The sequence below is a fragment of the Desulfitobacterium hafniense DCB-2 genome, assembly GCF_000021925.1.
In the GTDB taxonomy this organism is placed as follows: Bacteria; Bacillota; Desulfitobacteriia; order Desulfitobacteriales; family Desulfitobacteriaceae; genus Desulfitobacterium; species Desulfitobacterium hafniense.
The window spans coordinates 2,405,415-2,463,085 of sequence record NC_011830.1 but is presented as its reverse complement, the minus strand read 5'-3'; the positions used below and the strand labels follow the sequence as shown (position 1 = coordinate 2,463,085).

Annotated in this window: 56 protein-coding genes (2 of these 56 cut by a window edge); 20 read left to right on the top strand and 36 right to left on the bottom strand. The window is 47.0% G+C overall.

The features are described 5' to 3' along the window. The 19 genes from DHAF_RS11310 to DHAF_RS11220 all read right to left on the bottom strand — a co-directional run. A protein-coding gene (locus DHAF_RS11310; protein WP_015943959.1) for a GerAB/ArcD/ProY family transporter crosses the window boundary here: on the bottom strand, positions 1 to 608 show its 5' portion. It extends 478 nt beyond the left edge of the window; 608 of the gene's 1,086 nt are visible here — the first part of the coding sequence; the start codon lies at positions 606 to 608; its stop codon lies off the left edge, out of view. A 1-nt stretch (position 609) separates the two neighbouring features. Continuing rightward, entirely contained in the window at positions 610 to 2,223 is a 1,614-nt protein-coding gene (locus DHAF_RS11305; RefSeq protein WP_015943958.1) for a spore germination protein, read from the bottom strand. Between the two features lie 158 nt (positions 2,224 to 2,381). Beyond that, positions 2,382 to 3,005 (bottom strand): ABC-2 transporter permease, encoded by a 624-nt coding sequence (locus DHAF_RS11300; RefSeq protein ID WP_011459560.1) that lies wholly within the window; start codon positions 3,003 to 3,005, stop codon positions 2,382 to 2,384. Then, positions 3,002 to 3,850, bottom strand: coding sequence for an ABC transporter ATP-binding protein (locus DHAF_RS11295; protein ID WP_015943957.1), 849 nt, complete (start codon positions 3,848 to 3,850; stop codon positions 3,002 to 3,004). The genes DHAF_RS11300 and DHAF_RS11295 overlap by 4 nt, the downstream gene beginning before the upstream one ends. Then, the gene (locus DHAF_RS11290; protein ID WP_005814465.1) at positions 3,851 to 4,231 is read right to left on the bottom strand and encodes a GntR family transcriptional regulator; all 381 of its coding nucleotides are present in this window, start codon (positions 4,229 to 4,231) and stop codon (positions 3,851 to 3,853) included. Between the two features lie 148 nt (positions 4,232 to 4,379). After that, positions 4,380 to 4,688: a hypothetical protein gene (locus DHAF_RS11285; protein ID WP_015943956.1), complete on the bottom strand. Its 309-nt coding sequence runs from the start codon at positions 4,686 to 4,688 to the stop codon at positions 4,380 to 4,382. 308 nt (positions 4,689 to 4,996) lie between these two features. Further along, positions 4,997 to 6,637 carry a LysM peptidoglycan-binding domain-containing protein gene (locus DHAF_RS11280; protein ID WP_015943955.1) on the bottom strand — a complete coding sequence of 547 codons (1,641 nt, stop codon included), beginning with the start codon at positions 6,635 to 6,637 and terminating at the stop codon, positions 4,997 to 4,999. A 110-nt stretch (positions 6,638 to 6,747) separates the two neighbouring features. After that, the gene (locus DHAF_RS11275; protein ID WP_011459558.1) at positions 6,748 to 8,172 is read right to left on the bottom strand and encodes a DUF4179 domain-containing protein; all 1,425 of its coding nucleotides are present in this window, start codon (positions 8,170 to 8,172) and stop codon (positions 6,748 to 6,750) included. After that, a complete protein-coding gene (locus tag DHAF_RS11270) occupies positions 8,159 to 8,674 on the bottom strand; it encodes a sigma-70 family RNA polymerase sigma factor (protein WP_005814454.1) in 516 nt (171 codons plus the stop codon). Before DHAF_RS11270 ends, DHAF_RS11275 begins: the two co-directional genes overlap by 14 nt. Before the next feature lie 257 nt (positions 8,675 to 8,931). Beyond that, on the bottom strand, positions 8,932 to 10,245 hold the full coding sequence (brnQ, locus tag DHAF_RS11265) for a branched-chain amino acid transport system II carrier protein (RefSeq protein WP_011459557.1): 1,314 nt from the start codon (positions 10,243 to 10,245) through the stop codon (positions 8,932 to 8,934). 180 nt (positions 10,246 to 10,425) lie between these two features. Next, a complete protein-coding gene (locus tag DHAF_RS11260) occupies positions 10,426 to 10,782 on the bottom strand; it encodes an arsenate reductase family protein (protein WP_011459556.1) in 357 nt (118 codons plus the stop codon). 97 nt (positions 10,783 to 10,879) lie between these two features. Then, on the bottom strand, positions 10,880 to 13,141 hold the full coding sequence (locus DHAF_RS11255; RefSeq protein ID WP_011459555.1) for a HelD family protein: 2,262 nt from the start codon (positions 13,139 to 13,141) through the stop codon (positions 10,880 to 10,882). A 311-nt stretch (positions 13,142 to 13,452) separates the two neighbouring features. Continuing rightward, complete coding sequence (locus DHAF_RS11250) at positions 13,453 to 14,352, bottom strand: YitT family protein (protein ID WP_011459554.1); 900 nt, start codon at positions 14,350 to 14,352, stop codon at positions 13,453 to 13,455. Between the two features lie 185 nt (positions 14,353 to 14,537). Beyond that, positions 14,538 to 15,308 carry an ADP-ribosylglycohydrolase family protein gene (locus tag DHAF_RS11245; RefSeq protein ID WP_005814443.1) on the bottom strand — a complete coding sequence of 257 codons (771 nt, stop codon included), beginning with the start codon at positions 15,306 to 15,308 and terminating at the stop codon, positions 14,538 to 14,540. Positions 15,309 to 15,363: 55 nt separating this feature from the next. Continuing rightward, entirely contained in the window at positions 15,364 to 17,826 is a 2,463-nt protein-coding gene (locus DHAF_RS11240; RefSeq protein WP_005814441.1) for an ATP-binding cassette domain-containing protein, read from the bottom strand. A gap of 739 nt (positions 17,827 to 18,565) precedes the next feature. Continuing rightward, on the bottom strand, positions 18,566 to 20,725 hold the full coding sequence (locus tag DHAF_RS11235; RefSeq protein ID WP_015943954.1) for an HD domain-containing phosphohydrolase: 2,160 nt from the start codon (positions 20,723 to 20,725) through the stop codon (positions 18,566 to 18,568). Positions 20,726 to 20,911: 186 nt separating this feature from the next. Further along, entirely contained in the window at positions 20,912 to 21,370 is a 459-nt protein-coding gene (locus DHAF_RS11230; RefSeq protein ID WP_005814435.1) for a chemotaxis protein CheX, read from the bottom strand. Then, complete coding sequence (locus DHAF_RS11225) at positions 21,367 to 21,786, bottom strand: bacteriohemerythrin (protein ID WP_005814433.1); 420 nt, start codon at positions 21,784 to 21,786, stop codon at positions 21,367 to 21,369. The genes DHAF_RS11230 and DHAF_RS11225 overlap by 4 nt, the downstream gene beginning before the upstream one ends. Positions 21,787 to 21,898: 112 nt before the next feature. Continuing rightward, entirely contained in the window at positions 21,899 to 22,702 is an 804-nt protein-coding gene (locus tag DHAF_RS11220) for a TVP38/TMEM64 family protein (RefSeq protein ID WP_005814431.1), read from the bottom strand. A gap of 228 nt (positions 22,703 to 22,930) precedes the next feature. Between DHAF_RS11220 and DHAF_RS11215 the strand changes: the two genes are divergently transcribed. The 8 genes from DHAF_RS11215 (at position 22,931) to DHAF_RS11180 (ending at position 31,020) form a co-directional block, all read left to right on the top strand. Then, positions 22,931 to 23,443, top strand: coding sequence for a ferritin (locus DHAF_RS11215; RefSeq protein WP_011459551.1), 513 nt, complete (start codon positions 22,931 to 22,933; stop codon positions 23,441 to 23,443). Positions 23,444 to 23,716: 273 nt separating this feature from the next. Continuing rightward, positions 23,717 to 24,901, top strand: coding sequence for a BMP family lipoprotein (locus DHAF_RS11210; protein WP_011459550.1), 1,185 nt, complete (start codon positions 23,717 to 23,719; stop codon positions 24,899 to 24,901). An 88-nt stretch (positions 24,902 to 24,989) separates the two neighbouring features. Further along, positions 24,990 to 26,534 carry an ABC transporter ATP-binding protein gene (locus DHAF_RS11205; RefSeq protein ID WP_011459549.1) on the top strand — a complete coding sequence of 515 codons (1,545 nt, stop codon included), beginning with the start codon at positions 24,990 to 24,992 and terminating at the stop codon, positions 26,532 to 26,534. Next, positions 26,524 to 27,753 carry an ABC transporter permease gene (locus tag DHAF_RS11200; protein ID WP_005814424.1) on the top strand — a complete coding sequence of 410 codons (1,230 nt, stop codon included), beginning with the start codon at positions 26,524 to 26,526 and terminating at the stop codon, positions 27,751 to 27,753. The genes DHAF_RS11205 and DHAF_RS11200 overlap by 11 nt, the downstream gene beginning before the upstream one ends. 2 nt (positions 27,754 to 27,755) lie before the next feature. Beyond that, complete coding sequence (locus DHAF_RS11195) at positions 27,756 to 28,721, top strand: ABC transporter permease (protein WP_011459548.1); 966 nt, start codon at positions 27,756 to 27,758, stop codon at positions 28,719 to 28,721. 7 nt (positions 28,722 to 28,728) lie between these two features. Beyond that, positions 28,729 to 29,070, top strand: a complete 342-nt coding sequence (locus tag DHAF_RS11190; RefSeq protein WP_011459547.1) for a prevent-host-death protein — start codon at positions 28,729 to 28,731, stop codon at positions 29,068 to 29,070. A 223-nt stretch (positions 29,071 to 29,293) separates the two neighbouring features. Then, the gene (locus DHAF_RS11185) at positions 29,294 to 29,695 is read left to right on the top strand and encodes a c-type cytochrome (RefSeq protein WP_011459546.1); all 402 of its coding nucleotides are present in this window, start codon (positions 29,294 to 29,296) and stop codon (positions 29,693 to 29,695) included. Further along, positions 29,692 to 31,020, top strand: a complete 1,329-nt coding sequence (locus tag DHAF_RS11180; protein ID WP_005814417.1) for a cbb3-type cytochrome c oxidase subunit I — start codon at positions 29,692 to 29,694, stop codon at positions 31,018 to 31,020. Before DHAF_RS11185 ends, DHAF_RS11180 begins: the two co-directional genes overlap by 4 nt. Before the next feature lie 15 nt (positions 31,021 to 31,035). Here DHAF_RS11180 and DHAF_RS11175 read toward each other — a convergent pair whose 3' ends face one another. Both DHAF_RS11175 and DHAF_RS11170 read right to left on the bottom strand, forming a co-directional pair. After that, the gene (locus DHAF_RS11175; RefSeq protein WP_005814415.1) at positions 31,036 to 31,752 is read right to left on the bottom strand and encodes a DUF169 domain-containing protein; all 717 of its coding nucleotides are present in this window, start codon (positions 31,750 to 31,752) and stop codon (positions 31,036 to 31,038) included. A 93-nt stretch (positions 31,753 to 31,845) separates the two neighbouring features. Further along, a complete protein-coding gene (locus DHAF_RS11170) occupies positions 31,846 to 32,709 on the bottom strand; it encodes an AraC family transcriptional regulator (RefSeq protein WP_005814413.1) in 864 nt (287 codons plus the stop codon). A 159-nt stretch (positions 32,710 to 32,868) separates the two neighbouring features. On the opposite strand from DHAF_RS11170, the gene sigX reads away from it, so the two are divergent. The 4 genes from sigX (at position 32,869) to DHAF_RS11150 (ending at position 36,519) form a co-directional block, all read left to right on the top strand. Continuing rightward, positions 32,869 to 33,426, top strand: coding sequence for an RNA polymerase sigma factor SigX (gene sigX / locus DHAF_RS11165; RefSeq protein ID WP_005814412.1), 558 nt, complete (start codon positions 32,869 to 32,871; stop codon positions 33,424 to 33,426). Then, positions 33,426 to 34,664 carry an anti-sigma factor family protein gene (locus DHAF_RS11160; RefSeq protein WP_005814410.1) on the top strand — a complete coding sequence of 413 codons (1,239 nt, stop codon included), beginning with the start codon at positions 33,426 to 33,428 and terminating at the stop codon, positions 34,662 to 34,664. Before sigX ends, DHAF_RS11160 begins: the two co-directional genes overlap by 1 nt. 69 nt (positions 34,665 to 34,733) lie before the next feature. Next, positions 34,734 to 35,681 (top strand): ABC transporter ATP-binding protein, encoded by a 948-nt coding sequence (locus DHAF_RS11155; RefSeq protein ID WP_015943953.1) that lies wholly within the window; start codon positions 34,734 to 34,736, stop codon positions 35,679 to 35,681. Further along, complete coding sequence (locus tag DHAF_RS11150; protein WP_005814405.1) at positions 35,665 to 36,519, top strand: ABC transporter permease; 855 nt, start codon at positions 35,665 to 35,667, stop codon at positions 36,517 to 36,519. The genes DHAF_RS11155 and DHAF_RS11150 overlap by 17 nt, the downstream gene beginning before the upstream one ends. 3 nt (positions 36,520 to 36,522) lie before the next feature. Here the strand turns inward: DHAF_RS11150 and DHAF_RS11145 are convergent, their stop codons facing one another. Genes DHAF_RS11145 through DHAF_RS11135 form a run of 3 tightly spaced genes read right to left on the bottom strand, consistent with a single transcriptional unit; the run spans position 36,523 to position 40,794 of the window. Next, complete coding sequence (locus DHAF_RS11145; RefSeq protein ID WP_011459544.1) at positions 36,523 to 38,475, bottom strand: ABC transporter ATP-binding protein; 1,953 nt, start codon at positions 38,473 to 38,475, stop codon at positions 36,523 to 36,525. Then, positions 38,472 to 40,220, bottom strand: coding sequence for an ABC transporter ATP-binding protein (locus DHAF_RS11140; RefSeq protein ID WP_005814402.1), 1,749 nt, complete (start codon positions 40,218 to 40,220; stop codon positions 38,472 to 38,474). Before DHAF_RS11140 ends, DHAF_RS11145 begins: the two co-directional genes overlap by 4 nt. Before the next feature lie 31 nt (positions 40,221 to 40,251). Further along, positions 40,252 to 40,794, bottom strand: a complete 543-nt coding sequence (locus DHAF_RS11135) for a MarR family winged helix-turn-helix transcriptional regulator (protein WP_015943952.1) — start codon at positions 40,792 to 40,794, stop codon at positions 40,252 to 40,254. Positions 40,795 to 40,993: 199 nt separating this feature from the next. Here DHAF_RS11135 and DHAF_RS11130 point away from each other — a divergent pair, with 199 nt between their 5' ends. Beyond that, positions 40,994 to 41,314, top strand: coding sequence for an SCP2 sterol-binding domain-containing protein (locus tag DHAF_RS11130; RefSeq protein WP_015943951.1), 321 nt, complete (start codon positions 40,994 to 40,996; stop codon positions 41,312 to 41,314). Positions 41,315 to 41,499: 185 nt separating this feature from the next. Here the strand turns inward: DHAF_RS11130 and DHAF_RS11125 are convergent, their stop codons facing one another. Both DHAF_RS11125 and DHAF_RS11120 read right to left on the bottom strand, forming a co-directional pair. Next, positions 41,500 to 42,504 (bottom strand): chlorophenol reductase, encoded by a 1,005-nt coding sequence (locus tag DHAF_RS11125; protein ID WP_015943950.1) that lies wholly within the window; start codon positions 42,502 to 42,504, stop codon positions 41,500 to 41,502. A 361-nt stretch (positions 42,505 to 42,865) separates the two neighbouring features. Beyond that, entirely contained in the window at positions 42,866 to 43,279 is a 414-nt protein-coding gene (locus tag DHAF_RS11120) for a hypothetical protein (protein ID WP_015943949.1), read from the bottom strand. Positions 43,280 to 43,347: 68 nt separating this feature from the next. Between DHAF_RS11120 and DHAF_RS25100 the strand changes: the two genes are divergently transcribed. Both DHAF_RS25100 and DHAF_RS25095 read left to right on the top strand, forming a co-directional pair. Further along, the gene (locus DHAF_RS25100) at positions 43,348 to 43,518 is read left to right on the top strand and encodes a hypothetical protein (RefSeq protein WP_242659972.1); all 171 of its coding nucleotides are present in this window, start codon (positions 43,348 to 43,350) and stop codon (positions 43,516 to 43,518) included. Beyond that, positions 43,512 to 45,836: an ABC transporter permease gene (locus DHAF_RS25095; RefSeq protein WP_015943948.1), complete on the top strand. Its 2,325-nt coding sequence runs from the start codon at positions 43,512 to 43,514 to the stop codon at positions 45,834 to 45,836. The genes DHAF_RS25100 and DHAF_RS25095 overlap by 7 nt, the downstream gene beginning before the upstream one ends. A 15-nt stretch (positions 45,837 to 45,851) precedes the next feature. Here the strand turns inward: DHAF_RS25095 and tsaA are convergent, their stop codons facing one another. The 5 genes from tsaA to DHAF_RS11095 all read right to left on the bottom strand — a co-directional run bounded on the left by tsaA (position 45,852) and on the right by DHAF_RS11095 (position 49,337). Further along, positions 45,852 to 46,553 carry a tRNA (N6-threonylcarbamoyladenosine(37)-N6)-methyltransferase TrmO gene (gene tsaA, locus DHAF_RS11110; RefSeq protein WP_015943947.1) on the bottom strand — a complete coding sequence of 234 codons (702 nt, stop codon included), beginning with the start codon at positions 46,551 to 46,553 and terminating at the stop codon, positions 45,852 to 45,854. A gap of 87 nt (positions 46,554 to 46,640) precedes the next feature. Beyond that, positions 46,641 to 46,880, bottom strand: a complete 240-nt coding sequence (locus tag DHAF_RS26430; RefSeq protein ID WP_242660002.1) for a TipAS antibiotic-recognition domain-containing protein — start codon at positions 46,878 to 46,880, stop codon at positions 46,641 to 46,643. After that, a complete protein-coding gene (locus DHAF_RS26425; protein WP_242659971.1) occupies positions 46,846 to 47,064 on the bottom strand; it encodes a MerR family transcriptional regulator in 219 nt (72 codons plus the stop codon). The genes DHAF_RS26430 and DHAF_RS26425 overlap by 35 nt, the downstream gene beginning before the upstream one ends. Before the next feature lie 421 nt (positions 47,065 to 47,485). Further along, the gene (gene rbr / locus DHAF_RS25745) at positions 47,486 to 48,664 is read right to left on the bottom strand and encodes a rubrerythrin (protein WP_015943945.1); all 1,179 of its coding nucleotides are present in this window, start codon (positions 48,662 to 48,664) and stop codon (positions 47,486 to 47,488) included. 7 nt (positions 48,665 to 48,671) lie between these two features. Beyond that, positions 48,672 to 49,337, bottom strand: a complete 666-nt coding sequence (locus DHAF_RS11095; protein ID WP_015943944.1) for a rubredoxin — start codon at positions 49,335 to 49,337, stop codon at positions 48,672 to 48,674. Positions 49,338 to 49,603: 266 nt separating this feature from the next. Between DHAF_RS11095 and DHAF_RS11090 the strand changes: the two genes are divergently transcribed. The 5 genes from DHAF_RS11090 to DHAF_RS11075 all read left to right on the top strand — a co-directional run bounded on the left by DHAF_RS11090 (position 49,604) and on the right by DHAF_RS11075 (position 53,758). Next, on the top strand, positions 49,604 to 50,245 hold the full coding sequence (locus DHAF_RS11090; RefSeq protein ID WP_015943943.1) for a Vat family streptogramin A O-acetyltransferase: 642 nt from the start codon (positions 49,604 to 49,606) through the stop codon (positions 50,243 to 50,245). A gap of 176 nt (positions 50,246 to 50,421) precedes the next feature. Then, positions 50,422 to 50,505, top strand: a complete 84-nt coding sequence (locus DHAF_RS26760; protein ID WP_420794935.1) for a putative holin-like toxin — start codon at positions 50,422 to 50,424, stop codon at positions 50,503 to 50,505. A 520-nt stretch (positions 50,506 to 51,025) separates the two neighbouring features. After that, positions 51,026 to 51,577 (top strand): UBA domain-containing protein, encoded by a 552-nt coding sequence (locus DHAF_RS11085; RefSeq protein ID WP_015943942.1) that lies wholly within the window; start codon positions 51,026 to 51,028, stop codon positions 51,575 to 51,577. A 26-nt stretch (positions 51,578 to 51,603) separates the two neighbouring features. Then, on the top strand, positions 51,604 to 52,284 hold the full coding sequence (locus DHAF_RS11080; protein ID WP_015943941.1) for a response regulator transcription factor: 681 nt from the start codon (positions 51,604 to 51,606) through the stop codon (positions 52,282 to 52,284). After that, a complete protein-coding gene (locus tag DHAF_RS11075; RefSeq protein ID WP_015943940.1) occupies positions 52,274 to 53,758 on the top strand; it encodes a sensor histidine kinase in 1,485 nt (494 codons plus the stop codon). Before DHAF_RS11080 ends, DHAF_RS11075 begins: the two co-directional genes overlap by 11 nt. Before the next feature lie 163 nt (positions 53,759 to 53,921). On the opposite strand, the gene modD is transcribed toward DHAF_RS11075, so the two are convergent. From modD to DHAF_RS11050, 5 genes are all read right to left on the bottom strand, one after another. Next, the gene (modD, locus tag DHAF_RS11070; RefSeq protein ID WP_015943939.1) at positions 53,922 to 54,779 is read right to left on the bottom strand and encodes a ModD protein; all 858 of its coding nucleotides are present in this window, start codon (positions 54,777 to 54,779) and stop codon (positions 53,922 to 53,924) included. A gap of 25 nt (positions 54,780 to 54,804) precedes the next feature. Continuing rightward, positions 54,805 to 55,530, bottom strand: a complete 726-nt coding sequence (locus tag DHAF_RS11065; RefSeq protein ID WP_015943938.1) for an ATP-binding cassette domain-containing protein — start codon at positions 55,528 to 55,530, stop codon at positions 54,805 to 54,807. Further along, complete coding sequence (locus DHAF_RS11060; RefSeq protein ID WP_015943937.1) at positions 55,521 to 56,345, bottom strand: ABC transporter permease; 825 nt, start codon at positions 56,343 to 56,345, stop codon at positions 55,521 to 55,523. Before DHAF_RS11060 ends, DHAF_RS11065 begins: the two co-directional genes overlap by 10 nt. 17 nt (positions 56,346 to 56,362) lie before the next feature. Beyond that, positions 56,363 to 57,160: a molybdate ABC transporter substrate-binding protein gene (gene modA / locus DHAF_RS11055; protein ID WP_015943936.1), complete on the bottom strand. Its 798-nt coding sequence runs from the start codon at positions 57,158 to 57,160 to the stop codon at positions 56,363 to 56,365. 151 nt (positions 57,161 to 57,311) lie between these two features. Next, positions 57,312 to 57,671 carry the end of an ABC transporter substrate-binding protein gene (locus DHAF_RS11050; protein WP_015943935.1) on the bottom strand. The gene runs 687 nt beyond the window's last position, so only the last 360 of its 1,047 coding nucleotides appear in the window; its start codon lies off the right edge, out of view — the gene reads right to left on this strand; it ends in the stop codon at positions 57,312 to 57,314.

Genomic DNA, 57,671 nt, shown 5'->3' with positions numbered 1-57,671 from the left:
ATGTGGGGAAACAGAAAAGCCAGAATGATGCATTCACCAAACCAGGAACCCGGAACTACGGACGCCCTGATGATGGGATACATTCCTCCTTCCAGCAAAGGCATTAATTCTTTCAGCTGCATATCTTGAAAAGCAAAAAATACAATGCTAAGAAAGCTGAGCACAAACAGGGGCAGCACAAATTGAGCGGTACGGGCGATCACTTCAATCCCCTGGAAAACACCGTAACTGCAAACCAATATAAAACAAAGAGCGAGAAACCAGGGAGGAGTATTTTTCAAAAGAAAAAAATACAGAACTTCAGCAACCTGTTGTACAATCAAGAAACTAAACACCAAGAAAAAGATCATATAGCCGATCCCGATCATTTTCCCCAGATACTTTCCGGCGATAGTCCTGCTGTATTGGATTAAGTTCTTTTCCGGAAAACGCCGGTTGAGCTTTGTCGTCAGCCATAGAGTGAGACATCCCAATCCCGCTGCCAGAGCAGGTACCATCCAGGCTGACTGACCGGCCGTCTTAGCCGTAATACTGGGGACGACAAGAACAGCCGTCGCCATAATCGTTAAAAACAAAAGCACGGCAAATTGTGAAGCAGATATGCGCACTCTATCGATGAGAGTCCCCTCCCTCTTGATCCGGCTTTTGGGGCCCCTGATTCCTTGCCTGACGTTCCGTCCCCTCATTCACCAAACGGGGACGGGCGAGCATCGCCCACCAGGGCGCACGAACGACGGTGTCTTTAAGATCTTTGAGGCTATAGGGCGCAAAGGGGGTAAGATAAGGCACTCCAAAGGATCTTAAACTGTTGAGATGAAAAAGAATAAACATAAGAGCAAACATAACTCCTACGATTCCTAAAATAGCCGAACATACCAAAAGGAAAAAGCGCAGGATACGAATAGACGTCCCGGCCGGATAATTAGGAATCGTAAAGGAGGAAATAGCGGTCAAAGCCACGACAATTACGGATAAGGGCGACACAAAACCGGCGTTTACCGCAGCTTGGCCAATGACAATACCCCCTACGGTGCTAATCGCCTGGCCTATGGTTTTAGGAAGGCGGACCCCTGCTTCCCGCAGCAATTCAAAGGTTATTTCCATAGCAAGAATCTCCAGAAAAATGGGAAAAGGCAATTCCTGGCGGGCGCCTGCCACAGTGGCGAGCAAGGGCAGGGGAATCAATTCCTGATGAAAGGAAAAAACAGCCACCGTTAAGGCCGGGAGCATCAGAGAGAAATTGAGGCCGATAAAACGCAAAATACGAATAAAGGTGGAAAATTCGGCAGTCGTAAAATAGTCCTCAGAGGCCTGCAGCAGTGTCATAAAAGTGCAGGGCACCACCAGGCTCACAGGAGTATTGTCCACCATAATAGCGACTCTGCCCTCCAGCAAACAGCCCGCGACCCGGTCAGGACGTTCCGTGGTGAAGATCAAAGGAAAATTCGATAGGGATTCATCCTGAATCATTTCTTCGATATAGCCGCTGGCCAGAACTCCATCTATTTTAATCCTGTGCAGACGGATCTTTACTTCTTCCACGATTTTATTATCAGCGATTCCCTGAATATAGCAGACACCTACTTTCGTGCGGGTCAGCTCACCTATCTCGAAGGCCTCCATCTTAAAGCGGCTGGTGCGTATGCGGCGGCGCAGCAGCATGACATTGGTGGCTAAACATTCCACGAAGCCGTCTTTAGGTCCCCTGACCACCGGCTCTGAATCAGGCTCTGCTATACTCCTCGCTCTTTCCCCATGAGCATCCATCAATAAGGCAGCCGGCGCTCCCTCGATAAGTAAAGCCACCTTAGAGTCCAATATCCCTTTGGTTAGTTCGCCTATGTCCCGGGCCGTTTCCACATTGGCCGCTGTGCTTAAGTGATTCCGGACAAAGTCAACGATTTTCTCAGCAACCGGCTGACCATCGTCAGCCGCCCCAGATGTTTCATGCATCATTATCGGCCCCAGCATATACTCGGAAATTTTTTTGGCATCAGTAATTTCCTGGAAATAAATCAGTGCGGCATCGATGGACTCACCAGCATTAATCTTAAATTCCCGGAAAGTAATATCACCACACCGCTCAAAGATCTGCTGCAAACTTTGCAGGTTTTCCTGAAGGGAATGATCCAAAGCCTTAGCCTGGACTTCCCATTGATCTTTTTCATTGGCATTTTTTTCATTCCCTTGAGAGAGGGCTTTTTGAATCAATTCCTTAAGCATACACTTCCCTGACCTTCTTGAATGTTTCTATAGATAACTATTATTGAGTTAGTATGCCAAATAAAGGGAATCTCCATCCTCAAACACAAAAGGGATCTCTGAACATCAGTCCAAAGATCCTCCTCTTCAACGGCTCCCAGCCCCTTCCGAGCAAAGGGCTAAAACTCTTTTTTATTATAGATACCAATGGAGATTTTCACAGAAAACAGGAGCAGACCTGCCACAATCAGAGGTGATAGATATCCTAAAAATCTTAGGGTTTGAGCACTGGGAGGCTCAATCCCCAGCTGGGGAAGCATCATAACAATCATTGAGGGAATAAAAAACGCCAGCAGCATAATAAATCGGGCCTTTTCCACACCAAATTTAAAAAGTATGGGCAGGACAAGGGCGAGAAAGAACAAACCAGCTCCACCTAAGGCCAAGGTCATGACGAGCATCTCCCCGATGACCATTTCACCTGTAAAAAAGACGATGATCCCACCGAGAATGCCAATTATAATCACTGCCAAAAATTCAGCTATGATCGCAAACAAATATTTGCTGAGGACAATGGTTTTTCTGGGGATGGGCATAGATAGCGCATATTTATCCCATTTGCTTTTTTCATCATAAGCCATGGTCGTGACAGGCAGCATAACACAGAGGAGAACGATCATGCCTGCCAGCATACTTAGATTTTGAAATACGACTGAATAGACGGCATAGAACACCAGCAATGCCAAAAGTATTTTACCTTGCTGTCTTAAGGCAAAGATATCCTTAATAATCAATCCTTTCATTTCCCTACCCCCCTGCTATAAAACAGCATAATATCCTCGATTCCTGCTGAATCGATCAGGAATTTGCCTTTGAGCTTTTTTCTTTTGACCAGAGCTTCAACGCCAAACTGATTTTTCCGATAGCCCATGATCAACCCTTTATCCAGTTGATCCAATTCCGTATGGCTGCACTTGAGAATCCCATAATCCTCAAGAAGCTGATCCTTGGCCTCGCTGAATAATATTTTCCCTTTATGAATGAACGTAATATAGTCGGCAATTTTCTCTAGATCACTGATGATATGCGAGGAGATCAAGATAGAATGTTCTTCGTCCTGGATAAACTCCAGAAAAATATCCAGAATTTCTTCCCGCACCATGGGATCCAAACCACTGGTGGGTTCATCAAGAATCAAGAATTTAGGGTGATGAGACAAGGCCGCAGCGATAGACAGCTTCATTTTCATACCCCTGGAATAATCTTTGACCTTTTTCTGGGGCGGCAAACTAAATCTCCGCAGATAACCGTCAAAAAGCTTCTGATCCCAGTTCCTATAGATATTGTTCATCACCAGGGATATATCCGCGGCATTCATATTATCCGGAAAGTTGCTCTCATCAAACACAACTCCTATGTCTTCCTTGATCTCCTTCTCATGGTTCAAATTATCCTTGCCTAAGATCTTCACCTCTCCCCCATCACGCCGGATTAAGTTGAGCAGCAGCTTAATGGTTGTGCTTTTTCCCGCTCCATTCTCCCCGACTAACCCCATAATGCAGCCCTTGGGTAAGGAAAAGCTGACATTCTTCAATTCAAACTCCTGATATCTTTTCGATAGATTCTTTGTTTCGAGGACATTTTCCATTTATTCCTCCCCTTCCTTATAAAGCATGGCCGTGATCTCCATAAGCTCTTCCAGTGATATATCTGAGAGTTTAGCCGTCTCAATAGCTTTTTGCAGGTATTCTTCCACCTTCCGCAAATGCTCTTCTCGTATAAACTCTGTATTTTGCGCAGCGACAAAGCTTCCCTTCCCCATGATGGACTGGATAAACCCATCCCGTTCCAAATCCTCATAAGCTCTTTTCGTCGTAATCACACTAATACGCAGTTCTTTAGCTAAAAGACGCATAGAGGGCAGGGCCTCCCCAGGCTTAAGCTCTCCTGTGATAATCAGATTTTTGATTTGAGACGTGATTTGCTCATATATAGGCTTCCCACTGGAGTTGCTGATGATAATATCCAACGGATCACCTCCCTGTTATCTAAGTTCATAGTGTATATATTCATTATATACACTATGAACGTTTAGTCAATCTTTTTTTATATATAACGAAAGCCCCTCAAGATATCAAACATATCCTGAGGGGCTTCGTTATAATAGATAACCGAATTCACTTGGGCAGCCGAATTCTCGTCCTGACTAATCCGGCGAACTCGCCGTCTACTGTATAGCTGCTATAGGTAATAATCATTCCCACAGCAGTTTTCGTAAATTCTTTCATCGCTCCGGCTTTAAACTGAGCGAGGAATTCACTAATCTTCTCTCTGTTCTCGGACCGATGACAATCCACCACTTCCAGGCCAATAACCGGCTTATTATAGAACTCTTCTTCGAAATGGTTGGCCCAGATCACTTTAAAGTCTGCATCGGTAACCAACAGGCCTGCGGAGCTTTCATGGAAAGCCTGCTCTAAATTCATCCTCATCCTCCTCTTCATGGACTTTGTCTCTTTAATCCTCTCTGCTCATCATTTCTTTGCTCTTTTCTGCTTATACCCGAATTTCCAAATTTCGAAATTTACTTTATATTTATTCTCTCTGGGTCAGCTTATTTCCTTTTAATCTTTTCTTTTTGTGTCAGAATTCTTATCCACCCTCTGCCGCTGCCTTTTTCAGGATAGGGCCGCCAGTTGGGCGGACAGCGCCATAAATTGCCAAAAGAGAGTGATTTACCCGAAGGTAGATTCACTCTCTTTAAAGCAGTCTTTCTATGCACTATTTAAAAACTTCAGTTAGGGATTACCAGCTTTTGCCCTTCAAAAATCAGGTTGGGGCTCTTTAATCTTTCTTGATTGGCTTCATAGATTTTGGTATAGAGGGAACTGTCACCGTAGATTTGTTTAGCTATGCTCCCTAAAGTATCCCCTGCTTTTACTGTATAGACTTGCTTTACGTTCTCCGCAGGCAATGGTGCAAGCAGTCCTTCAGCCGGAAGAGTCAGGACCATTCCTGCATCCAGCCGGTTGCCATTCTTCTTAAAAGCTGCCAAATTGGCTTGGTAGATGCCGGCATGCTGTTCATAGCTTCCGTAGTGATTAAGCGCGATCGTCGCTAATGTATCGCCCGGCTGCACTGTATAATCCGTAGGTGCGGATGCCGCTGCAACGGACTCCTCAGAAGAATTGGCTGCCGGTGGAACAGGTTCCGGGCCGGGTTCCGGAGCAGGTTCTTGAATAACTTCCTCAACGCCTACCTCAACGTTCTCCAGCGCAGACAAAGAGGCCTCCATAAATTCAAAGTAGTCGAAAGAGTTCTCCGTGCTTAATTCCGGAATTTGGATATCAAGAGGTTGATTGATATTGGAATTCTCTGCCTTATAGTTAATGATAAAATTCAGGATGCCGCTGACTTCTGTTGATTCCTCATCTTCACTGGGAATATTCAACAAGCCTGCCATTTGGGCCAAATCAATCTGCAGATCAAAGCTTCCTTCAGTCTGGGTAATGTAACCATCGGAAATGGTGTAGATCAATTGAATACCGCTCTCTCCGACCAGAGTTACATCCTGCAGGGAGTCTAAGATCGCATTGAACTGGCTTAAAGCCTCTGCAGAGCTTTCCGAGTCGCCAAACATCTCTTCAGCATCCAGGGCACCTTCGAAAGAGGAGGCCCCGCCGCTCAGATCGAGAACAGCTTGGAAATAATCATTCAAAAAGCCTTGGGCTTCTTTATCTTGGGCAAAATTATTGACAGTGTAGCTTAACAAAGCTTTAAATGCTTTGTCATCAAGGTGAATGGCGTATTTCTGGATGGAAGGATCCTGAACGGGCACACTGACGACCTCCAGGCCAGGGTTAAAACGGTCAGCATAACTTATCAAAAAGTCCGTCCACTTGGTTTGAAAGTTCACACTGAAGTCCATCAGCTTGGTCATATCCATCGGAGCTAATTCTGAGCTGCTCGTATTGGCAAGGTCCATAACCATATACTCTTTGCTCATGTACTCAGGCGGCAAGGATGCTTTAGCCATGAGGGGCATTTGAATGATCTCCAAAAACTTAGGCTGATCTCCTGTGAGATCCATGTCGATCCAGAGGGGCATCTTCATCTCCAGTCCCGGCATACTGAAATTCATATCTGCCTGGGATTGAACCATGGTTTGCTTTTCATTGGTTTTGGTCTTAAGATTAAGTTCAATCTTTGTGTCATTGAGCATCGCCGCCACTTGATCGACTTGCTCCTGAATCATGGGGTCCAGTCCTGTACCCTTGAGTTCCATAGACAGTGTCATATGCTGTTGTATGGAATTGACCTTTTGCATCTTCATTGAGGCATCGAAGATGGCTTTTTGGTTTGCTGTACATCCTGTTAAGACAAGGATTGCTATCAATAGGATAGCTATAGCAAAGCGTTTCTTGTTAATTTTCATTAATTCCTCCCCTTTCCAAAAAAGTAATTTCACTATAAGTTATATAATTCTACTTCCCCTTTTATTTCTCCTCCCCAAAAAACAACGAATATTAATGAACTTAGATTAATTTAACGTTGAGGAAGAGGAATACGGATTGGCTCTTCCAGGATAAGCAGCGGGGATGATACTCTTTGCAAGATGATCCGGCCGGACTCGGGATAGTCTACAGTTATGTGCGTTTCCATCCAGGAATTTTGGGATGAAGAAGTGCCCATGTTTTTCAGTGTATAGGTGTTCCCTTGCTCATCCTGATAATCGAAAGCGAAGGCACCGAAGGCTTCCTCTCCCATGACTTTGGTGGCAAACACCAGGTTAGCTTTTTCTTCTCCTTTGATCACTTCTTTAAGCTCCATGCCCTCAATCGCCGGGGTGATGGTTTTCTTCTCCAGGTCCACCGTAATAAATTCCTCTTCTTTATCCAGCAAACGCAGGCCCCGAATCCAAAGCTCCTGTTCCTTGGGCTTGTCAAAATAATCCGATTCGATAAAAACCGTCATGCCGCTGTAATCTTCTTTATATATGGCACTGATCCCCTGACTGCCTCTCAGTACGCTTTCCCCTTCTTCTGCTACAGTCAAATCCAAACCTTTGACCCAGGATGTATTCTCATCAGCAAAGGCAAAGGACACTTCCGTTCCTGTCGGGTACACCCTCATCTCTTCCAGAGTGATGCTCTGACCACGGATGCTGAGCTGCTCATGAAATTCCGATACGATGGGCTCAGCAAATTCATTAAATTTGACTTCAAAGGTAAAACTCCCTATTTCTTGCATCTGGTGTTCATAAGCATCCTCGGCAAATTCCCCTACAGGAGCTTCGCTCTTTTCACGGGGGAGGTTTTCCAACTCCAAAAGCACATCAAAAGAGATCTGTTCAGGCAGCTCACCTTCAGGAAAGTGATAGCGCTGCATGATAAAGCCATGATTTTCTTCCCTTCCCTCTGGAGACAAACTGGAGGTGGTATAGGCAAAACCTTCAAGTTTCTCTCCTGTTCTGCCCTCCCTCATCTCCTTAAGATAGATATGGGCCCACTCATCAGCAGCCAGCTCAAAATCATCGGGAAGCTGAAAAAAGAGCACCAAATTCTTGGCATCGGCCAGCACATAAGGCAGGCCTAATCCCTTATCCCCATCCCAGGCGGTCAGATCAACCTCCTGAATATATTCATTTTCTATCGCTCTGCTCAGGCTCTTATCAAACTGGATATACTCAATCAGTTGGCCGATCACAGGAAGCCTAGAAAGTGTCTGGGCAAAAGCCCCATTGGTGTTGACCAAAAAGACGAACACCAGTGCCGCGGCAACGGTCGAGAGGGAACTGTAAATTGCTCTCTTTCTTCTCTTTTTCCTCTTATTCAGCCCGATTCTGTTCTCCAGCCGCTCTTCTACAAAGTCCAAGCCCTCAGGTTCAGCATGAGCTTCTGCCAGCAAAGCCTCCCAGCCTTGCCCACCATTAAGGCTGTTCTTTGACATATCTTGATTATCCTCTGTCATACTGCTCTCCCCCCTCCTGATCGCTCAGTTCCACTCTTAGGAGTCTTAGGGCCTTTCGTGTACGGGTGGCTACCGTCCCCTCCGGAATTCCCAAAAGTGCAGCCGTATCGGCAATGGTATAGCCACCGAAGTAACGCAGCACGATGACCTTTCTGAGGTCTTCAGACAGTCCTTGTATAGCCATCTTGAGCGATAATGTGCCTTCTGGAAAAGATTGCCCTTGCTCCGGCAGAGCTTCCATGATCACTTCCCGCTTTCCCATTCTCAACAGCCGATAGCATTCATTGATGAGAATTCGGGTCAGCCATGTCTTGAAAAAAACGGGTTCCCGCAACTCTTTTCTATGAACATAGCCTAAATAGACAGCTTCATCCACTGCCTCCAAGGCCTTGTCTGCATCGCCGAGATAGCCGAAAGCAAGGCGATACATTGTGCTTTTATACTCTGTGACCAAAGCCACATAGGTCTTTTTATCGACTCCCTTGGTGCCAAATATCCCCATGTCCGCCCCCCTTCCTATCTATTAGAGAAACTCACCCGGGTTTTTCATTGCCATGATCATTAAAATTTTTCATAAAGAAAACCCGGCTTCGCCGATCTTTAAGCCTATACTCACAAAAGAGGCGAAGTCGCTGGTTGCCCTTATGCTTAGAAAGTATATAGCGCAAGCTTATACTTTCTGACAGTGTAAAGAAAACAGAACCCTTAAAAAGAGTTCTGCTTTACCTGAGAATTTCCCTGTTGTTAAACATTAGTTGTCTAGGCCTTGACGGATTTATTGGCAGTAAAGACTACACTTAAAACTAAGGTGAGTACAGCGGGGACCAGCCACCCCAAACCTAAATGATAGAAAGGCAGCAGATTCAGTCCATCCCGGATAAAGGCGAGATTAATCCCCAGGGATGCTCCCAAATCATAGAGAGTATCAAGGATGACGAAGAGTACAATAATGCCCGTTGTCCATACATAAACTGCCCGCTTGCCTTTATAGAAGTTATGAAGAAGAGCAAGCATAATCAGCACAATAATGATCGGATAGACGAACTCCAAGAGCGGTACGGATATCTTCAGAATGTTAGCTAAGCCCATATTCGCCAAAATAAAGCTGACCAAAGTGGTAATGATTGCTACGGTATTATAGCTTACCCGGTTATGGGTTAAACGGCTGAAATATTCTCCGCAGCTGGCCACCAGTCCAATCGCCGTAGTGAGACAGGCCAGAGCCATCACGACACCAATAACCGTCCGGCCCAGGACCCCTAACAGGGATTCACTGACAAAGATCAGCATCTGCCCATGATTGGTACCGGTAAATAAGGTTCCCGTCGTAGCTCCGATATATGCTAAGCCAATGTAGATAAAGCCCAGGCCCGCTGCCGCAATCATCCCTGCTATGATAGTGATTCTGGCGATTTGATTGTTATCGGTAACCCCTTTATCTTTGATCCCTTTAACAATGATCATACCAAAAATCACCGAGGCGATAGCATCCATGGTATTGTAACCTTCTAAAAACCCTTGGGAAAAGGGATTGGTATAGCTGCTTTGAGCCATCGTTCCTAAAGGATGGGTGACTCCGACATAAATGATCAGGGTTAAAAAAACCAGCATAAAGGGAGTAAGTATTTTACCCACACTATCAAGAATTTTCGCCGGCCTTAGGACAAAAAATAAGACAATGATAAAAAAGACAACCGATGTCAGCAATAAAGCCAGCTGAGGATGGATGGACTGGGTCACAGGAGCAATCGCTACTTCATAAGTTGTGGCGGCGGTCCTGGGAATAGCCAGAAGGGGGCCGATACAGAGAACAGAAATCGTCGTGATCATTTTACTGAAGGCAGGGTGAACCCGATTAGCGAGCAATTCCAAATCCCCGCCGGCTTTCGCCACCGCAGTTACTCCTAAAAAAGGTAAGCCAACTCCTGTAGCAATAAAACCCAATAAAGCCCAGGAAAGCTGATCTCCACTTTGCAAACCAAGCATAGGCGGAAAAATTAGGTTGCCTGCCCCAAAAAACATAGCTAAGAGTGCGAATCCTGTAATTAAAATGTCCTTGCTGGAAAGCTTCATTATTTCGCTCCTTATTGTAGTATTGGTTGGAATTCTAATATTTATATTATTTTCAAAAACTATTATAGAATAGCATTCACCCCAAAGTGATGTCAACCATGATTTGTCATTCATACTCTGTGCAAAAAACAAACCCAGTATCCCCGATTAATCAGGATACTGAGTTTGTCAGTGCCGGCCTTATGATTTGTTTAATCTCTCTTCCCATTCAGCTTCTTTAAAACCTGTCAGAACAAAATCCTCCCCCAGCAAAAGGGGGCGTTTCACCAGCATTCCATCTGTAGCCAGAAGCTTTAACTGCTCTTCTTCAGTCATCTTAGGCAGCTTATCCTTGAGATTTAAGCTCTTATACTGTTGACCGCTGGTGTTAAAGAAACGTTTCAAGGGCAACCCGCTAAGTTTATACCATGTTTGCAGTTCCGCAAAGGTTGGATTATCTCCTTTGATATCCCTGACTTCAAAGGAATGCTCTTTTTCCTCTAACCATTTCCGTGCTTTTTGACACGTCGTGCATCTGGAGTAGCATATAAATTGCATTCTTTCCCTCCTTACTGTCGTAACTATTTTAGGCGCTGCCAAGTGTTGGTTACTTATTATACAACAAATCTTGGTCCAAACCACACCAAAACAAAATTTAATGCGCACTGAACCGCAGGAAAGGGCTTTTTTCACCCACTGCATAAAGCTGCAAACGATGCAGAGCCCTGGTGCAGGCGATATAGAGCAGCCGTTTGTCCAGTTCGCTTTGGTAATTCTGCGCATCCGCTCCATGAATCAACGCACAATCAAATTCCAGCCCTTTTGCTCCATAGGCCGGGATGATTAAAACTCCTTTCTCCATTTCCCCTTCCCGGGGATGAACCAGACTAACTTTGATTTTCTGATGAAGCTTTTTGTAGATCTCCTGACAGTCCGCAAAGGTCTTGCCGATCACGGCAATTGTTTCAAAGCCTTCTTCCTGAAAAGCCGCGATGTCCCGAAGCATTTTTCCCGTCATCTCCTGCAGGTTGGCGGCGAGCTTTACTTCCGGCTCCGGGCCGTGTCGTTCAAAAGGAAAACCACCTCTGCTTTCTCCATAAATCCTCTGGGCAAAGGCGCTGATTTCGAAGGTTGAGCGATAACCTTTGGTTAAGGTAAGCTTAAGGGTATGGGGGCAGGCGAAGATTTCCTTAACTTGGTCATAGGCTGCCTCATCTCCAGTGCGCTCAATGGTTTGGGCTACATCCCCCAGGATAGTGAAGTGAGCGTTCGGGAACAAAAGCTTAAACACTTGGTACTGCAGGGGGCTATAGTCTTGAGCTTCATCGATCACCACTTGCCGTATATCCGAGTAATGTTCACCCTCCAGCCTCAGCTTAAGATAGAACAAAGCTGCGCTGTCTTCATAACTAAGCTCTCCTTTAGCTATATCTTCAAGGGTTCCCTCCAATAGCTCCTCAATCCCCTCAGGAAGTTCCAAGCCCTGGGCCAGTTTGCCAAAAAGCCGGCGGTCTTTCAATAAGCGCTCATAAACCCCTTGGTAATCCACCTCGGTAAAGCTATGAATCTTTTCCATTAAAGCATGAGCCTCCCTTAAGGCCAGGAGCCGGGCATAGGGTTTGATCTCCAGCAAATGCTCTGGATTTACAGCCACAAGGCGGGTCAAGGCAGCTCTGCGCTTCTTCTGCAAAGGATGAATCCGCTCCCATAGAGTCTTCTCGATGCGTTTCAGCTGCTTGGTCATAGGTATACCGATTTTGTTATTCAAAAAGCGGCTTTTAATCAGCTGTTTGGACTCGATTAATTGGCCGTGATAATAGACATCCTCAAACTGGATAAGCCGATGACCATAATGATAAATCAAGCGTTCCAGGATCTTCAAGAAAGACCGGGACCCTTTGAACATGATGTTTTTTTCCTTACGGCTGCCCAGTGGTGTGTTCTGCCGGTTCAGCAGAAGCTCCAGCTGTTGATCCCTTGTCTCCACTCTAAATCTCCCCGGAAAGACTCTGCCGGTTAAATCGTCGAAAGTAGCCTGGAGCACATTCTCTTCCCCTAATTCAGGAAGCACTGTGGAAATGTACTGGCAGAACACATCATTGGGAGAGATGATCAGGATATTATTGGAACGGAGGCGGGAGTTAAAGCCCTCATACATTAAATAAGCAATGCGATGCAAAGCGATGGAGGTTTTGCCGCTGCCGGCCACCCCTTGCACGATCAGCACTTCATTTGACCTATCCCGGATAATCTCATCCTGTTCCTTTTGCAGTGTTTCCACGATTTGCCGCATCGTGGGCGAAGAATTCCTGCCCAGAATCTCCTGGAGAGCGTCATCCGTAATGCGGAGATTGCTGTCAAAAAAATACTTCAACTGGGAGTGCCTAATCTTATACTGCCTTTTTAAGGAAACCTCACCTATTATTTCTCCCTGCGGGGCTTGGTACCTGGCCTCACCCAACTCATAGCGGTAAAAAATGCTGGAGATGGGTGCCCGCCAATCGTATACCCGGACATCCTGAGTGCGGGCATCAATAACATTATAAAGACCGATATAGATCTTCTCCTGATCATATCCTTCTTCCTGAAAATCAAAACGTCCAAAATAGGGAGAGCCCAGGATTTTTTTATAGCGCTCCACTCTCCTGGCGGTATGGGTATACTTTTCTGTCTGGTTTTTAACCACCGCAAGGTATTGATTCATTTCAGTCAGCCGGGCAAAATCCCTGGAATAGTGAACAGTATCCTCATACATTTCTTTACGAAAGGCTATCAGCTCTTCCTTGCTTAATGCCGCATTCTTCAGTTCTTCCTCCATCTGCTGGTTGACTAAATCCAGGACTTCCGACAGATAATGCTGCTCCTCTTCTGCTTGGCCCCCCTCCTGGTTGCCCTGGCCTTTGATATCGTCCTGCATCAGAATTCCTCCTCTGTCTAGTAACCATGGTGTATTGCTTCAACACTTTTCATTAAATGTTTATCTTGACATTCTTCTCAAGCCATGATATGATATATGTGAGATTGATTTATAATGTTATATTTGTGCCTATCTTTTTATTATACACTAAAGTCCTCATATCGTAAACACTGTTTGTTATATTTTTTTACAATATACAATAAAAGACTTAGTGGTCAGAGAACCGTTCCCTGATCACTAAGTCTTTCTTATTATCCTTTTAACACACAAGGCCGCTTGGACCTCCGTGCAGCTTATTGCCAATCTTAAGATTAATGGATATCCCTTTTCTTGAACCTCCCACCTTTGACTTCTCCCACATCTGAGATAATCACAAAGGCAGAAGGATCGATTTCTCTGATAATATCTTTCATTTTAGCTTCTTCCAGCCGGGTAAAAACACAGAAAATGATATTCTTATCGTCTCCGGTGAAGGAGCCCTCTCCTCTTAAATAGGTCACTCCACGGCCTAATCTTTGCGCAATGGTTTCGGCAATGATTTGATTGCATTCACTGATGATATAAACGGACTTCATATCTTCAAAGCCTTTAACCACGATATCGATGGTCTTAAAAGCAATATAGTAGGTCAACATGGAATATAAGGCGTTTTCCAGGCCATAGACAAAGGCAGCCACGGAGAAAATAATAACATTGATAATCATGATAATCTCGCCTACCGAGAAAGGAAGTTTTTTCTCGATAAGAATGGCCAACGTCTCCGTTCCATCGAGAACTCCGCCGTTACGGATAACCAAGCCGACTCCAAAGCCCAGCATCAAACCGCCGAAAACCACAGCTAGAATCTCATCATGTACTACAGGAGCCAAATCATGCATGAGGAAGGTTGACACAGCCAAAGTGAGAATTCCGTAAAGCATGCTCACCGCAAAGGTCTTGCCAATTTGTTTATACCCCAGGAAAAAGAAGGGTAAGTTAAGCAGAAATAAAAATACCCCGAGCTTGATGGGGGTTAAATGGGAAAGCATCATGGAGACTCCGGTAACTCCTCCATCAATAATATGATTAGGAATCAATATCCCCTCAAGGCCAAAAGCCATTGCAACCGCTCCGAAGGTTATAAAAAACGCCCTCTTCACGAGGCTTCTTATTTTCATCTTTTGATGATTTCTTGTTAAACAGGCTTGAACTACAACTTCTTCTTCAACCAATATGCATTCCTCCACTTTTTTTATACATTTTTTACCATTGAGCTTTAACAATTAATTTTATCTTATCTGAATAGAATTAGGCAAGATTTTTATATATAATTTTTTATCCTTGCTTAGAGTTATCTTTTCTGAGGCAACAAAATAAGCCATCCTGAGCTCAGGATGGCTTATGGACCAGTGAAGGGCTAATCTTGAGCAACTTCATAAAAGCTGTTCAATAAGGCCTGGAGCGGATCATCCAGATAAGTTAAGGCCTGCTTTTTAATCTCCTCAGGAACATGACCATAATAGGCTTCTGCCAAGGCTCCCGTTATGCAAGCGATGGTATCACTATCCCCGCCGATGGATATGGCATTTCTTATGGCATCTTCAAAGTTCTCAGACTCCAGGAAGGCCCGGATAGCCTGGGGTACACTGCCTTGGCAAGAGACATCAAAAGTATACCCCTTCCTGATCTTCGCTAAGGGTTCATTCAGATTATAACCGAACTCCTGCTCAACCGTCTCTTTCAGCTTACTTTTTGTTTCTCCATGCTTAGCAAGAAATACAGCCGCTGCCGTGGCCTGAGCTCCCTTGATTCCTTCGGGATGACTATGGGTGACTTCGGCGCTCTGCTTGGCTGCCGCCAGCACTTCATCCAGTGTTTTATAGTAAAAGCCGATGGGGCTGACCCGCATAGCGGAACCATTGCCCCAACTGTTATAGGGCTCATTCTGACCGGACTCGGCCCAGGCTTTAAAACTCCGCCCATATCCCGCCTGGGGATACCGCTGAAACCAGGCCCGATAGGCTTCCCCGAAAGGCAGCTTATGGATAAGTGCATCCATGGTGGCCATGGTCAATACAGTATCATCCGTAAACCGTGAGCGGGAGGAAAACAGCGGAAAGTCCTTACTCTTTATATTCGCGAACTCATAGACCGAGCCAATGATATCGCCAACGACAGCTCCGAGCATTTTCCTCACACCCCTTCAGTTTTTCATCGTTCCAGTGAAGCTGAACTTGGTTTCCTCAAAGAAACCTTCCCGTAACTGAATCCGGCTCACTTTTTATCTGTTCAGGTGTTCCAACCGCCATGACCCTGCCCCCTTTGTGGCCCCCTTCGGGACCGAGGTCGATAATCCAATCAGAGGCCTGCATGACTTGTTGGTTATGTTCCACCACAATGACTGTGCTCCCGGCATCCACCATCCGGTTCAGCAGAGCCAGAAAGTTCTCTACATCCAGGGGATGGAGTCCTGTCGTGGGTTCATCAATGAGATAGAGATTGGTCTTTCCCTCGTTGCCGATCAGTTCCTTAGCCAGCTTGAGGCGTTGCCCTTCACCGCCGGATAAAGTAGTCAGAGTCTGCCCCAGCTCAAGATAGCCTAAGCCCACTTCTTCAAGCAACTCCAGGACTTTAGTAATCCGTGGATGCAGGGCGAAGACTGCCAAGGCCTCTTCCACGGACATGCCCAGGACATCTTTGATACTGTGTCCCTGATACTTTACTGAAAGCACCTCATCCTGAAACTGGTCGCCATGACAGACCGGGCAGGAAACCTCCAGATCCTCAAAAAACAACATATTGCTGACCACATAACCCAGCCCTTCGCAATTCTCACAGCGCCCTCCCCGGCTATTGAAGGAGAAGTGCCTGGGGGTAATCCCTTTCCTTCTCGCCTCACTCAGATTGCCAAAAATCTTCCGGATTTCTGTGTAGACACCGGAATAGGTGGCCACATTAGAGCGTTTCATCCGGGTAACGGGAGATTGCTCTACGGTGATAATCTGCTCAAATAGTTCAGTACCCGCGACATGATTGCGCTTCATGGGATCCCCTTGACTTCTGTACTTTCCTTTGGCTAAGACCTCAAACACCAAGGTGGATTTTCCAGAGCCTGAAACACCGGTCACACTTATCAAGCACCCTACCGGGAATCTTACATTGATGTTCTTAAGATTATAAAGATCGCCATGCTGGACTTCGATAAACTCCCCCGTTCCCTTGCGGTAAGAGCGGGCTTCCCGTACAGGCCGGTTAAGATAAAGGCCGGTAACGGACCTGCCTTGCTCTTTAAGTTCATCAATACTGCCCTGGCCGACAATCTCGCCGCCAAGTTTCCCGGCACCCGGACCTATATCAACAATGAAATCTGCGGCACTCATCACATCCATATCATGCTCAATAACGATGACGGTATTGCCTAAATCCCTTAGCTCCTTAAGAATCTGGATGATCCCCTGGGTATCCTGGGGATGAAGACCGATCGTGGGTTCATCCATAATATAGATAATCCCGGTCAAGGTGGAGTCTAAGGTTGCCGCCAATTTAATTCTTTGGGCTTCCCCGCCGGATAAGGTCATGGTTTGGCGGTCCAGAGATAAATAGCCCAGCCCCACCTTGATAATCCTCCGTATCTTTGTTTTCAAATCATTAAGATAGGATGCCACCAGATCCTGATGGGTGCCGGTTACCGAGTCCTCCAGCTTGATCAGCCAATCCTGCAGCTCCTCCAAAGATAAAGAAGCCAGTTCCGGTAAACGGGTTCCCAATACGGTCACACTGCGGCTTAACCCGTTCAAGCGTTCCCCCGCGCAATCCGGGCAGATTTGTTCGGCAAAGTAAGCAGATAACCCTCTCGGGTCACCGCTTTTTTCCGCGATACGCCGCCACAAAACGGGATAGATTCCTTCGAATCTTCCTCCCCCCACCGTTTTGGGCGCCTGGATATCCGGGAAAAACTCCTTCACTTGGTCGCTGTCCACGCCGTAAAAGAGAATGGCTTTTTGCACATTAGTAAATTCCCTCACCGGGGTGTCCGGTTCAATAGGAACGCCATAATGCTGAAAGGCATTGTAGAGAACTGAGATTTGGTAGTCCTTATATTTTTGCTCCCAAAAATCGACAGCTCCAGCTTCCAACGACAGCTTTTCATTGACGACATTATCTTTATTGACCTGGAGTATCTTCCCTAAGCCTTGACAGGTAGGGCAAGCTCCTTCCCGGGTGTTATATGAAAAATAAGTCCGGGTCAGTTTGTCCATTTTATGGCCGCAATGATTGCAGTACATATAGACTTTAAACTCATCTTCCCTCTTCTCCAGTTCCTCCTGGCATTGATCCGCCCTGATGTCTCTGTGGCAATGAGGACAGGTCCGTTGACTGAGCTTCTCATAAATCATCCGCAGTTCGGTGTAGATATTGGTTACCGTACCCACTGTGGAACGAGGATTTTTGCGGTATTCATTTTGAGTGATGCGTACGGCTGGAGAAGCATTGCGCAACTCATCCAGCTTCGGTTTATGTATCCCTTGGTACCCGATGGCCTCCAGATACTGTCTCTGACACTCTTGGTAGAGGACATCGATGGCCAGGGTTGTTTTTCCTGAACCCGACAAGCCTGTAAAAATCACCAGTTTATTTCTCGGTAGGGTTAAAGAAATATCCTTAAGATTCCCTTCTCTAACCCCATGCAAAAAAATATCTGCCATTTGAACCACCCCCTTCTCTATAATACCCTATCTGGGGAATTCTAGATAGGAATTGGCATAAATTGCATCTTGATGGCAATGGCTTTGTGGTGAGAAGACGAAAGTTATATCTCCAGGATTTTGATTTACACCGGTCGCTCCATAAGCTGCGCGGACAAAACTAACGCGAAAAGCCCGCCGCTCCGAAAGGTGCCCGCCCAAATCGCTCCTGCTCAATGGGCGGTTGGAAACGTCCTGTTTCCAACCTTTCTCCGCTGCGTGCTTTTCGCGAAGTTTTGTTTCTGCTCGCTTAAATTCGCTTCCCTCGTGTAAATCAAAATCCTTGGGCCGCTTCCTGGGTCTGTGCATGCAAGGCTTTGGGGGAACTTCAGGGGAAGTTGTCTGAATTTAAGCAGCTTTTTCCGTCTTTACCGACGCCGCTGGAGCGGCATAGTCGGCGATCCTCAAGAGTTCCAGCCCCAGGGGCTTCAAGGGAAAGCTGAAAGAAACCCGCAAGCAGTAGCTTTACGTACAAAAGCGGACGGATTTAGCGGAGGGGCGGTCAGGTGAACAAGGCTTTCTTAACGTAGCGGAGCCACGGTTAACATGCAGAAAGCAGCGGGGTTTGGCGTGAGCTGTTAAGAAAGCGAGTGAACCAGCCCCGGAGCTATGGAGTACGCGTTGTGCGTAAAGCTACGCGACCCGAACCACCTTTTTACACTCCGATGATACCGCCAAAGACCTAAGAAGCCATTTCGAATTAATGTACACATCCGGACTCGCTATAGATCTTTTTCCCCAGAACTTTCTCTACGAAAACCTTCACAAGCTCGGGATCAAACTGGGTTCCGGCATTCTTGATCAGCTCGGCTACAGCCACTTCTTCAGGCAAAGCTTTGCGATAGCTTCTCTCACTGATCATGGCATCGTAGGCATCGGCAATGGCTATAATTCTAGCCTGAAGAGGAATTTCTTTCCCCTTTAAAGCCTTAGGATATCCTGTGCCATCCCATCGTTCATGATGGGCGAGGACGTACTCTGCCATTTCCGACATCTCTTTGATAGTACACAGCAAACGGTAACCGATCTCGGGATGACGCTCAATCTCTTTCCATTCATCATCCCGGAGTTTACCCGGCTTGTTCAAGATGGCTTCACTAATGACAATTTTCCCAATGTCGTGGAGCAGACCCACTGTCTTAAGTTCCTCAATTTCGTCATTGGAACAGTCCAGTTCGGTAGCTGTCTTCCTGCATAATTCCGAGACTCGATGGGAATGCTGCTCTTCCCGTTTATTCTTTTCATGCAGGGTCTTAATAATGGTGTCAATGGTGTTGCTTCTGATACTGGGGCTTTCCGACAGCTTGTTCTTATACATATAATCTTCGGCTTTTTTCAGCAGTTCACTAATGCTCTTTTCGGAAGTCTCCATGGTTTCGTACCCAAAAGAGACGGACAATTCGAAGGCGCCGATTTTTTCCTGCACGGCCATGGCTTTGATCACCTTGATCACCCTTCGCGCCTCAAATTCAGTGGTCCTGGGCATGAGGATAATAAACTCATCCCCACCAATCCTGGCCACCACGTCATCCTGCCGGCACCCCTCCTGAATGACCTCAGCGACTTTGCGAATCAACAGATCTCCATAAGCATGCCCGAAAGAGTCATTGACAAGCTTCAGTCCGTTGACATCCGCCATCGTAATCGTCAAGGGCAAATCCTGATTAAAGTCAATGCGGGTGAGCTTCTCTTCCAGAAATCTGCGATTATAAAGACCGGTAAGCTGGTCGTGGTAACTTAAATATTCGATCTTCTCTTGCTTCTCTTTGACAGATTGTAAACTTAGTTTATATCTTTCTTTTTCCCAAAAGAGCTCCTCATTCTTTTGTCTGAGTTCATTTACAAGACGACTATCCTGCAGGATGAACACAAAACCTATGACATCCTGGAGTCTTCTATCTTTAATCTGTTTGCATACTACATTGACGGGCAGGGTCCCTTGATCTTTCTTGATTACTTCTATATCTGTATACTTAAGATCCCTGTTTTTCATTTGGAGCAAGTCAAATTTGCCTTGATCCCCTTCCCGAAAAAGAAATCCCAGAGTGTGGTCTATAACTTCATCTGCATCATAACCAAGCAAGGCTTTCATCTGGCTGGATACCTTCCGTATCCGGCCTTCCTGGTCCGCCACAATCACCATATCCAGCGTTTCATTCATAATCTCCTGCATAATGATGCTTTCCGGAAGTTTAAAAAAGTTATAACGGGTTACCACAACAAAAACACCAAAAATCATGATCAGAGAGTAAAGTTGTCCCATCCCGGGAAGATCAATGTGGAGCAGGGCAGGTAAAATGGTCTGGGTCATCAAGTTTAATAAAAATGGGATCAGGCTTGTGATGACGAGGATCCGGGATTGTTTTTTAATCCGGATATGGGGTGATACATACCCCCACTTAAACATCAAGGCAATGGCGATAAGCAAATAGGAAAAATCATATAGAAAGTCACCAACATAGAAAAATTTGACCACTTGGGTAGGAGTCTCCAGATTCGGGCCAAAAAAGAATACGGCAAGTACATAAAAAACAAAACCAGGCAAAAAGATCATGAACTTAATCCCGGCGTTTTTTACCAGAGGACTTTCGGTGATGTGCAGAACAAGGTAAAGGATCAGAGCGCTAAAACTGCACCAGCCCAGAGCGGACAGCTTATTCCAAAAGGAAAAGGCGAAGGCATCCTGAGCCAGATAAGCAAAGGCATAGGCAAAAGACCAAATTGAATAACTCAGACATAAAAGGAGAAAAGATTGATGGATGCGGGATTGAGGACTCTGTCTGTATGTATAAATACCAAAAGACATATAAATAACTGCAGCAAGTAAAGAAAATGCTGAAAGCAAATTATGTATGGTCATTGGTTTCTCCTTCAATCGATTGCTTTTTGCTCATCTGATAAACTGCTTCAATATCTGCTGAATTTTGTTGTAGCCTGACCAACGTGTCTAAATTATATTGCTGTTCAGAATTATTTTCAACATAGTAAAAATCAAGCCCTGTTCATTTGCCATGAATAGGGCTTGATACTCATAGGGCTGGCTACCTTAAACCGTACGGAAATTAAGCTCCACATCCCCAATCGAGGTCTTGACTTTGGTCCGGTAAATAGAACATTCCTTACCAGCAGGAAGGGTTCCTCCTTCAAGAATTTTAGGAGGACGGATATCGCACACCACTTGAGATTGGGAGAGCCCGGTCATGGCATTGCCACTGATAATATTGGCAATTTCACCTAAAGCCGATTTCACAAAGTCGTCGATTTCATTAAACTCCATGCCACTCATCATTTTGACCATTTCCAGAGTGGTGTCCTTAGGAAAGCTGTACATTACCTCTCCGGCCAGATCTCCCGTAATCTCAATGACAATATTAACTTGTTCTTTAGTTTCCTCGCAGTTTTCTGTGGGTTGACTTGAGTCCGTAGATACATCCAGATCCAGTAAGAGCTTAAAGGTTTGGCTGGCTGCATTGGAAAAGGGGGTCAGAAGGTCTTTCGTGCTCATTGCTTGCCCTCCTTGCTTCTTGCATATTCGGCTATTTTCTGATCATCAGCTACCACATGATTGATCAGCCATGCCAAAAGTTTCCCCCCAAATTGCTGCATAAGCTCTTCTTTAAAGCCTTCTTTTGCGTACTCCCGGGATACAGCAACCACATAAGCAACCATATTTTTATGTATCATCTGATGCTCTTCAAAATGCGGATAGCCAATCTCCAATTGATAAGCCTCTTCATCGGCAAAGTGAGTCACCACATAGTCTTTCATAAATTCGAGGGTTTCATTGACCTTTTCAACTTTTTGTTCCCATGGTTTGTCGGAACGCAATGTTTCCACAAAGCTCCCTACCCGTGAAAACAGCTCCTCATGCTGACTGTCAATAAGAGGATCGCCGACCTTATATTTTTCCTTCCAGATCATAGACTGACTCCTTTCACTCTCTCCTCAAACTAGTTCTATAATTTAGTTTCTATAATTCCTTCTCATTATAGCATAAGTGAAAATCCTATCAAAGAGTAATTATTCTTTGTTTTTACCGTTGAATGGGGGTGACTGTAGCGGCATAATAAAGGAACACAAAAATAATGACCAGCACAATAGTCCCAACAATGATCTTGTGCCAATACAGATTCCATTGCTCACTTATGAATTGAGTCCGGTTCCTGTGTTCGACAAACCTCCGCAGCCACTCTCGTTTCCACCAGCCCAGGATGAAGATAAGAATCAATGCCACAAGGGTAACCACCACAGGGTTGAGGTTTTCCAAGGCTAAGCCGTTGCCCATAAAGGTCAGGACAGCATAGCCCGGCAGCCGGCCTGCCACAGAGATCAGAACCAAGGTGCGGATGGGAATCGTCGTTAGTCCGGCGATAAAGGCAATAAGATCGTCTGGAAAAGCGGGCAGAAGAAAAATGAAAAAGAATACCCAGGCTCCTTTTTCCTCTGTGAGATGATCAAAGCGCTCCATCGTCTTCTTGTCCACAAACCGTTCCACAAAAGGACGCCCCAATTTCCGGGAAAGAAGAAAAACCAGAGTAAAACCAAGGGTGGCTCCCAGCATTGTGTAAAACAAGCCCAGTAAGGGACCGAATAAAAATCCGCCAATGACCCCAATCACCTGACCGGGTATGGGGGCAATCAAGATTTGCACGATCTGCAGAAGCATAAAAACCAGTGGTCCCCAAGTCCCTGAGCGAATGATGAGCTCCCGGACCTGATCAGGATCACTTAAAAGAGTTAAGTAGGGCCAGCCCCAATAGAGCAAAGAACCTATAATCACGATGGCTATCAGTCCAATAATCAAAAACGAAGGCTTTTGATGCTGCTTTTGCTTCATAGCTTCTTATTCCTTTAGATGTAATATTAAACTTAATGACACTATTATAAATTAAAAAATGTCTGCATGAAATATCAACTTTTGACATTCTATTTTACCCGGAAAGGATTTACTAAATTAAAGGAATATTTCTCCTCATTGCTGACCGAATCCTGCGCTTGCTTGGGTTATGAGTAAAATTCTGCTATAATATGGTTAAATCCAAAATAAAAAGAAGGAGAATTGCTTATGCTTGATCGTGAAGTCGCTTCATTGCTCAATGAACAAATCAACAAGGAACTCTATTCTGCTTATCTCTATTTGGATATGGCCAATTATTATTCCGACAATGGTTTGGATGGCTTTGAAAATTGGTTTTATATCCAAGCCCAGGAGGAAAGAGACCATGCCATGCTCTTCCGGACTTATCTTCTCAACAACGATGAAAAAGTTACTCTCGACACTATAGCGGCTCCCGACCTTACTTATGAAGATTTTAAGGCTCCCCTCCTGGCTGCCTTGAAGCACGAGCAATTGGTGACAGCCTCTATCAACACCATTTACGCCGCGGCTTACGAGAAGAGGGATTTCCGCACCATGCAATTTTTAGACTGGTTCGTCAAGGAGCAAGGCGAAGAAGAGAAAACCTCCACAGATCTGATCAGCAAATTTGAGCTTTTCGGACAGGATCCCAAAAGCCTCTATATGCTGAACCAAGAACTTGGCGCCCGGGTCTATTCCGCACCTTCGCTGGTTCTCTAATTAATTGAAGAAGGCATGAAGTATTCATCAACGATACTCCTGCCTTCTTTTTTCTTTTGCTCTCCTCATTAACATTTGTTAAGTTAATCTGCATTTGCTAAAAAACCCTGCTAAAAACCCAGCTAAAACGCTGTTAAAAACACTGCTAAAAAATTATCTGAAGCTTTAAAAATAGAATAGTTGTAAATTCCTATAAGAATGATAAAATACATTTGGGATACAAAATACATTAGAAACTCACAGAAGAAAAAGGAACAAAAAGGAGAAGAGAAGATGAAAAAAATTACATCCGTTCTATTGGCTCTTTTGATGGTAGCCCTTTTAGCTACCGGATGCGGCAGCAGCGCTCCAGCCGCCAAAGATGGAGGCAATAGCGGCACCCCCAGCACCTCCGGCCAGGGTTTTGAGATCGCTCTCATTACCGACAAAGGCAATATCGATGACAAGTCCTTTAATCAGGGCTCCTGGGAAGGTGTCGTTGAATTCGCCGAAGCCAACAATGTTACCCACAAATACTACAAACCTGAAGAAGCTACCGACGCAGGTTATCTGGCCGCCATTGATTTAGCCGTTACCGGCGGCGCTAAGGTTATTGTCACCCCCGGCTTCCTGTTTGAGGTACCTATCTTTGAAGCCCAAACAATCTACCCTGATGTAAAGTTCATCCTTTTGGACGGAGCACCTCACACTGCCGACTATGCAACGTTTGAAACCAAAGACAATGTAGCCAGCATTATGTATGCTGAAGAAGAATCCGGTTATCTGGCCGGTTATGCCGCTGTTATGGATGGCATGACCAAGCTTGGCTTCATGGGCGGTATGGCTGTTCCTGCCGTACAAGCTTTCGGTTACGGCTATTTGCAGGGTGCTGAAAAAGCTGCCGCAGAACTCGGTCTGGCCGATGGAGCAATCTCGGCAATTTACCATTACACCGGGGATTTCGCTGAGACAGATACCAATAAAGCAACCGCTAAAACCATCTATCAAGGCGGTACTGAAGTGATCTTTGCCTGCGGCGGTTCCGTTGGCAAGAGCGTCATGTCTGCCGCTGCTGAAGCCGGTAAAAAAGTCATCGGTGTTGACGTTGACCAACGCTATGACAGTGAAACCGTCATTACTTCCGCAACCAAAGGTCTGCGGGCTTCCGTCGTTCAGGTTCTGGAGTCCATTTACAAAACCAACAGCTGGAACACTTTTGCCGGACAAACCACCTATTTCACAGCAGCCAACGAGGGAATCGGACTCCCCACCACTGTCATCGGGGATGCCAATGCCAAAGCCTTTGACCGCTTTGAAAAATTCACCATGGAACAATATGAAGGCGCGTTTAAATCTTTAGTGGATGGTACTGTGGATCCGATCCGCACCATCGATGTTGAAGATGCCAACGGTTACGCCACTGCGGATGAGCTGGTATCCGGACTTAAGCTCAGCAAAGTCAAGGTTGAAGTAAGATAATTTAAACAGCACTTGATCGGGGAAAGGGACTACCCTTTCCCCTTTCCTCTATTTACATGTCCATGACTACCTACGAAGAGGGGTTATTATGAACGATTATATTATTGAGATGCTCAACATCACCAAAGAATTCCCCGGCATCATTGCCAACGACAATATCACTCTGCGTTTAAAAAAAGGCGAGATTCATGCTCTACTGGGAGAAAACGGGGCCGGAAAATCCACCCTGATGAGCGTTTTATTCGGTTTGTATCAACCGGAAAAAGGTGAAATCCGCAAGAACGGCAACACCGTAAAAATCAACAACCCCAATGACGCCAATGCCTTAGGCATCGGCATGGTCCATCAGCATTTTAAATTGGTGGAGATCTTTACCGTTCTCGAAAATATTATCTTGGGAGTTGAGCCCCATGCCCTTGGTTTTTTACAAAAGAAAAAAGCCAGGGAAAAAGTCGTTGAGCTGAGCAAGCAGTATGGACTGGAAGTCAATCCTGATGCTCTTATTGAAAAAATATCCGTGGGCATGCAGCAAAGGGTTGAGATTCTCAAAATGCTCTATCGGGATAATGAGATTTTAATCTTTGATGAACCCACAGCGGTTTTAACCCCTCAGGAAATTGATGAACTTATGGAAATCATGCGCCGTTTTGCCAAAGAAGGCAAATCGATCTTATTCATAACTCATAAATTAAACGAGATCATGGCAGTTGCCGATCGTTGCACCGTATTGCGCAAAGGGCAATATGTAGGCACTGTTGACATAAAAGATACCACCAAAGAAGAACTCTCCCGGATGATGGTGGGCCGGGATGTAAGTTTCCGGGTTCAAAAAGAAACGATGACCCCCGGCCGGGTGGTCTTATCTGTAAGAAATGTCTCCGTTCCCTCCAAAACCAGTAAGAAGAATGCTGTCAGCAACGTGTCTTTCGATGTTCGCGCCGGTGAAATCGTCTGCCTGGCCGGTATCGACGGCAATGGACAGACCGAATTCGTCTCTGCCCTGACCGGGCTGGAAAGACACACAAGCGGTACGATCACCCTTTGCGATCAGGATATCAGCAAAGCTTCCGTCCGCACCCGTTCCCAAGCAGGGATGAGCCATATTCCTGAAGATCGGCACAAATACGGCCTGGTCCTGGATTATACCCTGGAAGACAATCTGGTCATCCAGCGTTATTGGCAGCCACAGTTCCAACGGTTTGGCTTTATCAGGCGCAAAGCCGTGCGCTCCTATGCCGAAGGATTAATCAAACAATACGATGTACGCAGTGGACAAGGACCTCTGACCATCGCCCGCAGTATGTCCGGGGGCAATCAGCAAAAAACCATTATCGGCAGGGAAATCGATAAGGATCACGAACTGTTGGTGGCCGTGCAGCCTACCCGGGGCCTGGATGTAGGCGCTATCGAATATATCCATAAGCAACTGGTAGCCAGGAGAAATGCCGGAAAAGCGGTTTTGCTGGTCTCCCTGGAACTCGATGAGGTCATGAATGTCAGCGACCGGATTCTGGTCATGTATGAAGGGGAAATCGTGGGGGAACTGGACCCCAAAACCACCACCGTACAGGAGCTGGGTCTTTACATGTCCGGGGCAAAACGCAACCTGAAGGAGGGCTCCCATGCAGGATAAAACATCACTTACTTCAAAACCCTCTCTAATCAATAAGTTTACCCACAGCAAAGGCTTTTCGGCCTTCACGGCCGCCCTTATGTCTATTTTCCTGGGCTTTGTCTTTGCTTTCCTGATCATGGCCTTGGCCAGTCCCGACAACGCCGCTTCCGGACTGAAAATGCTGCTCTTCGGCGGCTTCAAGCGCCTGGCTGATGTCTTCTATTTTGCCACACCGATCCTGATGACCGGGTTAGCCGTTGGCTTTGCTTTTAAAATGGGACTCTTCAACATTGGGGCCGCCGGTCAATACACCATGGGCATGTTCTTCGCCTTGTATGTGGGATTTATGTGGGACCTTCCCGATGGCATCCACTGGGTGGCCTGTGTTATAGCCGGAATGATCGGCGGACTTCTCTGGGGTTTGATTCCAGGTCTCTTTAAAGCTCTGCTCAATGTCCACGAGGTCATCACCTCCATCATGTTCAACTATATCGGGATGTATTTGGTGGATATGCTGATTCAGAGCAATGCAGCCATGTATGTTTCCTCCAAGACCCGTACAGCCTATCTTCCCGCTTCCGCTCAATTACCCAGTCTGGGCATCGAGCGCTCCAATGCCAATATCTCGATTATCCTGGCTGTCCTGATCGCTGTTCTTCTCTATATCATCTTAAATAAGACCACCTTTGGCTATGAACTCAGAGCCACTGGCTTTAATAAGTTTGCCAGCACCTATGCCGGCATGAACGGTAAACGCAATATTATCCTCACCATGGGGATCGCCGGAGCCATGGCGGGATTGGGGGGCGCATTTGCCATTCTGGCTCCTTCCACTATTCAGGGCAGCAGTATGACTTATGAACCCATTAACGTCATCGCCGCCAACGGTTTTAACGGGATCGCCGTAGCCCTTCTGGGCAGCAATAATCCCCTGGGAATTATCTTTGCCGCAGTATTCATTTCTCACATCCAACGGGGGGGCACTCTGGCCAGCCTCTACGGTTACAAGCCGGAGATCATCGATATCGTTATCGCTGTCATCATCTACTTCTCAGCTTTTGCCATGCTGATGAATACTACGGTGGTATCCTTCTTCAAAAAGCTTTTCAAGAAAAATCAATCTTCTCCTTCAACAGAGCCTTCAACAACTTCGTCAGAGGCTTCAAAGGAGCTTTTATCCGAGAAAATCCCCTCTAAGGATCAGGAAATTTCAACATCAACCAAGGAGGAGGCGTAATTATGGATACCGTATATTATTTGGTTCAGAACACGCTTCCTGTGGCAATCCCCCTGCTCTTAGTGGCTCTGGGGGGAATGTTTAGCGAACGCAGCGGCATCATCAACATCGCCTTGGAAGGGATTATGCTCTTCGGCGCCTTCTTCGGCTGTCTCTTTGTCTACTTTATTCAAGGCTCTTCCCTGAACCCGCAGTATATACTCTTGCTGGGCATGGCGGTGGCCGCCCTGGCAGGCATAATCTTTTCCCTATTGCTATCTCTCGCCACAGTGACGATGAAGGCCGACCAAACCATCTCGGGAACGGCTTTAAATATGCTGGTTCCCGGCATGATCCTGCTGTATGCGAAAATGTTCTTTAACAGCGACGGTATCACCACCAACGTGAATTTTTACCTGCGCAAGGTTCCCTTTCTGGGAGATCTGCCAGTCATCGGCAAATTATTTTTTCAAAACACCTATATCACCGTCTATATCGGTTTCCTTTTCCTGATTATCGCCGCGATCATCTTTTATAAGACGCGCTTTGGTTTGCGCCTGAGGGCCTGCGGTGAGCATCCTCATGCTGCGGATTCAGTGGGCATCAATGTTTATGTGATGCGTTACGCAGGAGTCAGTATGTCCGGTTTTCTGGGTGGAATGGGCGGATTTTTCTATGCTGTGGGAGTCATGAACAGCAACATCAACGGCCACACCGGAGTAGCGGGATTCGGCTTCTTAGCCCTGGCCGTCATGATCTTCGGACAGTGGAAGCCTTTTCAGATTCTGCTGGCAGCCCTCTTCTTTGCCTTCCTGCGTACCTTAGCCTATTCCATTGCCCTTATTCCCTTCCTCCATGACCTGAACATCAACCAAACCTTCTATAAAATGCTGCCCTACCTGGCGACGATGGTGGTCCTGGCCTTCACCTCTCAAAAATCCCGGGCGCCGAAAGCTGAAGGGATACCTTACGACAAGAGCCAGCGCTGATCAGCCATTGGACCATGGGTTCCCTATTGGCATCGTCGATGGTATAGTAAAATATTACTATAACGAAATCTCCGAATTCTGCGCCAAGACCAAACGACCGATTTATATCACGAAGAACGGGCGGGCCGACCTGACGGTGATCAACAGCGCCGAGTTTGACCGGATGCTGGAAATCATGCAACTGTACACCGCAACACTCTCACCTGCGCCGGAAAGCATTACCTTCCACAGTAAGGAAGAGCTATACCGAATGCTGGATGAAGGCTTGGAAGCTGTCAGGCAGGGTAACGTCAGACCGATTGAGGAAGCGTTCCCAGAAATAAAACGGAGGCTTGGTTTCGATGTATAAAGTCATCCAAACCGTATTCCTGCTCCGCTTCCTCTACGCCGGCAGTAACTGGCAAAATAAGATTTAGCGTCTGACCCCGGCTGCACAAGCAGCCGGGGATTTATTTTGCTTAAACGAGATTATTCTTAAGGGCGGGGAGGTATTGATCTGCCCAACTCGTGAATACTAAAGAGAGGTGCTCTATAAGCATACTGCTTCATATTGCAGGAACGGATGATACGCTTTGAAACTCAGAACCTTTATTCTCATTTCCTTGTCTTCTTTCGCCCTGTTTGCTTGGGTCGTTAAATCCTCCTGGGCGCTGGACGCTCCCATGAGTGAGGAAGCGGTGGCCGGTAAAGAAGTCTGGCAGCGCTATAACTGCGTCAGCTGTCATACTTTATTCGGCAATGGCGGCTATGTGGGCGGAGATTTAACTCAGATCACGGCGCGGCGCAGCCCTGAGCAGCTGAGTGATTTTTTCAGCAACCCGCCGGTCATTCCACCCCATCAAAAAGAGACCCATGTCGCTTTAACTGAAGAAGAAACCCAGGCTATGACTGCCTATTTCGACTACCTGAACACCATTCCCACTTTAGGCTGGCCTCCTCAGCCAAGGGTGCTAGAAGGCGGGGATGCCCCTTGAAAACCTTCTCCGGAAAACAGATCGCCCGCAGATATGTCCTCTATGGTGTGTTCCTTTTTGCCATTCAGGGCATAGTTGCCCTGCTGGGAGCGACTTCATTGATATTTCCCGACTTGCCCTCCCCTGTTTCCTATGCATACGGCCGGGCAGTGCACCTGGCCCTGGCTACTTTTTGGCCGGTCATCGGTATGATGGGGATGGTCTATTACTACACCGTAGAGCAGCTTAAGGCAGATATCTACTCGCCGAAGCTAGCCAGATGGCAGTTTCTGATATTATTAATGGCTTCAGCAGGGCTCCTGGGAACATTGGCCTTGGGGATCGGCAACGGTCGGGAGTATCTGGACGGATTGCCTGTTTTTTATCTGGGAATTTCTCTGGGGCTGTTGCTGGGGGCCTATAATTTAATCCGGACCCTTTGGCAAAACAAACAAAAAATAACCCCTGCTGCCGGAATTATGGCAGTAGGGGCAGTGTTTCTCTGTGTGCTGATCATTCCCAATGTTTTGAGATTCACTAATCCCGTGGCTGACGAAGCGGTAAAATTCTGGGTCGTCCATCTGTGGGAGGAAATGGCTTTTGAACTCACCACCAGTGGTTTCATCGCTTCCTTTTTTGTCACAGCCGGTATTGCGGAGAAAAGGGATATAGAAAAGTGGCTTTACTTAGAAGCCACTCTCTCAGTGATCGGAGGATTATTCGGCACGGGGCACCATTACTTCTGGATTGGCTTTCCCCCGGTTTGGCTCTTTCTCGGCACGTTTTTCAGCCTTATTCAGGTCCTGCCCGTCTTTCTCCTGGCTTATCTGGTCTATAAAGGCTTTAAGAAACATAAACCTTTCAGCCTCCGGGAAAAGCTTGCTGTTGGGCTGATTTTAAGCAGTATCTTTCATCATCTTACCGGAGCGACTCTTTTAGGGATCTTGATCACGATCCCCTGGATCAATGTCTATGCTCATGGCACCTATATAACCTCAGGCCATGCCCACCTGGCTTTGTTCGGCACCATCGGTTTTCTGGTTCTGGCCGGTGCTTATACCATTTTAAGTGAGAAAGAACCCCTGGACAAAAAAGCTTATGGCTATGGCCTATCCGGAGTCATCCTCCTCAACCTTGGCCTGATCGGCATGAGCAGCAGCTTGATCCTGGCCGGTTTTCTGCAGACTTATCTGTGGAGAGTCATGGGTATTGATTTCATGGCGGTCAATTCAGTCATCAACCCTTACTTAATTCTGCGGGTTCTCTGGGGCTCCCTGTTCACTCTGGGAGCAGCTATCCTCTGCTCTTTAATCATCCGAACCTGGTGGAAGACAAGAAGGGCTTAACTGCATTCCAAAAGCCTAGATGCGTTCCGCAACCTTCAGCCAGGTTTCCTTGGTCAAAAAGCTTTCCTCCACCTGTTCCTCCAATTCCAGAAAACGTTTATAGGTCATGCTGAAAGAAAGGATATCCTTATCAATAAATTTGCGGGCCGAAGGATCCGTGAGCCCGATAAAACAGTGATCCTCGTCCTTATCCACTTGATCTAAGGTAAAGAGCACGGTCTGGTGACAGCCTGCTCCAAAATTAACTTTAACATTATCCTGAGTCGGCCGGTCATAATTGGCCAGCACAGTCAAAGCCGAGATCTGATCCGCATTGGCTAAAAAGATGATTCCTTCCGGGGTTTCGTCAGCCTTTAGTTCGGACAGAGGCTTAAAGATAATATATTCTTTGGCCGTCACTTTAGGCAGCTCAAGAGCAAATTTACCGGCCAATTCAGGGTTCTTTTTATAAAACTCCCCTTCCCGTCCGCCTACACCGCCTACAGATAAGAAATGCTCGATAAAACCCAACTCAAATTGCCTGAATCCCAGTCCTACCTTACCACCGCTACAAGTAGTCGTAGAGTTGGCAAATACCGCAACCTGCCCTTTAGCAGCCATGTTGAGCAGAGAGATGGCACACCCCCATCTCCCCTCTTTAAACTGCATAGCCCCTTCGGGCTTGGCATCGGAGCGCATTACTGCGACAGGCTGGTTTCCCAATTTAATCGCTTCGGCAATTTTGCTTTGCATAAGAACTACACCTCACTTTTTAAATTTCTGGAAATAGTTAACTATTATGCCTATATTTTCGCTTGCCTCATGGGAAATCCTCTTTTAAATCGCTCAATTTTTCCGAACCGGAATCCAAACTTCACTGTAAGCGCAGTCTTTTTTATGCTGATTCATTTTGGTAAAAGAAAAAGCAGGGGCCTTGATTACTTCGTAATTTGAAGACGGAAGCCATTCTGAATATATTTTTGCCATTGTATCCTGTAACATAGAAGGAAATGGTCCTTCGTTGGGAAATATAGCCCAAGTGCAGGCTTCCACCGGCACTTTTTCCAATAGGTCACTTACTTGATTTTCCGTCGTTAAAATACCTATCAGGTGAGTTAAATCACCTTCTTCTTTCAAAAAGTCTGCGTCAGCATCATAAGAAGCATTGATGATTTCATAAGGCTCAATATTTTGCAGAGCATGCATTTCTTCTCTTTGTTCCGCTGTTATGCTTTGGGCAAGTTTGACAATTTCCTTATTAACCCCTTCAAATTGCATGGGAACACGTTTGCTTACACCGACTAAATTAAAGGCCGGTTTGTCCTCAATTCTAAATTCCATAGCAGTTCCTCCCTTGACGCTTATTACAAATGAAAGTTTGGGAAAGGATTTACTTAGGCCTTTTTTTATTACATCTGAGGGTAAGAAACCACTCCATTTTTTAAAAGCCCGAGTAAAGCCGTCCATTGACTGATAACCATATTTAAAAGCAACCTCCGTAACTGTTTCTCCCTGTAATAAATCCTTATTTGCTTCCGATAATTTTCTGTTTTTGATATATTCGCTAAGGGTCAACCCTGAAAGATAGAAAAAGATCTTTCTAAAGTGATAGTCAGAAACTCCGGCATATTCAGAAATGATTTCAAGAGACAGCTCCTCGGTTAAGTGCTCTTCAATATAGTCAATCACATGATTTAATTCCCGTAACATGATCTCCCTCCTTTCTACAGCTGCATAATACCAAAACTATTATAACGATGCTCGACTTTTATTAACCAAAATATATCGAATCCTTATCTAAAAAGTGTACTTTTCTTGTCACAAAAACCCTTCCTGCGGTTTTATAGTTATGTCGAGAGGGGGTCGGAAATGAGAGAAGATCCTATAGTGGCTACGGAGCAGACGGCTGAACAGATGGCAGAGCAGACTCCGGATCCTTCTGATTTCGCCGCTGTATTTCAACACTACTATCCCATGGTGGTTCAGACCATCGAGAAGATCCTTCAGGAGAGAAGTGCCGCTGAGGATTTAGCCCAGGATGTCTTTTGGCGCTTATATCATGCACCCTGGCAAGACATCGGGAATCTTAAGGCCTACTTAATCCAATCCGGGATCAATGCCGCCTACAATCATTTGCGTACCAGCAAACGACAGCATAGTCTCTGGGAAAGGCTCACCCGCCAGACATCAGCCAATGAACCCTCGGCAGAGACACAATGGCTCAGAGCCGAAGAGATTCAGCGAGTCAGAGAAGTCCTGACTGAGCTGCCTGCGCGGGATCGGTCCCTGCTCCTGCTGCGCTTTGCAGGGTTAAGCTACAAGGAAATCAGCGAGACGATCTCTATGGAATTTGCTTCCGTAGGAAAATCCTTGGTACGGGCCAAAGAGCGCTTCCGCAAAGGTTACCTGAAAAGGGGGGAATACTAATGGCCTGTGGCCTTGAACAAGACTATATTCAGGCCTATCTTGACGGTGAATTGTCAAGAGAGGAAAGAAAAGAGATGGCTCTTCATCTGCAGAGCTGCCCCGGCTGTCGGGAAGAGCTGCAAAACATGAAAAAACTGGATGAATGGATCAAGACAGCCTTGACCGAGAGCTTGACGTTAAACACCGGCGGCGAGGTGTCTCCCGATACCCAGGCCGCTTGGGAGAAATTCCAAGCCCGGCTGGCCACGGCACCCGATCCCCGCCCCGGTGACAACGCTCTGGGAGCTTTGGAATTACCTAACCCCAATACAGAACCAGCACAAAACCTGACAAAGAGTCTCAGGACGAAAGGAAGATGGTCAACAATGAAAATCAATCCCAAACGCTGGATAGCCGGAGGCGTAGCGGCCGCGGTCCTGGCTTCCGCTCTGTTCATACCCCAGGTGAGAGTGGCCGCCAGCGATATGCTGGGCTTATTGCGCATCGACAAACTGCAAACGGTTAAACTTACCCCGGAAGATATTGAACAGATTAAAGCCAATATGAGCGCCCTGCACAACGGGGAGATCGATCTTAAAGGCATGGGCCATATGTCTGTAGCCGGCCAGCCTGAACCGGCAGTCTTTACCTCACTTGAGGCAGCCCGCCAAGCCGGTGTGTCCGTTCCTGAACTAACAGGTTATACCATGCTTCGAGCCGGGAAACAGGAGCCCTTTTCTGCCGATATGCAAATCGACGTAGCCCAGTTTGAAGCCTTTGCCCAGCAATTAGGCACTTCTGTAGCCTTGGATCCCAAGCTGAATAAGGAGAGCATTTTTATCTCCTTTGGTCAAAGCAGTTTTATTGAGTATAGCTCGGAGAGCAATCCTCAGGCTCGTTTGCATTATGCTGTATCCGCCTCACCTCAGCTCAAAGTTCCCGAGGGGATTGATGTGGATCAGGTAAGAGGCGCTCTCTTAATGACTCCTCTCCTTCCCGAAAATGTCCGTCAGCAATTAGCCAATATTCAGGATTGGGAGTCCACCCTTCCCATTCCTTATGTGGAAGGCCAGGATTATTCTGAAGATGTTAAAGTTCAAGGAAATCCCGGGGTATTTGTGGCTTATTCCGGCGATGAGCAGGCCGTGCTGATTTGGCAAAAGGATGGTTTAATGCACATGCTGGCCTCCCAGGGAACGGAAGCCCAAAGCAATAAAGAACTGAAAAACAGCCTGCTTGCTATGGCAAGCCAAATTTAAATCCTTCATAATACCTAAAGGGCAGCCCCACCGGCTGCTCTTTAGGCTTATCAAGCAATGAGGTGGCTTATGTCGGAATTCGTTATTCAAACCTGGAATTTAACCAAACACTATGATGGCAAAGCCGGGTGCTCAGATGTGAGCTTACAGGTCCCTCCCGGTGTCGTCTATGGTTTTATCGGACCCAATGGTGCGGGAAAGAGCACTTTTGTCAGAACCTTGCTGGGCCTAATCCACCCGACCTCAGGACGGGCGGAAATCCTCGGCCATCCCCTCAACAATGTTAAAGCCCGGGCGAAGGTAGGCTATCTCCCCGAGCTTTTCCGCTATCCCGATTGGCTTACAGGAGCCCAACTGCTAGAGCTCCATGGAGATTTGGCCGGAGTGCCTCCCGCGGAGCGGCAGCGGCGCATTCAGAGTTTAGTGGAACGAGTGGGGTTATCCGGCCGTGAGCAGGAAAAAATCCGGCGCTACAGCAAAGGAATGCAGCAGCGCATCGGTTTGGCTTGTGCCTTGATCTCCGATCCTGAACTGATCTTTCTTGATGAGCCCACCTCCGCCCTGGACCCTATCGGCCGCCGGGACGTGCGGGATCTCATTCTTGCCCTGCGCAAGGAAGGAAAGACGGTGTTTCTCAACAGCCATCTCCTGGCCGAAGTAGAAAATGTCTGCGACCAAGTGGCCATTATCAATCAGGGAAAAGTGGCCGCCCAAGGAGACTGGCGGACTCTCTGTGACTTTAAATCGGAAATTAAACTGCGGGCTCAGGGGTTAACTCAGGACATCCTGAACACGATGAACTCACTGGTTCAGAATACCGAGCTTTTATCCCAAACCCAGGAAATCTCCGAATGGCGGGTGCAGCTCAGCTCGGGGGAGGCTGTGCCGGAGCTGATCCATTACCTCAGCGGGATGGGAATTGGGCTCTATGAGGTGGTTTCCCTGCAGCCCCATTTGGAAGAGGTGTTTATGTATTGGGTGGAGCGAAAGGAGAGAGAATATGCTGTCCATCATTAAGCTGACCTTCAGGGAGATTCTCTCGCGGCGGATCTTTTTCATCACCTTGCTCATGACCCTTGCTTTTTTAATCTTCTTTGGGGTGACCAATCATTATGCTGCCCAAGGCTTCATTCAAGCTATGCATGGTTTTGACAGCGCCAACACAGTTATCCAAAACTCCATACGTTCTCAGATCATTATGATGGGGCTCAATTTTTCCAGCATGATTCTGGCTCTGCTCACCATACTCTCCACGGTGGGAGGGGTAGCCGGGGAAATCGAAAACCATCAGATCGACACAATTCTGGCCCGTCCCCTCCCCCGCCGTTCTTATATTTTGGGAAAATTCCTCGGCTTGGGAACCGTAGTCGTAGTTTATGCTCTCAGCTTATTCGTTGGTGTACTGCTGATCAATCAGCTGACCGGTGGGGATATTGCCGCCCGCCTTGAACCTTCCTCTGTTGTTCAAGGCGGGCTGATATTCGTCCTATCCCCTCTCCTCATCGTCGCCGCAGGTTTATGGCTGAGTACCCGTATGAGCACGATCAACAGCGGCATCATTCTCATTATTCTCTATGGGGTAGGCTTTGTGGGCGGGCTGGTGGAACAGATCGGAACCCTGCTCAATAACCCGTCCTTAATCAACACAGGCATCATCTCCAGCCTCATCTTTCCCTATAATGCTCTCTTTCGCAAAACCGATGCTTTGCTGACGGATTCCGGGAACAGCGCCATGGCCATGTTCAACGGCGGGGCAGGGAGTGAGCCCAGCAATCTGATGCTCGGATATGGGGTCTTCTACACTGTGGCTTTGTTGTTCTGGGCAATCCGCCATTTCGAGGGGCGGGATGTTTGAGCACTACTCCAGTTCAAAGGCTCCTGTATAAAGCTGATAATATTTGCCCTTTTCAGCAATCAGCTTCTCATGGCTGCCCCGTTCAATAACTCTCCCCTCCTCAAGTACCATGATCACATCGGAGTTTTTGACGGTGGAAAGCCTGTGGGCAATGACAAAGACCGTTCTCCCTTCCATTAAGGAGTCCATGCCCCGTTGGACGATGGCCTCGGTGCGGGTATCGATGGAGGAAGTGGCTTCATCGAGAATCATCACCGGCGGATCTGCTACCGCAGCACGGGCAATGGAGATGAGCTGCCGCTGACCCTGGGATAAACCGCTGCCGTCCCCGGAAAGAACTGTCTGATAACCTTGGGGGAGCATGCGGATAAAACCGTCGGCATTGGCCAGCTTGGCCGCCGCGATACAGTCCTCATCCGTGGCATCCAGGCGGCCATAGCGGATATTTTCCATCACTGACCCTGTAAACAGATTGACATCCTGGAGCACGATACCTAAGGAGCGGCGCAAGTCCTCCTTTTTGATTTTATTGATATTAATACCGTCATAGCGGATCTTGCCGTCGGCCAGATCATAGAAACGGTTGATGAGATTGGTAATAGTGGTCTTGCCCGCTCCCGTAGCCCCCACAAAAGCCACCTTTTGCCCGGGTTCGGCATACAAAGTGATGTTGTGCAGAACCATCTTGTTCTCCTCGTAGCCAAAGTCCACATCGAAGAAACGGACTTCTCCTTTAAGCTCCCGATAGTCCACCATGCCATCTTCCTGAGGAATTTTCCAGGCCCACCCATCGGTATGCGAGCTGGTTTCAACTATGGGGCCCCTTTCTTGTTTGACATGGACCAAGGTCACTTGCCCTTCATCCTTTTCCGGCTTTTCATCAAGGAGTTTGAAGATCCGTTCCGCCCCTGCCAAAGCCATAATAATGGCATTCAACTGCTGGGACACCTGCGCAATGGGCATGATAAAACTGCGGGACAACTGCAGAAAAGAAGCAATGGTTCCCAGGGTGAGTGCATTGGTCCCGGTGATGGTCAGATTGGTCACTCCTCCAATCACTAGGAGACCTCCCACAATGGCCAACGCTACATAAAGGAGATAGCCAAAATTGCTCATCATGGGCATGATGATATTGACATAGGAATTGGCGGCGGTGGCATGGGCGCAAAGCTCTTCATTTTTGCGGTTAAAGGACTCTTTGCTTTTTTCCTCATAGTTGAAGACCTTGACCACCCGCTGGCCATGGATCATTTCCTCAATATAGCCATTGAGAGTTCCCAGGGATTGCTGCTGCTGCATAAAATAGGTGCCGCTCTTGCCGGCGATGCTGCCAATAACCTTTAGGATTAGGAAAATACACAAGACCACAAACACGGTCAGCCAGACACTGAGGTAAAGCATGGCAAAGAAAACCGCCACAATCGTAATGAAGGAAGAAAAGGTCTGAGGGATACCCTGAGAGATCATCTGTCTTAAGGTATCCGTATCATTGGTGTAATGGCTCATCACATCCCCATGAGTATGGGAATCAAAGTATTTAACCGGCAGCTTCTGCATATGGGAAAACATCTCATCCCGGATTTTCTTTAAGATGCCTTGGGAGATCGACACCATAATCCAGTTGTAGATTAAGGTGGCCAGAACGCCAATCAGGTAAATCCCTGCCATCACCATTATGATCCGCAGCAATCCGGCATAGTTGGGAACGGCCTCCAGAAGAAGAGGTGCAATATAATCATCGATCAGGATTTTAAGGAATACGGAAGACAGAACCCCGACCAGGGCACTGATCAGAATAGCGACCATAACGAAGAAGGTTTGCACCTTGTAATCCCGCAAATAAGACAAAAGCCGTTTGGCTGTCTGGGGGTTGAATTTGTCATGGGGCGGTTTCCCGCCGGGAAGTCCCCTGCCATGAGCCGAACTCTTTCCCGGCCCGCCTCTGAATCCCATCATCCTTCTTCCCCTCCTTTCGCTTGTGACTCATAGACCTCCTTGTAAATCTCACTGGTCTGCAGCAATTCCTCATGGGAACCTACAGCCTTTATTTTTCCATCGTCCATGACGATGATCCGGTCGGCATCCTGGACCGATGAAACCCGCTGAGCGATGATCAGCTTGGTGGTATCCGGCAGGTGCTCAGCCAGCGCCTTGCGGATCTGGGCATCCGTCTCCATATCCACGGCACTTGTTGAATCATCGAGAATTAGGATTTGCGGGTTCTTCAGCAAAGCCCGGGCGATACAGAGCCGCTGCTTCTGCCCTCCCGAGAGATTGACCCCTCCCTGCTCGATCAGGGTATCGTATTGGTGGGGGAACCCGGCGATGAAATCATGGGCATGGGCCAGCTTGCAGGCCTGAATCATCTCTTCCTCAGTAGCCTGCTCATTCCCCCAGCGCAGATTCTCTTTAATCGTTCCTGAGAAAAGCACATTCTTCTGCAGGACCATGGCTACTTGGTTGCGCAGCGTCTCCAGGTCATAATCCCTGACATCAACACCGCCCACCTTGACCTTGCCCTCAGTCACATCATACAAACGGGGAATCAATTGGACTAACGTGGATTTAGAGGATCCCGTTCCCCCCAGAATGCCAAGAGTCTCACCGGATCGAATGTCCAGATTGATCCTATCCAGGACCGGTTTATCCGCATCTTTGCTATAGCTGAAGCTGACATTTTCAAAGGAGATATCGCCATTGGGGACTTGGCAAACCGGGTGGTCCTTGTTTTGCAGGTTGCTCTCTTCCTCCAGAAGTTCCACGATTCTCGCGGCAGAAGCCCGGGAGATGGTCAGCATGACAAAGACCATGGAAAGCATCATCAGGCTCATGAGAATCTGAGTGGCATAAGTAATCAAACTCAAAAGTTCCCCGGTGGAAAGTCCGGCCACAGGATCGCCGCCGGAAGCCACAATGGCCCGGGCGCCAAACCAGGATACGAAAAGGATACAGGCATACATGCAAAATTGCATCAGCGGCATATTAAAGACCAGCAGCCGTTCCGCTTTGGTAAAGTCCTTATAAATGGATTGGGAAATAGCCATGAATTTTTGGGTTTCAAAATCTTCGCGGACAAAAGACTTGACCACGCGCATGCCCCGGAGATTTTCCTGAACGACATTATTGAGCTTATCATAGGTCCGGAAGACCCTGGCGAAGATGGGATGAACATTGCTCATAATCAGCCATAGCCCCACGCCCAGAATAGGGATGCTCCCCAGGAAAATCAGTGACAGCTTCTGATCGATACTAAAGGAGACAAAGAGGGCAAAGAAAAGCATGATCGGACTGCGTATAGCCATACGGGTCAGCATTTGGAAGGAGTTCTGCACATTGGTAACATCTGTGGTCAGCCGGGTCACGATGCTTGCTGTGGAGAACTTGTCGATGTTGACGAAAGAAAAGCTCTGGACTTTATAAAACATGTCTTGACGCAGATTCTGGGCAAAGCCTGCTGAGGCAACGGCGGCAGTCCTCCCCGCCAACAGTCCGAAAGCCAGGCTGATCAAGGCGGCAAGGAGAAGAGCGCCTCCCATTTTAGCTACATAGTTCATATCGCCCGCGTCAATGCCGTAGTCGATCAGCCGGGCCATCAATAAAGGAATGATCACTTCCATGGTCACTTCCAAAGCCACAAAAAACGGCGTCAAGAGAGTGGCTTTCTTGTACTGCCGGATACTTCCGGCCAGTTTTTTAATCATAGATCAAACTCCTCCAATAACTACCTTATAACTACTTACACTGACATTCACCATCTTTTTTACCTGTTAAGTTTTCTTTCATCCTCTCGATATAAGCATTGAATTGCTGGATTTCCTCTTCCGTAAAACCTTGAATCAGCATGGTTTCCAGGCTGTCAATATCCTCAACGATACTTTGGTGAAGAGCCAGGGCCTTAGGTGTAAGCACCAGTTTTTTCAGACGGGCATCATCGGGTACACTCCGGCGCTCAATAAGCTCTTTCTGCTCCATAAGTTTCAGCACTTTTGAAGTCGTCGACCGATTCACAGTAAACATCTCTTCGATATCTTTCTGAAAGATATCCTTATCCCTGTTTTCCGCCAGATAGGCTATAATCCAGCTGTTTGTTCCGGTAATACTTTTAGCATATTGAAAGTTTGCTGAGTTTTCCACATGCCGTTTAATCAGATGATTGAGAGAACGAATCTGAAAGCCTATGTCCTTTTTGCCTTTATGAATTGGGTTCATGCTTTTATCCCTCTCTATGCCAATAAGATTATAATGTTGCACAACGAATTGTTTGCTATGCAACATTATAATCTTTTCCTGTGTCATTTTCAATTAATATTAAGTTAAGATTCACAACTTCTTTAAATATTACGTGCGAGTAATTTTAAGGCTTCTAATAAAAATAATTTAAAATCCGGGCTGGATATGCTAGAGTTAATGTTAGAATATTCTGTCAGTATCGGCGGCTTTTTAACTTTTGACAGGAAAAACGGGGGGTAATACCATGGATTCACCAAAGGCACTGATGGATGACTTCATCAGAAAGACCGAGGAAAAAGCAGAGCTAACCTCAAGCATCACCGGCGTTTATCAATATGATTTTTCAGCCAGCGACCACGGGGTATGGAGCATTACTTTTGAAAACGGCAAAGCTGTCTATACAGAGGGCGAAACTCAGAATCCCGTAGTTACCATCAAAGCTAAGTTTGATACTTTTGTTGATTTTTACCAAGGGAAGCTCAACGCTATGTCTGCGGTTATGACAGGCAAAATCAAGATCAAAGGCAATATGTCCGCTGCCATGAAGATGCAGCAATTCCTATAATATAGCTTCGCATTGAGCAAAGCAGCCCTACAAGAGCAAAACAGTTCTCTGCTCAAGCTGCTGCTGAGATTGGCACCCCGTATGTCTTCTGTATCACTGCGGAAAATGTGCGGGGTATTTAGCGCAAAAAAATGCCTTGAATTGGACAACCAATTCAAGGCAACTCTTTGTAATTATCTGCTATGTTATTTAACTTCTTTTCTGACTTCATAAGCTTTTACTAAAGCATCTATGAAGCGGGAATGTGGATCTTGGAGTGACATAGTAGCACCGGTAGTAACGTCTACCAGCATTTTCTTTTCAGCTTCTGTGAAGGTTGCAACTTTAGCTTTATCAGCGTCAGTTAACTTCTCAGGATAAGCCATTTTGTAAGGTCTTCCGTTGGCATCGCAATACTTAGCAAACCAATCCTGAACTTCAGCGACAGTCTTTCCTTTGAAATACTCTTCATAGAAGTTCATTTGCTCCCACCATTCTTTACCGGAAACAGCACTGGCTTTCATGCCATAAGCATCGCCTTCTTCTTTCTTGGTTTCCCAGTTAAAGCCATTGGCTTGAGCATCTTTATAGAATGACTTGTCTGCAGCTTCAGGATCCATCCAACCTGGGAACATATCAGGCAGGATTTCCACAACATCAAACTGTAATTTTACAATCTTGCCGGCATCATCAAAAAGTGCGGCAACTGTAGTAATGTTTAAATTGTCGTGATCTTTTTGTCTGGCAGTGTTATCACGATAGTTGGCTACCATACCAATTCCTTGGTAAAGTTTCTTGGCTGCTGGGGCAACGGCAGCAGTAGAAGTAGAAGTAGAAGTAGAAGTAGAAGCAGCAGCAGCTTCTTCAGCTTTAACAAGAATTTTTTGACCGGGGAAAATCAGGTTAACATTCTTAATCTGTGGATTTAATTTTGCTAATGCATCAATTGTCAGTCCATGCTTCGCCGCAATTTGCCAGAAAAAATCACCGCTTACTACTGTGTAGTAAGTTCCTGCTGCGATTTTAGAAGTATCAACACTAGGGGCTGCTGCCGGGGCCGTTGCTGCAGGTTTTGCAGGTGTTGCAGGTGCAGCTGGTGTTGCCGCCTCCACTGTTGCTGAAGTTGTGGTGTCAACTGCAGCAAAAATCGGGAGTGCCAGTACGGAAAAAGCGAGCGAAATTGATAGAATAATACCCAGGGTTTTTTTCATGTTACTCCTCCTTAAATTTTTTTATTCCAGGATTCACAAACCCGAGTTCATGAACCCCAAATCTAACCCCTCAATAATCGCTTATTATCTATCTGCTATCTGGCAATATCACTTTGTGAGAATCATGGTAAACCCAGGCAAAATTATGTAGCTTTTGGACTGACTGATTAAATATAGTCTAAGTTCTAACTTTCATAAATCCTTCGATTATTGCAGATACAATTATTATCTAGTCAAGTATTAGATAAACAAGTATTGCACCGACAAGTATCTGACATGTAAAAATTAACATAGCTTTAAGAGTTAGTCAATAGATATTTTTATCAAAGTATAAAAAATCTAAATAGACTTAATTTCATACCTATTTTCTATTTTTCTGCCGAATTAATCCATCAAGAAAAAGCATATTAAGCTGTCGGACCAATTCCGGATTGTGCTCAAGCTGATTGCGGATTTTTTTATTATGCAAAAAATAGGACTGAATCATATCGAGATAAATGCCAATTGCCGTATCGGATACATCTTGCGCGAAAACTGCGGAGCGCTTACCGGCTGCTATGAATTTAATAAACAGCTCTTTATTCGCGGTGTTGTAATGGTCAAAATAATTGCGAAGCTCCGGATCACTCTCAACTGCTTCAAAAAAGGACCGCAAACTGTATTGGCCATAATACCAGGTGCGGATCTGGATATACTGCTCAATTTTAGCGAAGAAATCCCCCTCTTTTTCAATGAGCTCTTTTATTTTGGCAATGCTTTCATCCAGCATATTCATGATGATGATACGCCGCAGATTATCCTTGCTTTCAAAAAAATTATAAATAGAGACTTTGGAAACATGTATTGAAAGTATTAGCGGATGTGAGCCGCAATATGGGTAAAACCGTAATCATCATTACCCACAATTCCCTGCTCGCACCCATCGCCGACCGACTGATTGAGATGAAGAACGGGGCGCTCATCAAGGAACACCTTGAAAAATCGCCCCTTGAGCTGGAGGGAATCCCATGGTAAGCATGCTGCAGAAGAAAGTTCTTCGGGATACAAAGGAGAATCGCTGGTCCTTTCTGGCTATCGTATGCATTTGTTCACTAGGAATTGCCCTGTTCAGCGGCATCAACATGTATGTGACTACGGTCGAAGCCGCGGTATCCGATGCCTATAAGCAGGCAAATCTTGCTGACTACTGGATTTATAAAGGGGAAATTTCTCCTTCCCATTTGGCTGACCTACGGTCTTTGGAGGAAGTTCAAGAGGTTCAGCGGCGGAAAGTAACCGACATCACTCTCCCCGGAACCCCAGGGGCGGTGCTTCATCTGCACGCACTGGATGAAACAGCCACCATCAATGTGCCGGAGCTTCTGGAAGGCAGCGGACTGGATGGGAGTGAAGCCAACGCCCTTTTGCTGGACAGCCGCTTTGCTGAGGCTCATGGACTGTCTGCCGGCGACAGAATTACGGCAGGAGAAGGGGAAAAACAGACAAAGTGGCTGATCCAAGGGATTGTCCGTGCCGGGGAATACATTTATTACGCGCCGGAAGGCTTAACCGTTCCCGACTACCAAAAATATGGCTTCGCCTACACCAATGCTTCCTCTTTGCCGGAGGTTCCTTTCAATGAAATCATCCTCACTGTTGCTGAAGGCTCAACTCTTGCACAGGCGGAAGTTTCGGCCCAAATACGGGAAAGGCTGGCCGGAGCCAATATCCTCAGCCGCCACCATCAGACAAGCTACCGGAAGGTTGCGGATGCTATGACCGGGATCAAACAAATCGGCCTGCTGTTTTCCCTGGCTTTTTTCCTGACAGGGGCCCTGGTGACTTGGATTACAGTATCCAGAATGCTGGAGAACCAACGCCAGCATTTGGGAACCCTTCGTTCTTTAGGCTACTCCAAAAAGGAAATTACAGGGAGGTATGCGCTTTTTGGGGTTTTGATCACCCTGCCCAGCATGATTTTAGGCTGGATGATGGCCCGCTATCTGATTGCGGAATTTTTGTACAGGATTGGCATGACCTATTACACCATCGAAGCTACCGGTGTCATCCCCTTTACGCCCCACTTCTTCCTGTCGGCCCTCTGTGTGGCGGCGGTTACCTGCGGCGGGGCCCTCCTCTCCTGCCGCAGATCATTGAAGCTGACACCGGCTGCTCTGATGAGACCCAAGCCACCGGCTCAAGGACACCGGATTTTTCTGGAGCGAATCACTCCTTATTGGCGCAGACTCAGCTTCAGCGGCAAAATCGTGACAAGGAATCTGTTCCGCAACAAAGGCCGGATGCTCATGGGGCTTGTCGGCATTATCGGCTCCACTTCCCTGATTTTGTGCGGCTTCAGACTGATGAATTCCATTAACGGGATGCTTGACAGGGCCTTTAAGGAAACGGTTCACTATGACGTGGAAATCAAACTCCGTACTCCAGCCACTGTCGAAGGGCTTGCTGATATTTATAATACATTGAGCAGCGGGCAGCATGTGGACGCCACCATGGCTCTCAGTGTCTATCTCTATGGGAAAGAGGGGGATGTACAAAGCCCTTATCTTGTGGTGATGGACGAAGGGCAAAAAAGCCTCAACTTCAAGGATACAAAAGGTAAGGAGATTCCTTTACCTGAGGAGGGAGCCTTGATTACTCTCAGAATGGCCAAGGCTCTGGCTGTGGACATAGGGGATACCCTCAGAGCGGAAAGCCTGGATGGAACGGTCATGGCCCTGAAGGTTGCTGATATTGTAGATTTCCCTGTGGGTAATGAAATCTACCTATCCAAAACCGCCTTTGCCAAGGTATCCGCTCTCCCCTTCCTGGTCAGAACCCTTCTCATACAGGGCCGGGATCTTGATTTAAGCAAGCTGAACAGCGATCCGAGAATTTCCCTGGTGGAAACAAAGGAAGAAATGCGCAGCAATATGCTGATTGTTTTGGAAAGCCTGCAAAGCTTTCAAATGATCTTGATTTTATTTGCGGGCTTGCTGGCCTTTGCCGTTATGATGGTCCTGGGCCGGATGAACTACTATGAGCGAATCCGCGAGCTTGCGACTCTGAAAGTCCTGGGGTTTTATGAAAATGAGATGAAAAGGCTGGTATTGCGCGAAACCATCTGGATTACCGTATTCGGCCTGCCTTTCGGCTACATCCTGGGCTCTTTGCTGCTGGGCGTCATTGTTGACCAGGCCACAACGCCGGACTTGGAAATTCTGCCCATGATTGATCTTTCCAGCATTGCTGTGGGGTTCGCTTTCATGCTGGGCTTTACCATGCTTGTAAATTTCATGATGGGGAGACAATTCAAAAAGGTCGATATGGTGGCATCCCTGAAAAGCGTGGAGTGAAGCTTGGCGTGATTTTTAAGGAACAGGATGAGTTCCGGTTTGTTTCACCTCACACACGGTCAGCACCTTATCCAGCACCGTAAACTTTATTTCGAATCCGGCGAATTCGAGGCCGTAAATCCGTTGGGGGTCCTTTTGATAGGAGGGCCTGGGATCATGGGCCAGTACCCTTACCAGGGCTTGGCGCCGCTGGGGCGGAATGCTGTTCAGCCATTGTTCAGGGAAATCCACCACCAATTCATGGTCGACGAGAGGCTCGATGAATCCCCCTGTCGCCTCCGGGTGACAGTCCGTATAAGGAAGGTAGGGCTTAATATCGAAGATGGGCGTCTGATCCAGGAGATCGGCTCCTGATACATGGAGAATCGGCCCCAGCTCCGGATCAAGTTCAATACTGTCCAGGCGGACGGAAGAGAGTCCCAGGGGGTTAGGCCGGAAGGGGGAGCGGGTGGCAAAGACACCCATGCGTTTGTTCCCCCCCAGCCGCGGCGGGCGCACCGTGGGCGACCAGGTGTCACGCAGGGCGGCGGAAAACTCCCAGATGAGCCAGATATGGGAAAACCCTTCCAAACCCCGCAGAGCGTCGGCATTGCGGTATTCCGGCTCGAAGACGACCGCTGCTTTCAGGTCATCAATCAGGCCGCTTTGCCGGGGAATTCCAAACTTGGTCGGAAAATCCGTGCGAATGCGGGCGATGATGTTTAGTTCTTTGGACATGATTCGTTTGCCCTCCAGTCTTTTTCAAGTAACTGCCCCTGCCATGGGGGTCAATTTTTTATAGAATTTAATCAGAGCATTCAGCATTTAACATTCATCATTCATCGCTTCAATAGCCTTACTCAAGTATCCATATAATTCATGAGTAAGACCATAATTCAAATGAGGATCATTATTCTCTGCGTGGAATTTATGGGCAGCATCAACAATGTCTTGATCGATATCAGAAAATGTCTTTAAAAAATCCTGCCAATAGGCAGCCAGCTCCTGGATATCATCACCATCAACAGGCTTATTTTCCTTCTTGCATGCCGCTAATCTGGCAATAAAATTTTGCCACCTGAAGATTAATTAAAACTAAGGGATCCGGATCTATTGAGGATGTCATCTTCCCTATTTCTTCTAAGCTGAAGCCGAAATTTTTCAAGGTGATGATCTGGTAAAGTCTTTTCACATCGTTTTCGTTGTAAAGACGATGACCGGAGGCCGTCATCTGACTGGGAATCAGCAACCCTATCTGGTGGTAATAGTGCAGGGTTCATACCGTAACTCCGCATAAATTGGCTAAATCACCTATCTTAATGAGGAATTCTTCCATCAGGCGCTCCTCCCTTTTCATTTTAGCAGAGATACAATATCTTTGGCAGCATACACATATTTTTTACCACAACCACTGCAGGCTGTCGCTTTCATCATAGCTTCTCCCCTTTCGTCGCCTCCCATTATATAACCTGACGTAAGGTAAGGTACAAGTTCCTTCCTTAAACTTCCATATATTGCATAAGCCGGGGTATGACAACTATAGCACAGCTTTCGTGCCGACAGTTGCTGACAGTTATAAAACAAGCATGGCAACGGCTGAGCAAAGGTGATCAAATAAGGAGCTGCCTTCAGCGACAGCTCCCATCTTTTAGTCTATAAGCATGAATCGTTTAATAGTTTTCTTTTCTTACTTCAAAATAACTCTGGGAATACTTACATACCGGGCAAACATCGGGGGCTTTCCTGCCCATGACAAGATGCCCGCAGATACGGCATTCCCACATGGCTTCTTCCCCTTTGGCAAAGACCTGCTGCATTTCCACGTTTTTCAGCAAGGCACGGTATCTTTCTTCATGGGCTTTCTCGATAGCACCCACTTTGCGGAATCTTGCCGCTAAATCCTTGAACCCTTCCGCTTCAGCATCCTTGGCAAAGCGGTCGTACATATCCGTCCATTCATAGTTTTCCCCTTCAGCCGCATGCAAAAGGTTTTCGGCGGTCCTGCCCAGATTGCCCAGCTCTTCATACCAGATGCGGGCATGTTCCTGCTCATTCCTTGCCGTATGCAAAAAGAGTTCGGCAATTTGATCGTATCCCTCTCTTTGGGCTATGGCGGCGAAATAAGTATATTTATTTCTGGCCTGGCTTTCTCCGGCAAAGGCGTCCAGAAGATTTTTCTCTGTTTTGGTGCCGGCGTAAGGATTGCCTGCACTCCCCTTCTCTTCTACCAGTTGAAATACGGAAGCGGGTTGTTTACAGATTGGACATTTAAAGTCCGCGGTTAATTCTCCTTCATGAAGGTAACCACAAATTGAACAACGATAGTGAGTCATTTTTTTCTCCTCCTGCCCTTTTGCCTGATTGGTTTTCAGTTTCGCTAATAATCTTGCCGCCGCTTCCCTGGGAAAATCCTCCCCTTGGGGGCTGTCCAGCAAGGATTGAAGAAAATCCTGAGCGTTGACGCTCTGAGGCAGCAGATACCCGGCTTCACGCAGAATATCTTCGGCCATGAGCCGGTTGGAGGCGCTTAAGGCTTCGGCAAACTGCCGCAAAATCGGGCTGCCTGATCGCTCCGCCACTTGGGCCGCGATCTTTTCCTGTTTGGTTTTACTTGCCGATAAAGATAACATGGCTCTTTTTACCGAAGGGGATTTTCCTTGCTGAGGAGGATATACCTCAGGCACAAAGGATATGGCGTGGGATGGGCAGGCGTCGACGCAGGCCCGGCATCCGTCCAGGCATTTGTCAGGGTCAATCTGACCTGTTTCTGTATCGGTTGCTCCTGTCGGGCAAACATAAAGACACAGGCAATCCTTGGTACAGAGATCAATATTTCTAATTGCAGGCATAGCTTGCTTACCCCCTTTTCACCTCAGTTATTTTTTTCCTGGGAACTTTGCACACCGGACAGATCGCAGGTGCTTCCTCACCTATGTAGACGAAACCACAAATTTCACAAACATAAACATGGGTGTTTGCCAATAAGGCCTCTCCTTGTTTCTCATAGCGATTGAGCAGGGAGTTCAGGATTCTGGTTACTTTTTCTCCCCAGACAAGTGCCCTGAGGGCCCCCCGGTCGGCAGCCCGGGCCGCAACACCATTGGCATGGGGATAGGCGGAATTCAAATCCTCTTCAATGAGTGCCAGAAGCTCCTTCAAGCTGCCTTCTTCTGCCCGGCTGTTCCTGCTGTTGTAGTACTCCGCTAATTGGTTAAACAGATCGACTTCTTCATTCCGATACTGCTTTTCACACCCTTTGGCCAGGTTTGAGCACAAAGCACTCAGTTCACCGAAGGATAACTCCCGCATATCCTCCCCATCATGCTCGTCACTTAACTCCTGGACAACGGTTGGAGCACCGCTTTGCTCCTGGAAGTCGGATTTCGTTGCACCACATAGGGGACATTCCCATTCTTCCTCAGGTACATCCGCCCACAGGGTGCCTGGAGCAATCCCTCTCTCAGGGTCCCCGGCGGCTTCATCATAGATATACCCGCATATAGAACATGCAAGCTTTCTCAAATTCTATACCCCCTTCAGCTATTTTATAATAATTATAAACTAGACAAAGCGATATTTCCAGTAATTTATTTATTTTTTTAAATTAATATCGTTTATATTTATTAAATGAAATTTTTTAAGTTTATCTCAACAAAGGACAATACTTTTGTATCCTTTCACTCTGAGCTGTTGATGTTCTGATGGTGTTGCAGTTCCATTTTTTGTGCAGAAATGGTACACTGATTTTTGAGAATCCGATATTACTTTTCTTATGCGAGGTGACAAGCATGCGTTATGGCCCTGATCCCAATGCCATCTATCCCAACGAAGCTATTAAAAGCCTTTGCTATATCAAAAATATCATTACCCGTCCCAATATCATGGTGGGGGATTATACCTATTATGATGATGATCAGGGGCCGGAAAAGTTCGAAGACCATGTGACACATCACTATGAGTTTTTGGGAGATAAGCTGATCATCGGCAAATTCTGTGCTATTGCCAAAGGAATAGAATTTGTCATGAACGGGGCAAACCACCGGATGTCTTCCGTCACTACCTATCCTTTTAACATCATGGGCAACGGCTGGGAGATCGCAATGCCTTCTTTGGCAGACTTGCCCTTTAAGGGGGAAACGGTAGTGGGCAATGATATCTGGATTGGACAGAATGTTACGGTCATGCCCGGCGTACATATCGGCGACGGCGCTGTTATCGCGGCCAACACCGTCGTGGTAAAAGATGTTCCCCCTTACCATATCGCCGGCGGGAATCCAGGCAAGCTCATCAAAAAGCGGTTCAACGACGATCTGATAAACTATCTGCTGGATTTGAAATGGTGGGATTGGCCGGCGAAGAAACTATTCCGCAATCTTGATGTTCTTTGCAGCTCTGATCTGGAAAGAATCAAGACGGTAAAAGATTTTTAACTTCTGCCCTCTGGTTTCAGCGCGTGCATAGTGCTGACAGAGAGTTACGGTGTTTTCATGGTTCTCATTTTGACATAAGAAAAAGCACTCCGATGGAGTGCTTGTATGCTATAATTATTCTGTAACAGAAAAGGCTTGCAGGGCGGTCGGCATTCCTCCGCAAAGGAGGTGATGCCGTGGAAGTGTATGAGGCTTTAATACTAATGATTTCTTTTGGAACATTAGTCGCTTTATTACTTACCTCCGATAAACGGAAATAGACCGCCACAACTGCAAAGGTTCGCGGTCTATCCGTTTGACCTTTAGCCGACCACACTTCAAGCGGCTGTTGCCAGGAGTCATGTTTGCCCATGACTCCTGTTTGATTCCAGTATACCACATTTTGAACGAGAATATCACTATTGATCGTTTTTGTAAAATACTTTTTATGTTTCCTGTTTACGATACTTTATTGGCTTTTTCATTATGTCTGATTTCGTGGCCTAATCATTTTCTGAGCGATCATCCTATCTTAATTATAGATTCCCTGGCGTTCAGAACGATAACGCGAGCCATTGACTTAATCTGAAATTTGTATATTATGGGTTTATTACGCGTATATTACGCACAGAAAATTAGACTTTTTACAAGCAATTAAACCCTTGAAAAGCCTGAAATATACTTTATTTTACTTTCACCGTTTTTTAATCCCATTTTAATTTTCAGCAAACGATCCTTAAAGTTTTTTGGGTTAGAATTCAAACATAGCCAGTTGAAATACCAAAAAACAAGGAGGAACCCATGATGACACTTTTAGAAAAAGTAGAAAAACTATGCTCAATGGGCAATATAACTTTTGAAGAGGCTAAAGCTGCTCTGGATGCCGCTAACGGTGATCTGCTGGACGCCATCATCTATCTGGAAAAGCAGGGCAAAATCCACGCCCCTGCCGGCGGTGGTTATTACAACAGTGAAAAAACCGTCGATGCCCATGTGGTCTCCTATCAGGCCAAGGATTGGAAACACCAGAATCATGGCAGCGACAAGGAGAATCCTTTCCTTTCTTTCTGCAAGGACGCCTGGAAGCTTTTCGTAAAACTTCTGCGCAAGGGCAACGCGAATTCCTTCGAAGTGCTCCACGGTGAGGAAGTGAAGGGCTCAGTTCCCATTACAGCTCTGGTCCTGCTTCTGATCTTCGCCTTTTGGGTGACCATTCCCCTGATGGTGATCGGGTTGTTCTTCGGCTTCCGTTATCGTTTTGTGGGAACTGATATTAAAGGCACCACCATCAATGATGCCATGGACAGCGCAGCCGATGCCGCTGAAAACCTCAAAAAGTCCATGGATAAATAATATTTTTGAAAAGGGTGGGACTTCCCTTGAGCCAAACTATCCTGATTATTGAGGATGAAGAAAAAATTGCCCGCTTTGTAGAGCTTGAGCTTGGTTATGAAGGGTATACTGTAACCAAGGCCTTTGATGGCCGAACAGGGCTTGAGCTGGCGGAAACCGGCCGGTTTGACTTAATCCTGCTTGATGTCATGCTGCCTAAATTAAACGGTACGGAGGTTCTGCGGAGAATCCGCCGGACCTCTGCCGTCCCCATCATCATGCTTACGGCCCGGGACAGTGTCATGGATAAGGTCTCCGGCCTGGACAGCGGGGCCAATGATTATATCACCAAACCCTTTGCCATCGAGGAACTTCTGGCCCGGATCCGCAACGCTCTGAGAAACACGGCCCCCCTATCCTCTACAGAGGTTCTCTCTGCTTCCGGTCTGGAACTCGATGCCGACCGCCGCACCGTGACCATGAGAGGCAAGCCCGTTGATTTAACCAAACGGGAATTCGACCTCTTGCACTTTCTCCTGAAAAACAAAGGAATCGTCCTCTCCCGGGAATCCCTTCTGGAAAATGTCTGGGGCTTTGATTTTGCAGGAGACACCAATGCTGTGGATGTCTACATACGCTTTCTCCGCGGAAAAATTGACGAAGTGTTCAATGTTAAATTTATTCACACCGTCAGAGGAGTAGGATATGTGATTAAAGATGACCAATAAATCCCCAACCCGTCCTCCTGGCCGCATTCGTAACAAAATGCGGTTTTCCATCGTCTGGAAACTGAATATCAAGCTCTTCTTCCGGTTGTTTTGGATATTTATAAATCTGAACATCTGTCTTATTCTTATATCCGCAGTCGGGCTGTTTGTCCATGCTGAACAGACCGCAGGAACAGTTGCTGAAAAGCTGACTCAGGCAGGACCGCCGCCCCCTCTGGAGGTGGACGATTGGCTTGAGCTTACCCCAATTCGTATTGAGCATAGTGCCGCAGAACCGGAGGGATTCCGCATTCCTTCCGGGATACAGGCTTACCTTCCCTCTTTGACCGCTCAGCAGATCAGGAGTATTGACCTGCCGCCCCGGGGAGAAGGTCTGGGGATTTGGGGACGAATTCAGCAGGTAAGCTATAATGTGGCCCTGCCCATGGACGACAGTTTTTACCTTCTCTCCTACCGCCCTGTGCAGACGATCAGGATCTTAGCGGCCATGTTCGGGATTATGCTCTTGATCGAAGGGATCACCTTGCTCAGAAGCATTGCTTCCGGTGCCAGGGTCATCCGCCGTACACTCCAGCCTATTGAGCAATTGGCCGAAACTGCCCGGAATTTAAGTCATGAAGGGATTTTCTCACCGGAACAGCTCAAGGATTTGGCGGGCAAACTGGATGATATCAATGCCACACATCTGGATACGCGCATTTCCGTGGACGAAACCCAGAGCGAGCTGCAAAGCCTGGCCGCTGCTATCAACGGTATGCTGGACCGTATTAACGAATCCTACCGCTCTCAGGCGCGTTTTGTCTCCGATGCCTCCCATGAACTCAGGACCCCGATCTCCGTGATTCAAGGCTATGCCAATCTGCTGGACCGCTGGGGTAAAAAGGATGAAAAAACGCTCCAGGAATCCATCGATGCCATCAAAAATGAGACTGCCCATATGAAGACCCTGGTGGAACAGCTCTTGTTTCTCGCCCGGGGGGACAACAATACTATGGCTCTGCAAATCGAGTCCTTTGAATTATCCGCTCTTGCCCAGGAGATTCTGCGGGAAACCCAAATGATCGATGGGGGGCACGAATACTCCACCATACTTACTCCCGTTTATATCAAGGGAGATAAAGGCCTGATTAAGCAAGCCACCCGGATCCTCATGGACAATGCTATGAAATATACCCCTGCCGGAAAGCAGATCACCCTCTCTGTTTCCAGCAAGGATAACTTGGCCCGCCTCACGGTTCAGGACGAAGGAATCGGCATTGAACCGGAAGCGGTTCCTTTGATTTTCGATCGGTTCTTCCGCACCGATGAGTCCCGCACCCGGGCCACCGGCGGCTCAGGGCTGGGCCTGGCCATTGCCAAGTGGATTACGGAACGGCACGGCGGGCACCTGGAAGTTCTCAGCCGGCTGGAAGTCGGCACCCGGATCTCCATCGTTCTGCCCATGGTCCCGGAAGGGGAAGTTCACAAAGGGTAAATATGAAGCGGCCTTATTCCACTTTTATCGTGAAATATAGGCCGCTTCTTTAAGCAAAAGAAGCCGCTCACCACTGTGATAACGACTTCTTTATACCTTTAAAAATTCTTTTTTCGGCCTCACATTATACTGCCGATGCATTACTTTTTAAAGGCTTAATGGTTTATAAATGTATCTGTATCGGCTCTATTTTCACCCCGATATCCAGGGGCTTGGCACTGAAGAGACTGGTTGTGACGATGCCGTCCACCCCGGTTTCCGCATAGTCCCTGACATTGGCTTCATTGATGCCGCCGGCAGCCAAAGCAACCACGTGGGGAAATTCCGCTCGCAAATACTTCACCGCATTTTTAAGCTCTTCGCTCTTTAGTTTATCGAACTGGATCCCGTCCACACCGGCCTGGCAAAGGCTGACTGTTTGTTCCAGTGACCCGGCCTCCACGATGATCTTCTTTTCGCAGCATTCTCCTTTGATCTCCGGCAGCTTTTTCAGCAAAGCTTCAAACCCACCGATCATATTCATATGCTGCTTGAAAATCAGGATCGTTTCGGAAATACCCAGTCTGTGGGGCAGAGCGCCGCCAACCATGATGGACTTGGTGGTCAGGGCTTTGGTACCGGGAAATCCTTTGCGGGTGGTCAGAACAGCTACCTTGGGGTTAATGCTTTTCGCATCATCCACCATTCTTCGTGTCTTGGTGGCGATTCCTGAGCAATGATCCAAAATGTTTTGCCCCACCTTCCAGGCCATATTCAGATCCTCGGCTCTTCCTTTCCCGGAGATCAACACTTCCCCTTGTTTGACCTGCTGACCGGAGGGGATGAAGCGGTCCGTCTCGATATGCAAATGATCGAAAATCTGCCTGACTTCCTCAGTTCCGCACACCACGGCCTCTTCCCTGGTAAAATACGCGATGCTCCCCTGCTGTTCCCTGATTCCCAAGGTCCAGCTGGTCAGGTCAATATAAGGAACATCTTCCTTGAGCCAACGGTCTATTTCATCACGAGTTAAGTACAGCATAGTGAAACCTCCTCATAATAATGATTTATTCTCTGTTCAGCCCCAAAAACCGATTGACTTCCTCATCGCTGTCCTGGACAAAGAGTTCCGTGCTCCGGCGGATACGTTTCAATTCCCCTTTGATCATGATTCCGATCCGGTCCGCCATGCTCTGGGCTTCCTTAAAGTCATGGGTTACAAAGAGAATGGTACAGCCAAAAAGCCGGTGGATTTCTTTCACCTGCCGGTACATGGTTTCCTTGGTAGCCGGGTCCAGGGAAGAAAAGGGCTCATCCAGCAAGAGAATCCTGGGGTTCAGGATAAGGGCCCTGGCGATAGCCGTCCTTTGCCGTTCCCCGCCGCTTAGGGTTCCGGGGTACTGTTTCAGAATCGAGCTGATGGCGAGAATTTCCGCCATCCGATTTACCTCATCCTTGATGGTCTGTTTTTCCTTCTTTTGCATTCTCAACCCATACCCGATATTATCGGCTACCGTCATGTGGGGAAATAAGCCAAAATCCTGGTACACGAAACCAATGCCCCTTTTCTCCAGCGGCACTTCGGCGATATCCTGACCCTGAATATATATCTGTCCGGAGCGGCCCCGATAAAAACCTGCTATGGATTCCAGAAGCACGGTTTTTCCTGAGCCGGTTTTCCCTAAGACTCCGAAAATTTCCCTTTCGTGGATCATCAAATTGATGGGCTGCAATTTAAATTTTCCTAATTCAAGGGAGTAGTCCCTGATTTCAACAAGTGGGTTCACTGCCAATACACGTCCTTCATCCGGCTTGCCTGAAGGTTTTTCCTCTCCAAGCGGCTTGTTGCAAAAAGCGATACAAAAGAAATGAGCAGGATGATGATGGCGGAAGCCATCGCCGCTCCGATATCCCCTGTGGCCATATTCAGATAGATGCTGGCCGGCAGGGTTTCCGTCTTCATTCTGGTCGCGCCGACCACCATTAAGGTGGCACCGAATTCGCCAAGGCCCCTGGACCAGACCAGAATCATGGCGGAGATCACCGCATTGCGGGCCAGCGGCAAGGTAATCGTCACAAATCTTTGCCATCGGGAAGCACCCAGCATTCCGGCAATGATCTCCAGCCGTTCATCCAGTTCTGCAAAGGCTGTCTTGAGCAAACGGATCATATAGGGCAGATTGACGATGATCTGTGCCATAATGATCCCGTTCTTATCAAATACCACCCTGAAACCCATATCTCTCAGTGCTTTGCCGAATTCCGAGGAAAAGATGAGCAGCAGACACAAGCCCAGAACCAAATAGGGCATGGATAAAGGCAGCTCAATAATAATCTGGGCTATTTTCTTAAAGGGAAAGGAGCCCCTCGTCAGTGAGTACGCGGTGGGCACAGCAAGCACAAAGCAAACAAAAGTCGAGATGCTGGCTGTATACAGGCTTAATTTCACTGCAAACCTCACTTCTTCTGAGAAAAAGGCTTCCCCAAGGTATGGGAAGCCTTTAATAAGGATAGACAAGATTGCCGCAGAAATAAAGGCAACAACACTCAGTGTCACAGCAGCAGTCAAAACATCGAACAGACTATACAGGGAAAGCTTCTTTTTCATGGCAACCTCTTAAATCCTTAGTTTACCACTTCATATCCGTATTTTTCCCAGATGCTTTTGGCTTGATCAGTATCAAGGAATTTCAGCAGGGCTGCGGTGGTCTCCGTATTCTTGCTGAAGCTCAACGTGGCTGCCGGAATTTTTTTGATCTGGGTGTCCAAATCCGTGGTATTGACGATCTCGATCCCTGACCCGCTGACATTTTCTTTCCAGACGATAATAGCATCGCATTGATCAACAGATAGGGCTGTGATCATTTCCGGTGCGGTAGCCGTTCTGGCAATGACATTGACCTCTGCCAGCACGCCTAAATCGGTGAGGGCTTTATTGGCAATTTTGCCTATGGGCGTAGCCTCCGCATCCCCCAGGACAACTTCCACATCTTCTTTCGTCAGATCTTTCAGTCCGGTGATCTTCAGGGGATTGCCGCTTTTGACGGCCAGGACGGGAATATGTTTGACAAGCTCTTTGCTGGCGGCCACAACATCTTTGACAGGATTAAGCTCTTCCACAGAACCGGCTATAAAGAGATCCCCCTCCTGAGTGGTCTTGATTTGGGTCTGGATTTGGGCCGCATTGGCGTAGGCCACTTCAACTTCAACCCCGCTCTCTGCTTTGAAGGCTTCGGCAATTTCACCAAAAGGCTTGGTCATTCCCGCCCCACAGTATACGAAAAGGGGTTTCCCGCTCAAGGATTCCGCTGGGCCTGCCTGACCCCCGGGAACCTCTGCCGGCTTGCTGCTGCAAGCTGTCAGAAAAATCAAGGCCAGGCACAAAACGCTGACGATTGCCAAGTATTTATGTTTTTTTAACATTTCTTCTCACCTCTTCTTATCTTTTAAATTAACATAACATAACCAAACATAAAAATAAATACTTAAATATTATTTATATTTTTATTGAGTTACATCCGGTTTATTGGCTTTTTGCCGATCACAGCGAAGCCCTGCACCAGAACTGCTTCCCTTACTTTTTCTTATGCACAAAAAAGGATGCATACTCTTCGTCGCTTACATCGTAATTATAAAACTCTGAGAAGAAATACTTGGTTTCCTCTTTCAGATCGATGTCCTTGGTATATTCCGGATAGAGGGTCTGGGCCAGCCACATAAACCCTAGGGGAGCTTCAGGAGAGGGACGGTCCCACCAGAAAGCGGCAATCGGACACTCATAGACGGCTTTGTTCTTGATGGCTGTTAAGTTCTGAATCCGGTTGTCCTGAAGGAATCCCGCCGTTCCGTTTCCTCCCTGGGTGATGATGACATCAGGATCAGCGGCCAAAACCACTTCCACATTGACGTCACCGGTGGTTCCTTTGCTGATGGC

Excerpts from the sequence above, each read along its gene's own strand:
- DHAF_RS11230 (WP_005814435.1), bottom strand. The coding sequence starts at position 21,370 with ATGAGCACGAAAGACCTTCTGACCCCCTTTTCCAATGCAGCCAGCCAA.
- DHAF_RS11240 (WP_005814441.1), bottom strand. The coding sequence starts at position 17,826 with ATGGCAGATATTTTTTTGCATGGGGTTAGAGAAGGGAATCTTAAGGAT.
- DHAF_RS11210 (WP_011459550.1), top strand. The coding sequence starts at position 23,717 with ATGAAAAAAATTACATCCGTTCTATTGGCTCTTTTGATGGTAGCCCTT.
- DHAF_RS11085 (WP_015943942.1), top strand. The coding sequence starts at position 51,026 with ATGATGACACTTTTAGAAAAAGTAGAAAAACTATGCTCAATGGGCAAT.
- DHAF_RS11215 (WP_011459551.1), top strand. The coding sequence starts at position 22,931 with ATGCTTGATCGTGAAGTCGCTTCATTGCTCAATGAACAAATCAACAAG.
- DHAF_RS11255 (WP_011459555.1), bottom strand. The coding sequence starts at position 13,141 with ATGCAGGACGATATCAAAGGCCAGGGCAACCAGGAGGGGGGCCAAGCA.
- DHAF_RS11235 (WP_015943954.1), bottom strand. The coding sequence starts at position 20,725 with ATGACCATACATAATTTGCTTTCAGCATTTTCTTTACTTGCTGCAGTT.
- DHAF_RS11205 (WP_011459549.1), top strand. The coding sequence starts at position 24,990 with ATGAACGATTATATTATTGAGATGCTCAACATCACCAAAGAATTCCCC.
- DHAF_RS11090 (WP_015943943.1), top strand. The coding sequence starts at position 49,604 with ATGCGTTATGGCCCTGATCCCAATGCCATCTATCCCAACGAAGCTATT.
- DHAF_RS11300 (WP_011459560.1), bottom strand. The coding sequence starts at position 3,005 with ATGAAAGGATTGATTATTAAGGATATCTTTGCCTTAAGACAGCAAGGT.
- DHAF_RS11060 (WP_015943937.1), bottom strand. The coding sequence starts at position 56,345 with ATGAAAAAGAAGCTTTCCCTGTATAGTCTGTTCGATGTTTTGACTGCT.
- DHAF_RS11120 (WP_015943949.1), bottom strand. The coding sequence starts at position 43,279 with ATGAATATGCTGGATGAAAGCATTGCCAAAATAAAAGAGCTCATTGAA.
- DHAF_RS11195 (WP_011459548.1), top strand. The coding sequence starts at position 27,756 with ATGGATACCGTATATTATTTGGTTCAGAACACGCTTCCTGTGGCAATC.
- DHAF_RS11175 (WP_005814415.1), bottom strand. The coding sequence starts at position 31,752 with ATGCAAAGCAAAATTGCCGAAGCGATTAAATTGGGAAACCAGCCTGTC.
- tsaA (WP_015943947.1), bottom strand. The coding sequence starts at position 46,553 with ATGTCCAAAGAACTAAACATCATCGCCCGCATTCGCACGGATTTTCCG.
- DHAF_RS11150 (WP_005814405.1), top strand. The coding sequence starts at position 35,665 with ATGCTGTCCATCATTAAGCTGACCTTCAGGGAGATTCTCTCGCGGCGG.
- DHAF_RS11270 (WP_005814454.1), bottom strand. The coding sequence starts at position 8,674 with ATGGGGATATTTGGCACCAAGGGAGTCGATAAAAAGACCTATGTGGCT.
- DHAF_RS11075 (WP_015943940.1), top strand. The coding sequence starts at position 52,274 with ATGACCAATAAATCCCCAACCCGTCCTCCTGGCCGCATTCGTAACAAA.
- brnQ (WP_011459557.1), bottom strand. The coding sequence starts at position 10,245 with ATGAAGCTTTCCAGCAAGGACATTTTAATTACAGGATTCGCACTCTTA.
- DHAF_RS11260 (WP_011459556.1), bottom strand. The coding sequence starts at position 10,782 with ATGCAATTTATATGCTACTCCAGATGCACGACGTGTCAAAAAGCACGG.
- DHAF_RS11245 (WP_005814443.1), bottom strand. The coding sequence starts at position 15,308 with ATGCTCGGAGCTGTCGTTGGCGATATCATTGGCTCGGTCTATGAGTTC.
- DHAF_RS11285 (WP_015943956.1), bottom strand. The coding sequence starts at position 4,688 with ATGAATTTAGAGCAGGCTTTCCATGAAAGCTCCGCAGGCCTGTTGGTT.
- sigX (WP_005814412.1), top strand. The coding sequence starts at position 32,869 with ATGAGAGAAGATCCTATAGTGGCTACGGAGCAGACGGCTGAACAGATG.
- DHAF_RS11160 (WP_005814410.1), top strand. The coding sequence starts at position 33,426 with ATGGCCTGTGGCCTTGAACAAGACTATATTCAGGCCTATCTTGACGGT.
- DHAF_RS11200 (WP_005814424.1), top strand. The coding sequence starts at position 26,524 with ATGCAGGATAAAACATCACTTACTTCAAAACCCTCTCTAATCAATAAG.
- DHAF_RS11170 (WP_005814413.1), bottom strand. The coding sequence starts at position 32,709 with ATGTTACGGGAATTAAATCATGTGATTGACTATATTGAAGAGCACTTA.
- DHAF_RS11225 (WP_005814433.1), bottom strand. The coding sequence starts at position 21,786 with ATGATCTGGAAGGAAAAATATAAGGTCGGCGATCCTCTTATTGACAGT.
- DHAF_RS11280 (WP_015943955.1), bottom strand. The coding sequence starts at position 6,637 with ATGAAAATTAACAAGAAACGCTTTGCTATAGCTATCCTATTGATAGCA.
- modA (WP_015943936.1), bottom strand. The coding sequence starts at position 57,160 with ATGTTAAAAAAACATAAATACTTGGCAATCGTCAGCGTTTTGTGCCTG.
- rbr (WP_015943945.1), bottom strand. The coding sequence starts at position 48,664 with ATGCCTGCAATTAGAAATATTGATCTCTGTACCAAGGATTGCCTGTGT.
- DHAF_RS11220 (WP_005814431.1), bottom strand. The coding sequence starts at position 22,702 with ATGAAGCAAAAGCAGCATCAAAAGCCTTCGTTTTTGATTATTGGACTG.
- DHAF_RS11305 (WP_015943958.1), bottom strand. The coding sequence starts at position 2,223 with ATGCTTAAGGAATTGATTCAAAAAGCCCTCTCTCAAGGGAATGAAAAA.
- DHAF_RS11135 (WP_015943952.1), bottom strand. The coding sequence starts at position 40,794 with ATGTTGCATAGCAAACAATTCGTTGTGCAACATTATAATCTTATTGGC.
- DHAF_RS11295 (WP_015943957.1), bottom strand. The coding sequence starts at position 3,850 with ATGGAAAATGTCCTCGAAACAAAGAATCTATCGAAAAGATATCAGGAG.
- DHAF_RS11140 (WP_005814402.1), bottom strand. The coding sequence starts at position 40,220 with ATGATTAAAAAACTGGCCGGAAGTATCCGGCAGTACAAGAAAGCCACT.
- DHAF_RS11155 (WP_015943953.1), top strand. The coding sequence starts at position 34,734 with ATGTCGGAATTCGTTATTCAAACCTGGAATTTAACCAAACACTATGAT.
- modD (WP_015943939.1), bottom strand. The coding sequence starts at position 54,779 with ATGCTGTACTTAACTCGTGATGAAATAGACCGTTGGCTCAAGGAAGAT.
- DHAF_RS11130 (WP_015943951.1), top strand. The coding sequence starts at position 40,994 with ATGGATTCACCAAAGGCACTGATGGATGACTTCATCAGAAAGACCGAG.
- DHAF_RS25095 (WP_015943948.1), top strand. The coding sequence starts at position 43,512 with ATGGTAAGCATGCTGCAGAAGAAAGTTCTTCGGGATACAAAGGAGAAT.
- DHAF_RS11275 (WP_011459558.1), bottom strand. The coding sequence starts at position 8,172 with ATGACAGAGGATAATCAAGATATGTCAAAGAACAGCCTTAATGGTGGG.
- DHAF_RS11125 (WP_015943950.1), bottom strand. The coding sequence starts at position 42,504 with ATGAAAAAAACCCTGGGTATTATTCTATCAATTTCGCTCGCTTTTTCC.
- DHAF_RS11145 (WP_011459544.1), bottom strand. The coding sequence starts at position 38,475 with ATGATGGGATTCAGAGGCGGGCCGGGAAAGAGTTCGGCTCATGGCAGG.